The sequence below is a fragment of the Chitinimonas prasina genome (assembly GCF_030160395.1).
Lineage (GTDB): Bacteria > Pseudomonadota > Gammaproteobacteria > Burkholderiales > Chitinimonadaceae > Chitinimonas > Chitinimonas prasina.
The window spans coordinates 1-57,179 of record NZ_BSOG01000008.1 but is presented as its reverse complement, the minus strand read 5'-3'; the positions used below and the strand labels follow the sequence as shown (position 1 = coordinate 57,179).

General features: G+C 62.2%; 52 protein-coding genes and 2 tRNA genes (1 of these 54 running past the window's edge). 26 read left to right on the top strand and 28 right to left on the bottom strand.

Annotated features, from left to right (window positions below):
• The 4 genes from QQK16_RS20715 to QQK16_RS20700 form a co-directional block, all read left to right on the top strand.
• A protein-coding gene (locus QQK16_RS20715; protein WP_284198401.1) for a pyridoxal phosphate-dependent aminotransferase crosses the window boundary here: on the top strand, window positions 1-620 show its 3' portion. Its footprint begins 577 nt before the window's first position; the window shows 620 of its 1,197 coding nt (coding positions 578-1,197); its start codon lies beyond the left edge, outside the window; it ends in the stop codon at window positions 618-620.
• Window positions 621-881: 261 nt separating this feature from the next.
• Window positions 882-1,475 (top strand): TRAP transporter small permease subunit, encoded by a 594-nt coding sequence (locus QQK16_RS20710; protein WP_284198400.1) that lies wholly within the window; start codon window positions 882-884, stop codon window positions 1,473-1,475.
• Window positions 1,472-3,181 carry a TRAP transporter large permease gene (locus tag QQK16_RS20705; protein ID WP_284198399.1) on the top strand — a complete coding sequence of 570 codons (1,710 nt, stop codon included), beginning with the start codon at window positions 1,472-1,474 and terminating at the stop codon, window positions 3,179-3,181. Before QQK16_RS20710 ends, QQK16_RS20705 begins: the two co-directional genes overlap by 4 nt.
• 72 nt (window positions 3,182-3,253) lie before the next feature.
• Complete coding sequence (locus QQK16_RS20700) at window positions 3,254-4,342, top strand: TRAP transporter substrate-binding protein (RefSeq protein ID WP_284198398.1); 1,089 nt, start codon at window positions 3,254-3,256, stop codon at window positions 4,340-4,342.
• Window positions 4,343-4,761: 419 nt separating this feature from the next.
• Here QQK16_RS20700 and QQK16_RS20695 read toward each other — a convergent pair whose 3' ends face one another.
• Complete coding sequence (locus QQK16_RS20695; protein WP_284198397.1) at window positions 4,762-5,397, bottom strand: hypothetical protein; 636 nt, start codon at window positions 5,395-5,397, stop codon at window positions 4,762-4,764.
• A 192-nt stretch (window positions 5,398-5,589) separates the two neighbouring features.
• A tRNA-Asn gene (locus QQK16_RS20690) sits at window positions 5,590-5,665 on the bottom strand.
• Between the two features lie 79 nt (window positions 5,666-5,744).
• On the opposite strand from QQK16_RS20690, the gene QQK16_RS20685 reads away from it, so the two are divergent.
• Window positions 5,745-7,004, top strand: a complete 1,260-nt coding sequence (locus tag QQK16_RS20685; RefSeq protein ID WP_284198396.1) for a hypothetical protein — start codon at window positions 5,745-5,747, stop codon at window positions 7,002-7,004.
• A gap of 103 nt (window positions 7,005-7,107) precedes the next feature.
• Window positions 7,108-8,109, top strand: a complete 1,002-nt coding sequence (gene ygfZ / locus QQK16_RS20680; RefSeq protein WP_284198395.1) for a CAF17-like 4Fe-4S cluster assembly/insertion protein YgfZ — start codon at window positions 7,108-7,110, stop codon at window positions 8,107-8,109.
• Between the two features lie 66 nt (window positions 8,110-8,175).
• Here the strand turns inward: ygfZ and folE2 are convergent, their stop codons facing one another.
• The 4 genes from folE2 to QQK16_RS20660 are packed head-to-tail and all read right to left on the bottom strand — an operon-like array spanning window position 8,176 to window position 9,862.
• A complete protein-coding gene (gene folE2, locus QQK16_RS20675; protein WP_284198394.1) occupies window positions 8,176-8,982 on the bottom strand; it encodes a GTP cyclohydrolase FolE2 in 807 nt (268 codons plus the stop codon).
• The gene (locus QQK16_RS20670; protein WP_284198393.1) at window positions 8,979-9,128 is read right to left on the bottom strand and encodes a hypothetical protein; all 150 of its coding nucleotides are present in this window, start codon (window positions 9,126-9,128) and stop codon (window positions 8,979-8,981) included. The genes folE2 and QQK16_RS20670 overlap by 4 nt, the downstream gene beginning before the upstream one ends.
• On the bottom strand, window positions 9,129-9,386 hold the full coding sequence (locus QQK16_RS20665) for a GIY-YIG nuclease family protein (protein WP_284198392.1): 258 nt from the start codon (window positions 9,384-9,386) through the stop codon (window positions 9,129-9,131).
• A gap of 11 nt (window positions 9,387-9,397) precedes the next feature.
• Window positions 9,398-9,862 carry a flavodoxin family protein gene (locus QQK16_RS20660; RefSeq protein WP_284198391.1) on the bottom strand — a complete coding sequence of 155 codons (465 nt, stop codon included), beginning with the start codon at window positions 9,860-9,862 and terminating at the stop codon, window positions 9,398-9,400.
• A 106-nt stretch (window positions 9,863-9,968) separates the two neighbouring features.
• Here QQK16_RS20660 and QQK16_RS20655 point away from each other — a divergent pair, with 106 nt between their 5' ends.
• A complete protein-coding gene (locus tag QQK16_RS20655; protein ID WP_284198390.1) occupies window positions 9,969-11,414 on the top strand; it encodes an NAD(P)H-hydrate dehydratase in 1,446 nt (481 codons plus the stop codon).
• 153 nt (window positions 11,415-11,567) lie between these two features.
• On the top strand, window positions 11,568-12,821 hold the full coding sequence (locus tag QQK16_RS20650) for a S41 family peptidase (RefSeq protein ID WP_284198389.1): 1,254 nt from the start codon (window positions 11,568-11,570) through the stop codon (window positions 12,819-12,821).
• Between the two features lie 30 nt (window positions 12,822-12,851).
• Here the strand turns inward: QQK16_RS20650 and QQK16_RS20645 are convergent, their stop codons facing one another.
• The 5 genes from QQK16_RS20645 to QQK16_RS20625 form a co-directional block, all read right to left on the bottom strand.
• Complete coding sequence (locus QQK16_RS20645; RefSeq protein WP_284198388.1) at window positions 12,852-13,784, bottom strand: peptidylprolyl isomerase; 933 nt, start codon at window positions 13,782-13,784, stop codon at window positions 12,852-12,854.
• Window positions 13,785-14,112: 328 nt separating this feature from the next.
• The gene (locus tag QQK16_RS20640; protein WP_284198387.1) at window positions 14,113-15,483 is read right to left on the bottom strand and encodes a DUF945 family protein; all 1,371 of its coding nucleotides are present in this window, start codon (window positions 15,481-15,483) and stop codon (window positions 14,113-14,115) included.
• 215 nt (window positions 15,484-15,698) lie between these two features.
• Window positions 15,699-16,478 (bottom strand): substrate-binding periplasmic protein, encoded by a 780-nt coding sequence (locus QQK16_RS20635; protein ID WP_284198386.1) that lies wholly within the window; start codon window positions 16,476-16,478, stop codon window positions 15,699-15,701.
• Window positions 16,479-16,604: 126 nt separating this feature from the next.
• Window positions 16,605-18,107: a CoA-acylating methylmalonate-semialdehyde dehydrogenase gene (locus QQK16_RS20630; RefSeq protein WP_284198385.1), complete on the bottom strand. Its 1,503-nt coding sequence runs from the start codon at window positions 18,105-18,107 to the stop codon at window positions 16,605-16,607.
• A gap of 91 nt (window positions 18,108-18,198) precedes the next feature.
• On the bottom strand, window positions 18,199-19,581 hold the full coding sequence (locus QQK16_RS20625) for an aspartate aminotransferase family protein (RefSeq protein WP_284198384.1): 1,383 nt from the start codon (window positions 19,579-19,581) through the stop codon (window positions 18,199-18,201).
• Between the two features lie 128 nt (window positions 19,582-19,709).
• Between QQK16_RS20625 and QQK16_RS20620 the strand changes: the two genes are divergently transcribed.
• The 3 genes from QQK16_RS20620 to QQK16_RS20610 all read left to right on the top strand — a co-directional run bounded on the left by QQK16_RS20620 (window position 19,710) and on the right by QQK16_RS20610 (window position 22,784).
• Window positions 19,710-21,089 carry an aminotransferase-like domain-containing protein gene (locus tag QQK16_RS20620; RefSeq protein WP_284198383.1) on the top strand — a complete coding sequence of 460 codons (1,380 nt, stop codon included), beginning with the start codon at window positions 19,710-19,712 and terminating at the stop codon, window positions 21,087-21,089.
• A gap of 101 nt (window positions 21,090-21,190) precedes the next feature.
• Window positions 21,191-21,829, top strand: coding sequence for a hypothetical protein (locus QQK16_RS20615; RefSeq protein ID WP_284198382.1), 639 nt, complete (start codon window positions 21,191-21,193; stop codon window positions 21,827-21,829).
• A gap of 169 nt (window positions 21,830-21,998) precedes the next feature.
• A complete protein-coding gene (locus tag QQK16_RS20610) occupies window positions 21,999-22,784 on the top strand; it encodes a substrate-binding periplasmic protein (protein WP_284198381.1) in 786 nt (261 codons plus the stop codon).
• Window positions 22,785-22,789: 5 nt separating this feature from the next.
• Here the strand turns inward: QQK16_RS20610 and QQK16_RS20605 are convergent, their stop codons facing one another.
• On the bottom strand, window positions 22,790-23,494 hold the full coding sequence (locus QQK16_RS20605) for a type 1 glutamine amidotransferase (RefSeq protein ID WP_284198380.1): 705 nt from the start codon (window positions 23,492-23,494) through the stop codon (window positions 22,790-22,792).
• A 163-nt stretch (window positions 23,495-23,657) separates the two neighbouring features.
• Here QQK16_RS20605 and QQK16_RS20600 point away from each other — a divergent pair, with 163 nt between their 5' ends.
• A complete protein-coding gene (locus QQK16_RS20600) occupies window positions 23,658-25,019 on the top strand; it encodes an aspartate aminotransferase family protein (protein ID WP_284198379.1) in 1,362 nt (453 codons plus the stop codon).
• A 27-nt stretch (window positions 25,020-25,046) separates the two neighbouring features.
• Here the strand turns inward: QQK16_RS20600 and QQK16_RS20595 are convergent, their stop codons facing one another.
• The 4 genes from QQK16_RS20595 to QQK16_RS20580 are packed head-to-tail and all read right to left on the bottom strand — an operon-like array spanning window position 25,047 to window position 28,957.
• Complete coding sequence (locus QQK16_RS20595) at window positions 25,047-25,853, bottom strand: substrate-binding periplasmic protein (protein WP_284198378.1); 807 nt, start codon at window positions 25,851-25,853, stop codon at window positions 25,047-25,049.
• Window positions 25,850-26,203: a YciI family protein gene (locus QQK16_RS20590; RefSeq protein WP_284198377.1), complete on the bottom strand. Its 354-nt coding sequence runs from the start codon at window positions 26,201-26,203 to the stop codon at window positions 25,850-25,852. The genes QQK16_RS20595 and QQK16_RS20590 overlap by 4 nt, the downstream gene beginning before the upstream one ends.
• Before the next feature lie 31 nt (window positions 26,204-26,234).
• Window positions 26,235-27,791 (bottom strand): sensor histidine kinase, encoded by a 1,557-nt coding sequence (locus QQK16_RS20585; protein ID WP_284198376.1) that lies wholly within the window; start codon window positions 27,789-27,791, stop codon window positions 26,235-26,237.
• A 14-nt stretch (window positions 27,792-27,805) separates the two neighbouring features.
• Window positions 27,806-28,957: an FIST signal transduction protein gene (locus tag QQK16_RS20580; protein ID WP_284198375.1), complete on the bottom strand. Its 1,152-nt coding sequence runs from the start codon at window positions 28,955-28,957 to the stop codon at window positions 27,806-27,808.
• A gap of 207 nt (window positions 28,958-29,164) precedes the next feature.
• Between QQK16_RS20580 and QQK16_RS20575 the strand changes: the two genes are divergently transcribed.
• A tRNA-Asn gene (locus QQK16_RS20575) sits at window positions 29,165-29,240 on the top strand.
• Window positions 29,241-29,297: 57 nt separating this feature from the next.
• Here QQK16_RS20575 and QQK16_RS20570 read toward each other — a convergent pair.
• On the bottom strand, window positions 29,298-30,227 hold the full coding sequence (locus tag QQK16_RS20570) for a LysR family transcriptional regulator (protein ID WP_284198374.1): 930 nt from the start codon (window positions 30,225-30,227) through the stop codon (window positions 29,298-29,300).
• Between the two features lie 96 nt (window positions 30,228-30,323).
• On the opposite strand from QQK16_RS20570, the gene htpX reads away from it, so the two are divergent.
• The gene (gene htpX, locus QQK16_RS20565) at window positions 30,324-31,196 is read left to right on the top strand and encodes a protease HtpX (protein ID WP_284198373.1); all 873 of its coding nucleotides are present in this window, start codon (window positions 30,324-30,326) and stop codon (window positions 31,194-31,196) included.
• A 108-nt stretch (window positions 31,197-31,304) separates the two neighbouring features.
• Window positions 31,305-32,258, top strand: coding sequence for a TerC family protein (locus tag QQK16_RS20560; RefSeq protein ID WP_284198372.1), 954 nt, complete (start codon window positions 31,305-31,307; stop codon window positions 32,256-32,258).
• A gap of 78 nt (window positions 32,259-32,336) precedes the next feature.
• Here QQK16_RS20560 and QQK16_RS20555 read toward each other — a convergent pair whose 3' ends face one another.
• Together QQK16_RS20555 and tssH are read right to left on the bottom strand one after the other, a co-directional pair.
• A complete protein-coding gene (locus QQK16_RS20555; protein ID WP_284198371.1) occupies window positions 32,337-32,834 on the bottom strand; it encodes a M48 metallopeptidase family protein in 498 nt (165 codons plus the stop codon).
• A gap of 203 nt (window positions 32,835-33,037) precedes the next feature.
• Window positions 33,038-35,704: a type VI secretion system ATPase TssH gene (gene tssH, locus QQK16_RS20550; protein ID WP_284198370.1), complete on the bottom strand. Its 2,667-nt coding sequence runs from the start codon at window positions 35,702-35,704 to the stop codon at window positions 33,038-33,040.
• Window positions 35,705-35,861: 157 nt separating this feature from the next.
• Here tssH and QQK16_RS20545 point away from each other — a divergent pair, with 157 nt between their 5' ends.
• On the top strand, window positions 35,862-37,118 hold the full coding sequence (locus tag QQK16_RS20545; RefSeq protein WP_284198369.1) for an FHA domain-containing protein: 1,257 nt from the start codon (window positions 35,862-35,864) through the stop codon (window positions 37,116-37,118).
• Window positions 37,119-37,132: 14 nt separating this feature from the next.
• Here QQK16_RS20545 and tssG read toward each other — a convergent pair whose 3' ends face one another.
• The 9 genes from tssG to tssJ form a co-directional block, all read right to left on the bottom strand.
• The gene (gene tssG, locus QQK16_RS20540) at window positions 37,133-38,107 is read right to left on the bottom strand and encodes a type VI secretion system baseplate subunit TssG (RefSeq protein ID WP_284198368.1); all 975 of its coding nucleotides are present in this window, start codon (window positions 38,105-38,107) and stop codon (window positions 37,133-37,135) included.
• Entirely contained in the window at window positions 38,104-39,975 is a 1,872-nt protein-coding gene (tssF, locus tag QQK16_RS20535) for a type VI secretion system baseplate subunit TssF (protein WP_284198367.1), read from the bottom strand. The genes tssG and tssF overlap by 4 nt, the downstream gene beginning before the upstream one ends.
• Before the next feature lie 8 nt (window positions 39,976-39,983).
• Window positions 39,984-40,490, bottom strand: a complete 507-nt coding sequence (tssE, locus tag QQK16_RS20530; RefSeq protein WP_284198366.1) for a type VI secretion system baseplate subunit TssE — start codon at window positions 40,488-40,490, stop codon at window positions 39,984-39,986.
• Window positions 40,491-40,592: 102 nt separating this feature from the next.
• Window positions 40,593-41,345 carry a type VI secretion system-associated protein TagF gene (tagF, locus tag QQK16_RS20525; RefSeq protein WP_284198365.1) on the bottom strand — a complete coding sequence of 251 codons (753 nt, stop codon included), beginning with the start codon at window positions 41,343-41,345 and terminating at the stop codon, window positions 40,593-40,595.
• A gap of 7 nt (window positions 41,346-41,352) precedes the next feature.
• Window positions 41,353-44,967, bottom strand: coding sequence for a type VI secretion system membrane subunit TssM (gene tssM / locus QQK16_RS20520; protein ID WP_284198364.1), 3,615 nt, complete (start codon window positions 44,965-44,967; stop codon window positions 41,353-41,355).
• A 17-nt stretch (window positions 44,968-44,984) separates the two neighbouring features.
• Window positions 44,985-46,247, bottom strand: coding sequence for a DotU family type VI secretion system protein (locus QQK16_RS20515; RefSeq protein ID WP_284198363.1), 1,263 nt, complete (start codon window positions 46,245-46,247; stop codon window positions 44,985-44,987).
• A gap of 49 nt (window positions 46,248-46,296) precedes the next feature.
• Complete coding sequence (locus tag QQK16_RS20510) at window positions 46,297-46,881, bottom strand: Rap1a/Tai family immunity protein (RefSeq protein ID WP_284198362.1); 585 nt, start codon at window positions 46,879-46,881, stop codon at window positions 46,297-46,299.
• A gap of 61 nt (window positions 46,882-46,942) precedes the next feature.
• The gene (gene tssK / locus QQK16_RS20505) at window positions 46,943-48,265 is read right to left on the bottom strand and encodes a type VI secretion system baseplate subunit TssK (protein ID WP_284198361.1); all 1,323 of its coding nucleotides are present in this window, start codon (window positions 48,263-48,265) and stop codon (window positions 46,943-46,945) included.
• 37 nt (window positions 48,266-48,302) lie between these two features.
• A complete protein-coding gene (gene tssJ / locus QQK16_RS20500) occupies window positions 48,303-48,911 on the bottom strand; it encodes a type VI secretion system lipoprotein TssJ (RefSeq protein WP_284198360.1) in 609 nt (202 codons plus the stop codon).
• Window positions 48,912-49,232: 321 nt separating this feature from the next.
• Between tssJ and tssA the strand changes: the two genes are divergently transcribed.
• From tssA to QQK16_RS20450, 10 genes are all read left to right on the top strand, one after another.
• Window positions 49,233-50,246, top strand: coding sequence for a type VI secretion system protein TssA (gene tssA / locus QQK16_RS20495; protein WP_284198359.1), 1,014 nt, complete (start codon window positions 49,233-49,235; stop codon window positions 50,244-50,246).
• 58 nt (window positions 50,247-50,304) lie between these two features.
• Window positions 50,305-50,835, top strand: coding sequence for a type VI secretion system contractile sheath small subunit (tssB, locus tag QQK16_RS20490; RefSeq protein WP_284198358.1), 531 nt, complete (start codon window positions 50,305-50,307; stop codon window positions 50,833-50,835).
• A gap of 18 nt (window positions 50,836-50,853) precedes the next feature.
• Complete coding sequence (gene tssC, locus QQK16_RS20485) at window positions 50,854-52,353, top strand: type VI secretion system contractile sheath large subunit (protein ID WP_284198357.1); 1,500 nt, start codon at window positions 50,854-50,856, stop codon at window positions 52,351-52,353.
• 368 nt (window positions 52,354-52,721) lie between these two features.
• Window positions 52,722-53,285, top strand: coding sequence for a hypothetical protein (locus tag QQK16_RS20480; protein WP_284198356.1), 564 nt, complete (start codon window positions 52,722-52,724; stop codon window positions 53,283-53,285).
• A 13-nt stretch (window positions 53,286-53,298) separates the two neighbouring features.
• Entirely contained in the window at window positions 53,299-53,760 is a 462-nt protein-coding gene (locus QQK16_RS20475) for a hypothetical protein (protein ID WP_284198355.1), read from the top strand.
• Between the two features lie 100 nt (window positions 53,761-53,860).
• Window positions 53,861-54,349, top strand: coding sequence for an Hcp family type VI secretion system effector (locus tag QQK16_RS20470; RefSeq protein WP_284198354.1), 489 nt, complete (start codon window positions 53,861-53,863; stop codon window positions 54,347-54,349).
• Window positions 54,350-54,507: 158 nt separating this feature from the next.
• Window positions 54,508-55,314 (top strand): type VI secretion system accessory protein TagJ, encoded by an 807-nt coding sequence (locus QQK16_RS20465; RefSeq protein WP_284198353.1) that lies wholly within the window; start codon window positions 54,508-54,510, stop codon window positions 55,312-55,314.
• Between the two features lie 2 nt (window positions 55,315-55,316).
• Entirely contained in the window at window positions 55,317-55,979 is a 663-nt protein-coding gene (locus QQK16_RS20460) for a hypothetical protein (protein ID WP_284198352.1), read from the top strand.
• 2 nt (window positions 55,980-55,981) lie between these two features.
• Window positions 55,982-56,314 carry a hypothetical protein gene (locus tag QQK16_RS20455; protein ID WP_284198351.1) on the top strand — a complete coding sequence of 111 codons (333 nt, stop codon included), beginning with the start codon at window positions 55,982-55,984 and terminating at the stop codon, window positions 56,312-56,314.
• The gene (locus QQK16_RS20450) at window positions 56,311-57,003 is read left to right on the top strand and encodes a hypothetical protein (protein ID WP_284198350.1); all 693 of its coding nucleotides are present in this window, start codon (window positions 56,311-56,313) and stop codon (window positions 57,001-57,003) included. The genes QQK16_RS20455 and QQK16_RS20450 overlap by 4 nt, the downstream gene beginning before the upstream one ends.
• Window positions 57,004-57,179: the final 176 nt, after the last annotated feature.

Below are 57,179 nucleotides of genomic sequence, written 5' to 3'. Positions count from 1 at the left end.
AGAAGCACCCCAAGGTCTTGATCGCCTCCGACGACATGTACGAACACGTGATGCTGGGCAGCACCACCTTCTCCAATATCCTGAATGCCTGCCCCGAGCTGTATCCGCAGACCATTCTGCTCAATGGTGTCTCCAAGGCCTATTCCATGACAGGCTGGCGCATAGGCTATGCCGCCGGCCCCGAGTGGCTGATCAAGGCCATGGAGAACATCCAGTCGCAATCCACCTCCAACCCCACCTCCATCTCCCAGGTGGCTGCCGAGGCCGCGCTCAATGGCCCGCAGGCTGAGTGTTTCGCCCCCATGCTCAAGGCCTTCAACGAGCGCCATGAGTTCGTGGTCAACACGTTCAACGGCATCCGTGGCCTCAAGTGCCTGACCGCCGGCGGCGCCTTTTACGCCTTTGTAGACGCCCGCGAGGCCATCCAGAATCTGTACAAGGAAGGCAAGATCGCCGCCCCCAACGATCTGGCTCTGGGCAGCTACCTGCTGGAAGCGCAGGACGTTGCCGTGGTCCCCGGCTCTGCCTTTGGCGCCGAAGGCTATTTCCGCATCAGCTTTGCCACCAGCATGGGCAATCTCGAGAAAGCCCTGGCGCGCATCGCCAACGCCCTGGCCTGATCGCAGCTCGCGGCATCGAACAAGCCACCCTGCGGGGTGGCTTGTTTGCTTTTCAGGCAACACAAATACCCCCGTCAGCACCATTACGTACCCAACAGGCCTCCCAAGTTATCAGGGTTTACGGAAATACCCCCTCGGCACGCTTATCAGCAGCTTTCGCCCTATGCTATGGTGCGAATGCTCTAATCCCGCCAAGCCAGCCCTGCAACGGTTGCAAGCCTGGGATGAAGGAGCATCCAAGAACAAGGGGGACAATCCAAGATGCAAGCATTACTCCGTCTGGCCGGCTGGATCGATACGCTGAACGAGCGTATCGGCCAGATGGCCAAGTGGCTGGTACTGATCTGCGTATTGATCAGCGCCGGCAACGCAGTGATCCGCAAGGCGTTCGATACCAGCTCAAACGCCTTCCTCGAAATCCAGTGGTATTTGTTTTCCGCCATGTTCCTGCTCGGAGCGGCCTACACCCTCAAGCACAACGAGCACATCCGCATCGATATCCTGCTCAGCCGGCTGTCACCGCGCAAGCAAGCCGTGGTCGATATCCTGGGCACGCTGCTCTTCCTGCTTCCCATGGCCATCGCCGTACTGTATTTCTCCTGGCCGGTCATGACCCAGATGATGACTTCGGGCGAAACCTCCAGTGATGCAGGGGGCTTGGTCCGCTGGCCCGTTTGGGCACTGATTCCGATCGGCTTTACCCTGCTGATCCTGCAGGCGGTTGCCGAGATCATCAAACGGCTGGCCTTCCTGCAAGACCTGATTCCCAATCCGGCGGAGAAGCACACCGGCCAGATTGCAGAAGTGATTGCCCAGAACCTGGATCCCCAGCGCAAGCAGGAGGACAAGGCATGAGCCCCGACTTCATGGCGCCGTTGATGTTCGCCTCGCTGATCCTGTTTCTGCTGATCGGCTATCCCGTTGCCTTCTCGCTTTCTGCCGTCGGCCTGCTGTTCGCCGTCATTGCCATCGAACTGGGCTTTATGCCCGCTGCCCTGCTGCAAGCCCTGCCGCAGCAGGTGTTCGACATCATGCGCAACGACACCCTGCTGGCCATCCCCTTCTTTACCTTCATGGGCCTGATACTGGAGCGATCAGGCATGGCCGAAGACATGCTGGAGACCATAGGCCAGCTGTTTGGGCGCATCCGCGGTGGCCTCGCCTACGCCGTCATCTTCGTGGGCGCCCTGCTGGCCGCCACCACCGGCGTTGTGGCCGCCTCGGTCATCTCCATGGGGCTCATCTCGCTGCCCATCATGATGCGCTATGGCTATGACGCCAGAGTGGCCTCCGGTGTGATTGCCGCTTCCGGCACACTGGCGCAGATCATCCCCCCCTCTCTGGTGCTGATCGTGCTGGCCGACCAGTTGGGTACCTCGGTGGGTGACATGTATGCCGGCGCGCTGGTGCCAGGACTGACCCTGGTCCTGCTTTATGTGCTCTATGTCTTCATCGTCACGGTAGTGCGCCCCAATGCGGCCCCCGCCCTGCCGCCCGAAGCCCGCACCCTGCGCGAGGACAATGGCTCCAGCGGCACACCATCCCTACTGGCACTGCTGGCCGTTTCCATCGTGGCCGGCGTGGCGTACGACCAGTTCCACTATGCCGCCACCGACAGGCCCATGGACGAGCGCATTATCGTCTCCGCCCTGATCGGTATCGCCATCGCCTTTGGCGCCGCTGTCGTCAACCGCGTCACCAAGATGGGGCTACTCAGCCGTGCGGCAGAAAGGGTGGTGTTCGTCATGGTGCCCCCCCTGATGCTGATCTTCCTGGTCCTCGGCACCATCTTCCTGGGGGTCGCCACCCCCACCGAAGGCGGCGCAATGGGTGCCGCCGGCGCCATTATCCTGGCCATGATCAAGGGCAAGTTGAATCTGGACCTGACTCGTCAGGCCATGAACTCCACCCTCAAGCTCACCACCTTCGTGGTCTTCATCCTCATCGGCGCCCGGGTCTTCCGTATCGCCTTCATTGGTGTGGATGGCGACGCCTGGGTAGAGCACCTGTTCGACAGCCTGCCGGGGGGCGTCGTCGGCTTCCTCGTGGTCGTCAACATCCTGGTCTTCGTACTGGCCTTCTTCCTCGATTTTTTCGAGATCGCCTTCATCATCGTCCCCCTACTGGCACCCATCGCCGCCAAGTTGGGCATCGACCTGGTCTGGTTTGGCGTCATGCTGGGGGTGAACATGCAAACCTCCTTCATGCACCCCCCTTTCGGCTTCGCCCTGTTCTACCTGCGCAGCGTGGCCCCCAAGAGCATCAAGACCACCGATATCTACTGGGGCGCCATTCCCTTCGTCATCATCCAGATCCTGATGGTGGCCCTGGTGATCGCCTTCCCCAAACTGGTCACCCACGCCCTGCATGGCCCGGCGGCGGAAAGCACGCAGACCACCGAAGAAATCCTGCAAAGCCTGCCGCAAGACGCGCCCGACCAGACCGAGGGCGATGGCGGTGCAGCTCTGATGGAAGGCAGCGGCGCCACTCTACCTGCCGGCGCCGAGCCGGAACCCGACCCTGCGGCAGCCCTGCTTGAGGAGGCAGGCAAGTCGCCGTAGTTTCTTTACGTTTTGGTTCAGTAGATGGGTGCGGTCCATATCGCACTCCAACCCAAGAAGAAGGAGCAGACCGTGGAAAGACGTAGTTTTCTCAAACAGGCCAGCGTAGCCGGCGTTGCCGCCGCAGGGATATCCGCCCCCGCCATCGCAGCGGCCGAGCCCAGCATTCAATGGCGCATTACCTCCAGCTTCCCCAAGAGCCTGGAAACCATCTATGGCGGCGCCGAGCAGTTGGCCAAGCGCGTGTCCGACCTCACCGACGGCAAGTTCCAGATCAAGGTACACGCTGCCGGTGAAATCGTCCCCGGCCTGCAAGCACTGGATGCAGTACAGAACGGCACGGTGCAGGCCTGCCACACCTGCGGTTACTACTATGTGGGCAAGAACAAAACCTTCGCCTTCGACACTGCCGTACCTTTCGGTCTGTCGTCGCGCCAGCAAGCTGCCTGGATGTACTACGGCGGTGGCCTGCAACTGATGCGGGAGTTCCTGCGCGACTACAAGGTCATCAGCTTCTACGGCGGCAACACCGGCACCCAGATGGGCGGCTGGTTCCGCAACCCGGTTAAATCGCTGGCCGACGTCAAAGGCCTGAAGATCCGTATTCCCGGCATAGGCGGCGAAGTCTGGTCGCGCCTGGGCGCCGTCCCCCAAACGCTGGCCGGCGGTGATATCTACCCCGCTCTGGAAAAAGGCACCATTGATGCCGCTGAATGGGTAGGCCCCTACGACGATGAAAAGTTGGGCTTCTACAAGGTCGCCAAAAACTACTTCTACCCAGGCTGGTGGGAACCGGGTCCGCAGATTTCCTTCTACGTAAACCTGGAAGAGTGGGCAAAACTCCCCAAGAGCTACCAGGCCGCCTTTGAAGTGGCTACTGCCGAAGCTGCCATCGCCATGCAGGCTGAGTATGACGCCAAGAACCCCCAGGCCCTGGTGCGGTTGCTGCAAGCCGGCGTGAAGCTACACAAGTATCCGGCCGATATCATGAAAGCCGCCCAAAAGGCCACCTTCGAGCTGTACGAGGAAGAAGCCGCCAAGAATGCTTCGTTCAAGAAGGTCTATACCGAATGGAAGAAATTCCGCGGCATCGAGCAAGGCTGGTTCAGCTTGGCCGAATCGGGGCTGGAAAGCTTTATGTACGCCAATCGCGTGAAGTGATGATGGCTGGCTAGTGCTACTGCAGTACCCTGCAAAGAACCCGCCCCTAGGCGGGTTCTTAGCTATTGGGCATACCCAAGTGTGGCTACGCATCGGCTGGATGCCGGCAATCCCGGTGACGGCCAGACTCGCCGCAAAGTCAGTCAGGCGTGAATATGTTGGCGCTCACGGCACTCGGTGCCCGGCAGCCTACCGTAGCGCGACGACACTAGGCACCTGCTTAGCAAGCCGCTTGCCGAGGACCGTATAAATATCCTCGGCAAGGCCCTTTGTAGCGAGAGTTAGGTGCACCCGCGCTGGAAACGCGCAGCGAGCACGGTGAACAACTATCTGGGTGAATGCGTGGGCAAATAACTACACTGCCAAATACTTCCCCGCCGCAGCCAAGGCTAGTATGAAAACCCTGGCCGGCAACCGGCTCAATGCCCTTTCTGTACCGGTTTGGCCGCAGGCGCCTCTGTCGGCTTGGTGGGCTTGGCGCCATAGCCGCCCGGCCCGCTATTCATGGCGTCGATGGCATCCTTCAGGTTCAGGCATTTCACATCGTCCTTGCTCTTGATGGCGCCGCCCTCCAGTTCGCACTCCTTGTCGCCAAACTTTAGCATGGCGCCCTTCACCACTGCGGCGGCTTTGGGATTGGCTGCCGCACCGCCACTACGCAGGCTTTCGCTGATTTCAGCCAGCACCTTGTTCATGGTTTCGCGCTCGACATGGGCGGCGGCTAATTGCTCCTTCAGGGTAGCCACATCCTTGCCCAGCATGCTGCTGGCGTCCTTGGCCACTTCCAGTTCCTTTTCCAGCCCTGCCTTCTCTGCCAGCAGTTTGGCTTGCGCCTGCTTGGCAGTTTTCACCTGGGCAATCAGGTTCTGCTCGGCATGCAGATTACGCTTGGTCGCCATCACCAGGCCGCCCAGAAAACCGCCTGCACCGATGGCAATCACCAGCGCCACCAGCAGAACCACCAGCATGGCAGACAGCCCTCCGCCCACTCCGCCACGCATGGCAAGGATCAATCGCTTCATCAAGGGCAGTTTGGCAGCTTGTTCATTTGCCATTGTCATGCGATCCTCTCGGTTTAACGTTGGCGACGCCAGCCAGTTGCATGCCATATGATTAATCGCATACGCAGTCGCAGAAATCCGTGGCAGGCACCTAGGTGTTTTAGCGATTACTATTCTTCGCGTCAAACACCCTTGCGGAAAAAGCAAAAGCCGCACAATCTTTCGACTGTGCGGCTTTTGGAAACTTGGCTCCTCGACCTGGGCTCGAACCAGGGACCTACGGATTAACAGTCCGGCGCTCTACCGACTGAGCTATCGAGGAACTAAAGAAGCCGCTATACTAAAAGGCTGTGCTTGGCGTGTCAACACCCGTTTCGATTTCAAACTTATAAGAAGGCCTCATGTCTGCCCTCAAGAAACTGTTGATCATAGTTGTGGTTCTGGTTGCCATCGTGGCGGCCATCCCGCTGCTATTCCCCTACGATAGCTACAAAGCCGATATCGAACAGGCAGTTAGCGCACGCCTGGACATCCCTGTCAGCATCAGCGATATCGCTTTCAGCTACGACCCCAAACCCCAACTGGCGCTCAAGCAGCTGACCATGGGCAAGCAGGGCGAGGCTGAAATTGGTCAGGTCATTGTGCCCATTACCCTGCGCAACCTGATCAATCTGCGTACCGAGCTGACCGACGTGGTACTGGAGCAAGCCCAGTTCAAGCAGGATTTTGCGCTTTCCCTGCCGGGCCGGCTCAAGCCCAACCCGGGCGGCCGCGATATCAATTTCGCCAAGCTCAAGCTGAAAGACCTGACCATACAGCTGACCCAACGCAAGATCGGCCCGCTGTCCGGCACCTTGCAGCTGAATCAGGACGGCACCTTCAAGCTGGTTACCCTGTCCGATGCAGACGAGCGCGCCACCCTGACCATCAAGCCTGAGGGCGACAAGTTCGGCCTCGACTTTACCGCCAACAACTGGGTAGCCCCCGGCCCTTACCCCGATGCACGCTTTGACCAGCTGATACTGCGCGGCGTGGCCGACAAGGACGGCATTCTGATTGACGACGTCCAGGCACTGATCTTCGGCTCACCTGCCGTGGGTGTGGCACAGCTGACCTGGGTAGAGGGCTGGAAGCTGACAGGCAGCCTGCAGACACGCAGCATGCAGGTTGAACCGCTGATCTCGCTGGCCAGTGCGACCACCCGCTCCACCGGCCGCATGGCAGCCACTGCCGATTTCGAGTTCAGTGGCGACAGCTACGAGAACCTGTTCTCCAAGCGCCGCGTGTCGGTCAAGTTCTCGGTGCGCGATGGCAACCTGCATAACTTCGACCTGATCACACCACTCAAGTCGCAGAGTCCATCGGTGCTGCAACGCGGCGGCCAGACCCGCTTCGATACCCTGGCGGGCGAATACCTGCTGGAGGACACCCAGGTCTCGCTGCGCAGCCTGCAGCTGAACTCAGGCAAGTTCTCGGCCAGTGGTGGCCTGACTATCAGCCCCGAGCGCAAGCTGGGTGGTCGTATCAATACCCGCCTGTCCAGCGGCAGCATCGTGGTCAACGCGCCGCTGGCCATCGCCGGTACGCTGGATGCCCCCGAGCTGCGTTCGGCCGGCGCTTACAAGCCAGGCAGCAGCGAGAACACCACGCAGATCTTTTAACCGTTAACCTATGTGATTACCGACGGTTAGGCCGACAGTTAATCATCAGTATGGATATCGCCGGCCCCTGGTCGGCGATCGTCATTTGGAGGCAATATCAGCAATGGATTGGCACACTTACCTGGCAAGCCAGGGCGCACATACCGATGAACAGGGTCAGGTCAGCTTTCCCACTGCGGCAGCAGACACCGCGCTGGTACCACTGCAGCAGTTCGGCCTGATACGCTTCAGCGGTGAGGAGACCCTGGCGTTCCTGCATGGCCAGGTGTCCAGCGATCTCAAGAAAATGCCCGCCGACGGTTGCCAGTACTCCAGCTACTCCACCCCCAAGGGCCGTATGCTGGCCAGCTTTCTGGTATTGCGTGAAGCCGACGATATCCTGCTGATGCTGCCACGCGCCTTGCAGGCAGGTGTGCAGAAGCGCCTGAGCATGTATGTATTGCGCAGCAAGACCCGCGCCAGCGATGCCAGCGATGAGCGCGTGCTGTTGGGCCTGAATGGCCCGCAAGCCACCGCCATCGCCCTAGCCGTGTTCGGCTCGGCACCGGCCGAAGCCATGCAGACCATCAAGCTGGCCGGCGGCTTGCTTGCCAGGCTGGGGCAGGATCGCCTGCTGCTCTGCCTGACGCTCGACGCCGCCATGGCTGCCTGGCCCGCCCTGCTGGCCGCTGGCGCCCAGCCATCGGGCACGGCTGCCTGGACGCTGTCGGACATCCGCGCAGGCATACCCTGGATACTGCCCGAAACCCAAGAGGCCTTTGTCGCGCAGATGGCCAATATGGAACTGATCGGCGCCGTCAGCTTCAAAAAGGGCTGTTATCCCGGCCAGGAAATCGTCGCCCGCACCCAATACCTGGGCAAGCTCAAGCGCCGTACCTTCCGGGTAAGTGCCACTGCCCCCATGCAGGCTGGGCAGGCTGTCTACAGCCCGGAGATGAACGGCCAGGCCAGCGGCCAGGTTGCCCTGGCCGCGCCGGCTGGCGAAGGTCTATGGGAAGCGCTGGTTGTGGTACAGATGGCCAGCGTAGAGCACGGTGTCCACCTCGACAGCCCAGAAGGCCCGCTACTCACCTTCTTGCCACTGCCCTATCCGGTGCACGAGTAAGCGCCGCTCAGCATCACAGGCCCGTAAAAAAACCGCCCTCGGGCGGTTTTTTCATGCTTACCTGGCTCAGGCCGTGCGCTTGTCGTGCTCGATCAAGGCGTAGGCAGAGTGATTGTGGATGGACTCGAAGTTTTCCACCTCCACCACATAGCGGTCTATCCGGGGGTCGCCATTGAGCCTGGCGGCCACATCGCGAATAAAATCTTCCACGAACTTGGGGTTGTCATAGGCCTGCTCGGTCACATACTTCTCGTCCGGCCGCTTGAGTATGCCGTAGACCTCGCAGGATGCCTCTTCTTCAGCCACCCGTATCAGCTCCTCCAGCCATACCCTGTCATTCACCTGGGCGGTGATGGTCACATGCGAGCGCTGGTTATGCGCACCGTATTCGGAGATTTTCTTGGAGCAGGGGCAAAGGCTGGTCGCGGCCACCACCACCTTGATGGTCTGGGTAAACACCCCCTGCCGTATCTCGCCAATCAGGCTGACATCGTAGTCCATCAGGCTTTGCACGCCTGATACCGGCGCCGTCTTGTTCATGAAGAAAGGAAAGCGCATCTCGATATAGCCCGATTCCGCCTCCAGCTTCCCAACCATCTCGCGCGCCATCTGCTCGAACGAGGCCACCGAGATCGCCTGCTCGTGGCTGTTCAGCAATTGCACGAAGCGCGACATATGCGTGCCCTTGTAGTGCTCGGGCAGATACACGTACATATCGAAGCCGGCAACCGTATGCTGTACCCCTTCGGCCCGGTCGGCCACCTTGACGGGATGGCGCAGGGATTTGATGCCGACCTTGTTGATGGCGATGTTGCGTACATCGCGCGAGCTTTGCACGTCCTCGAGAGGCGCGGGCTTGTGGGGTGCGTTCATGATGCGATCCTGATGCGATAGGGGTCAATTGTACCGGGCAGCAAATACCCGAGTAAACCAATCAAGAATTTCAGGCCGGTTCCTGTCAATTCAAGCGCACCTGCCGATTGATTCTTCCAATCGGCGCCATAGTCCTTTTTCTTCAATCAGTTGCATCCTGCTGCCACCAAGGCCAGCTTCGCCTTGCGGTCCAGTTTCTTGATGGCGGCCTCCCGCCGCGAGGCGCTGGACCTGTCCTCGCACGCCTCGGCATAGGCCAGCACCACGGGCAGGCGCACCCGCGTATAGCGCGCACCACGTCCACGATTGTGTGTATCGATGCGCGCCGCCAGATCATTGCTGATACCGCAATAGAGGCTATCGTCGGCACAGCGCAGTAAATAGACACACCAGCCTTGCGGCACTTGCCACTCCTTCAGAATATGCCCATGGCGATGCCGCCCGCCATGGCCTCACCCAGCTCGCAAGCCCGCTGCAATTGCGCCTCGGTGGGCGCCCCCTTGACCACCAGGGGCTCGGCAATGGCTTTCAGCGGGTAACCCCGGGCAATACGCTCTACCGCCATGACCGCCCCGCTGCCGTCATTGCCGCCCACCACCACCAATGCATAGGGCAGGCCCGCTATCTTGCCCTGGGCGGGGTAGAAGGTTCGGTCAAAGAAATCCTTCAGCGCGCCCGCCATATAGCCAAACTTCTCTGGCGTCACCAGCAGCAGACCCTTTGCCGCCAGCAAATCCGGCAGATCTGCCTGCAACGCCGGCAGCATGACAGTGGCCACCTCGTCCGCCAGCGCAGCAGCACCGATCCGCGCTGATTGCGCCAGCGCATAGGTATGGCCGGCCTCGGTCTGCCCGGCATGCAGTATCAGCAGCTGTTTCATTGCATATCTCACACTCGCCGCAGGTATTACATCAACAAGCGCCACGCTGGGCAGTCTATGATCCAGAACACATCGCCCCTTCTTGCTATGACCGCATTCAGCCTCCATGTTCCATAACGTATCGCAGCTACGCCAGATAGAACAGCAGGCCCGCAAGCTGGGCCTGCCCCTGATGCGACGTGCCGGACGCGCCGCCGCCGATTTTATCTCGCGTCGCTTCGGCAAGGCCGCACCCATCGGCGTGCTGGTAGGGCCGGGCAACAATGGTGGCGACGCACTGGTTGCCGCCACCTTGCTGAGGCAGTTGGGCTATTCCCTATCAGTCTGCATGCCAGCCGGGCCAGGCAACCTGCCCGCTGACGCCGCCACCGCATACCGCGACTGGCAGCGCTGCGGCGGCACCGAGAGCGCCCATGCGCCTACAAGGGCCTGCACCGTCATCATCGACGGCTTGTTCGGCCTGGGCCTGAACCGTCCGTTGGAGCCAAACTGGCAGGCGCTGATTACCCAAGTCAACCAGTTGGGCAAACCGATACTGGCACTCGATGTGCCCAGCGGCGTACACGCCGACAGCGGCGCACTGCTGGGCACCCCCATACAGGCCCGCTGGACCCTGAGCTTCATCGGTCAGGCACGTGGGCTGGCAACCGGTGCAGCCCGCGACTATACCGGCCTCTGCCTGCTGGACAAGCTGGGGCTGGACGCCCCCACACTGGATCAGGCCGCCCTGCTGGATACCGCCACCGTGGCCCAAACCATCCGCATATCTCGTGCGGCCGACAGCCACAAGGGCAGCTATGGCACCATCTGCATCATAGGCGGCGCCGAGGGCATGACCGGTGCCGCCCTGCTGGCCGGCAGGGCGGCACTACAGGCAGGCGCCGGCAAGGTCTTTGCCGGTCTGCTGGGGCCGGTACCCAGTGCAGACCTGGCTCGCCCCGAGCTGATGCTGCGTCCGGCCGATACCCTGCTGATGGATGCGGCTGATCTGATCCTGCTGGGGCCAGGCCTGGGCCAAGGCGCGCCGGCTGCCGACCTGTTGCACCATGCGCTGAGCAGCCAGCAGGCACTGGTACTGGATGCTGACGCCCTCAACCTGCTGGCCAGCGACCCGCGCCTCACCCAGGCCGCCCACCCGCGCCAGGCGCCTACCGTGTTGACGCCCCATCCGGCCGAAGCCGCCAGGCTCCTGGCCTGCAGCACAGCCGAGGTGCAGCAGCACCGCTATGACGCTGCGGCAGCGCTTGCCCGCCGCTACCATGCCACCATCGTGCTCAAGGGCGCAGGTACCGTCATCGTCGACGGCGCCCTCATGGCGGTCAACCAGAGCGGCAGCGCCGCACTGGCCAATGCGGGCCAAGGCGACCTGCTGAGTGGCCTGATCGCCGCCCTGATGGCACAAGGCCTCACCGCCTGGCAGGCCACCTGCCTGGCCACCCGCCTGCATGGCTGCGCCAGTGACGCCCTGGTCAATCGCGATGGCCGGGGCATCACCTTGGCCAACGATGTGATCGCTGAGCTGGACCGGCACCTTGCCCCTTATTTTAGGTAGCGGACTTGCCGGCTACCACGCCCTCCCCGCCTCCAAAGGACACGTGCCAGAATTTGCGGTGCCCAGGCAGGCCTGTGCGAGGAGAAATTTTTTACGCACAACGCCGCATGGGGGCGAGAATGTGGCATCCACCTACGCCAAGCCCCTATCTGCATGAGAAAGTTATTCTGCACCTTGGGCCTGCTGCTCAGCACCCTTTGCAGCAAGGCCGCCCCCACCCCGTCTGCCAGCGACTACTTGGCCGACTTCGACACCCTGGCCACCGAAGTCACGGCCAACTACGCCTATTTCACCGACGGGCCACAGCATTGGCAGGCCGCCGTGGCGCACTACCGCCCCCTGGCCGCCAAGGCCCGCGATCAGCTTGCCTTCATCACGGTGCTGGAACAATTGCTGGAAGAATTGCACGACGACCACACCCAGCTCAACCGCAACACCGCCAGCTCGCCACGACTGGTCCCGTCGGGCACCGACCTGTGGGCGGCCTGGCAGGGCGAGACCGCCCGCCTGGTCCAGGTGCGGCCTGATAGCCCTGCCGCTAAGGCTGGCTTGCAAGCGGGCATGATATTGACCCATATACAGGGCCAGCCCATTGCCGTAGCCGTGGCGCAAAAACTTGGGCGGGTAGCGCCGCAGACCAGCCAACGGGCCCGCGACTGGGCCTTGCGCTCACTGCTGGCCGGCAGGCGTGACCAGCAGCGCCAGCTGCGCTTGTTGGCAGACGGCAGGCCGCTGGAGGTCACGCTGGCGGGTGTCAGCACACAGGCCAGCACGCCCCTGAGCCACAGGCGTATCGGTAGCGCCGGCTATATCCGGCTCAACAACAGTCTGGGCCAGGATGCGCTGATTACGGCTTTTGATGCAGCCCTGGCCGAGCTAGGCGACAGCCAGGGCTTGATCCTGGATCTGCGCGACACCCCTGGCGGCGGCAACAGCAAGATAGCCCGCGCCATCATGAGCCGCTTTATTGCGGTGGAAGCCGCCTATCAACGGCACGATCTGCCGCTGGAAGCCCAGCAAACCGGCATAGCCCGAGCTTGGCTGGAACTGGTGCAGCCACGCGGGCCATTCCAGTACACCCGCCCCCTGGTTGTACTGGTAGATCATTGGACCGGCAGCATGGGAGAAGGCCTGGCCATAGGCCTGCACGGCCTGGGCCGTGCCCAGGTCGTCGGCACTGCCATGGCCGGGTTGTTGGGGGCCACCTACACTATCCCTCTGCCGCATAGCGGCATCAGCGCCAATGTCCCCGCCGAACGGCTGTTCCATGTCCGTGGCACGCCCCGCGAGGACTTTCAGCCACCGATACGGGTAGACCTAGCCCAGCCCGCCGGCAATACCGACGACCTCATCCTGGCGGCCGGCTTGCGTGAACTGGCTAGCCACCGCCCTGCCCAGTTACCGTAGTCTATTGGTGCTGCGGGCCACCAGCGTCCATTAGCTGGCTGCAGGCACCAGCGGACGGGTAGGAATGCCAATATTGCAGACATTGGTGTGCTCGGCGCTATGCACATACCAATCACCACTGGCATGGCGGCGCGATTCCACCAGTGCCTGCCACGTGGGCGTATCGGTACGCAGCACCTCCAGCGCGGGGCGCTCGGCCGCAGGGATATCGGCCAGCAAGCGTACCCGCTGCAAGGGCACATGCTGCTCGGGCTTGTCATAGAACCCCATATTGCTGCCGCCACGCGGCAAGCCGGATAGCAACTCCATACCCTTGAGCACGCGGCCCACCACCGTGATGTTAAGATCCAGCGCACGCGGCGCCTGTCCGATGATGACGTAGAGACTGCTGCCGTTGCTGCTGTCCACCGTATTGCCACGGCCGGCACCGATCACGCCGTAGCAGTGTGGTATCCAGGCACGGTTCTTCTTCGGGTCGGCCGCCACCGGCATACCCTCGCTAAAGCCGGTGACCGGCGCAAAGCCATCCGCATCCTTCAGCCGGGCAATCGGCAATCCTCGGTAGGCAATGGAGAACTCCGCCGGTAGCTTGGCCTCGGCATCGCCCAACGGCTTGACCTTGGCAGGCTCTTTCTCCTCGTCCACCGGGTCGCCCCATTGGGTGACAAAGTTATCCTGCACCCGTATCACAGCAAGCCCGTCGTAGTAGCCATTGCGCGCCAGCTTGCGGATATTGGCAGCATGGCGCGGTGCAAAACGGGGCGCCAGTTCAAAGATCACCTGCCCGCCGTTCAGCTCCATCACCAGGGTATTTTGCCCATCCAGAGGGCGCCAATCGCTGGCAGCAGACTGCTTGATGATATCGGCAGGGGTGCGCTGCGCGGCAGCGGACACTCCAAGCGAGCAAGCCAGGGCAGCAGTAGCCCCCAGCACCAGGGAAACTCGAGCAGTCAGCGCAATCACGGCATTCTCCGTTTTAGGGTCAGCGGCGCAGCATGCCATAGCCAGCCAGCGCCGGCTAAGCCCCCCACACACAAGGGTGCCGCAAGCAAACACCAACACCAAGCCAATCACGGCTCGCGTCTGGACATCGACGCAGCATAGGCTTGATATGCAAGGAAAAAATACCCAGATAGCAAGTCCACATGGCGATACAAGCGGTGTATCCGGCAGCGCCCTCAAGCGCCTGCCTGTCGCGTAAAAGGCACGTCCCACCCAGCTGCTGTTGGCCCGTAAAACACAAAGGGCCGCTTTGCAGCGGCCCTTTGTGGGTGCTCGACGCCAGGCTGGCTTAGCCCTTTGCGCGCTTGGCGGTCTGCTTCGGCTTGGCCGATTTCTTGCCGCCAGACAGCGACAGCGGCTTGCCATTCAGCAACAGCTTGCCCTGGTTCATCACCAAGGTGCTACGCAGCACGTCGCCTTCCAGGCGAGCCCAGTTGTTCTGCTTCAGCGTATCGATACCGCTGCGCACCATCTGCTCGCTGGCCTCGTCCAGTTGCTGCTTGTCCACGCCCTCGCCACCTTGCTTGGCCATCATGGTGCGCGACAATTCGCGAACCATGCCCAGTGGCACGCTGGCATCAAAACGCAGCTGCACTTTCTTCATGATACGGTCGAAGTTCTGCAGGTCTCGGTCGGTCAGCTTGGCCAGCTTGACCTGGCCCTTGATCTGGGCCTTGTGGCCGTGATAGCGGGCGGAGATATCGTCGACATCCAGCACCACGCCCTGCTTCACCATGGCCACACCATGCTTCATTACCATGGCCAACGCGGCGTCAAGCTGTGCTGCCGGCACCTGCTTCTTCGCAGCCTGCGCCTTGGCATCCTTGTTCATGGCCGCCAGGGCCTCCAGCTGCAGGCCGCTGATACGCACCGCCAGATTGGCATCCTCTACGCTGTCTTCACCCCATTTGATGGCCTTGATCGAGCCGGTATAACCGATGACAACCGTCTTGCCCTTGGCTTGCATATCGAAGCCATAGCGCAGGGCGTGCAGCTGAACCGTCATGGGCAAGCGCTTGGGCGTCACGGTCACCTGCTCGACCCTGGCTTCGCCATTGCCGAACCACAAATCCAGCGGCCCCTTCATCTGGCTGCTCGCCATGGTGAGCCCGGTGGCTTTCAGTGTCAGCTCCTTGTTGTCCATGTCCAGCGTATCGGAGCTGGCGGTCATGGTAACCCGGCGCATATCGGACTTCACCAAGGCACGTCCAGCCATGCCTGACCAGTTCATCAGACTGGCAGCAGGCTCATCGTGGTACTTGAGCGGGTCGAGCTTGAAATCCACAGCAATGTCGCCGTCGGCCAGTTTCTGCTTGCTGAAATGCAAGGGCCTGGCGTTGCCAAACAGCTTCTTCAGGCGCTGCTGGGTAGGCTCGGAGAAGTCGAACTTCTCGATACGCTCCAGCTTGGCCTCCAGGGCCAGTTCGCTGCTTACCAGGGGGCTAAGCTCGCCCATGATGCCCATATAGGTCTGGAACAGCTCCGACTCCTGCATCTCGCGCATGGCTTCGGCTGCAAGGTCAGCTTTAGATTTCTTTGCAGCAGGCTCGGCAGCTGGCTGTGCAGCGGGATCAACGGCGGGCTGGTCGTTTGCAATAACGGGTTGTGCCAGCAACAGGCAGGCCGCAGCCAGGGAGGTGAGGCGGGATATTTTTATCACGTGCATACCTTGAATATATTGAACAGGATCTAAGAGCCTGTTCACTATTTTATTGCCCCGGTATCGGAGCAAATAAGATTGTGAACAGGCTCTTACGTTACCGCGTATACGGCGCCGCCGTGTGGCGGTGCGCGGCAATATAGCACCGAGCCAGACACTGACTGTCGGCATTTTTCGGTGGCGATCCGGTCAATATTTACAGGTCCCGCCAGGGCTCAGGCATAGCGCCGCACCACATCCTCTATACGGCGCTGGGTGGCGGGCACCCTCAGCACCTCGTCGACATGCCCCAGTATCTCTGCAGCACGGGGGTGATCCTTGCGTATCCCCAAGTGAAACGGCACGCTGGGCGCGATATAGGGCGCGGGGATGGAGACGATCTCCTGCAAAATGCCCAGCTTGCGCAAGCGCCACTTGGTGACGATGGGACTCAGGGAAACATGCACATCCCCCCGCGTGGCCATCACCATCCTGAAGATGGCGTCATGCCCCGGCGTCCACTCCACATGCGGGAAATCCTTCAGTGCCTGCTCCGCCCACTGGTTGCCCTTTTGGTCCACCAGGTAAAAAGCCTTGAGTTCATCGCGGGTCTTGATGCGCTCCAGCTCGGCCCTGCGCAGGTGGTAGGCATTGAAGAAGAGATGTGGCTGCAGCTGTACCACCGGCACGCTATGGAACAGGGCGTACTGCTTGCGTTCATCCGAGGCAAACGTACAGAGGGCATCGGCTAGCCCCTGCTGCACCATCATCTGAGCCCGTCGCCAAGGCAGGCCGACGTTGGACGGCACCAGGCCGTTCAGCTCGCTCAGAATGGGGTCGAGCACATCGGGCAGTATCCCCAGCACCCTGCTGGTACTGGTGGCGCTGTCTATATAGGAGTACGGCGCGTAGTCATCGTTATAGCTGACTACAAAGCGCTCAGGTGGGGTGGCCGCAGCCAGCAGCAGGGGCGAGGCGCCCAATAGCTGCAGTGTCTTTCTGCGTTGCTGGTCCATGATAGTGCTCCGTCGGCAGTCGGCCTGCAGATAAGCCCAGTCTAGACCTTGCTGTGCGGATTGCCGCCCCGCCCATCGCCCACCTGCCAGGCATGCGCCTCCTGGCAGGCGGTGGCAGCGTTCAGGCTACTTCATGGTGGGCATCACGAACTCGGCGCCCGAGCGTATCGATTGCGGCCAGCGCGCAGTCACGGTCTTCAAACGGGTATAGAAACGTATGCCCTCGGCACCATAAGCATGATGATCGCCATACAGCGACTGCTTCCAGCCACCAAAGCTCATGAACGCCATGGGTACGGGTATGGGTACATTCACCCCCACCATCCCCACCTGTATCCGGGCGACAAAGTCTCGCGCCGCGTCTCCATCGCGGGTGAAGATGGCGGTGCCATTACCGTAGGCATGCTCGTTGGTAATCCGTATCGCCTCTTCGTAACTGCCGACCCGCACCACGCAGAGTACCGGGCCAAAGATTTCCTCCTGGTATATCTTCATGCTGGTGGTGACGCCGTCAAACAGCGAGCCCCCCAGGAAGAAGCCACTTTCACAGCCCTGCACCACATGGCCGCGTCCATCCACCACCAGGCTGGCCCCTTCGGCCACGCCGGCATCGATGTAAGCGGCTACCTTGTTGCGATGCTCGCGTGTCACCAGCGGGCCCATTTCCACATCGGCTGAGCTATCCCAGCTACCTATCTTGAGCGCACGCACCTTGGGCGCCAGCCTGGCCACCAGGGCATCTGCCACCTCGTCGCCCACTGCTACCGCCACCGAAATTGCCATGCAGCGCTCCCCCGCCGAACCATACGCCGCGCCCATCAGGGCATCGACTGCCTGGTCGAGATCGGCATCGGGCATCACCACCATATGGTTCTTGGCACCGCCCAATGCCTGTACCCGCTTGCCACGGGCCGTACCGGTGGCGTAGATATACTGGGCAATGGGGGTGGAGCCCACAAAGCTGACTGCCTGGACATCGTCATTGGCCAGGATGGCATCCACCGCCACCTTGTCGCCCTGCACCACGTTGAACACGCCGTCTGGCAGGCCTGCCTCCTTCAGCAAGCGGGCCAGTATCAGGGCGGTGGATGGGTCGCGCTCGCTGGGCTTAAGCAGGAAGGTATTACCTGCCACCAGGGCCAGCGGAAACATCCACATGGGCACCATGGCCGGGAAATTGAACGGGGTGATGCCGGCCACTACCCCCAGCGCCTGGCGCAGGCTGTAGCTGTCTACTGCCGTACCCACATTCTCGGCAAACTCGCCCTTGAGCAGGTGGGGCGCGCCGCAGGCGAACTCCACCACTTCCAGGCCGCGTACCAGTTCACCATGGGCATCGGCCCTGACCTTGCCATGCTCGCGCGAGATGGCCGCCACGATTTCATCGGCGTGCCGCTCCAGCAGCTCCTTGAACTTGAACATCACCCGCGCCCGCCGCAGCGGCGGGGTGGCGGACCAGGCAGGGAACGCCGCCTTGGCAGCGGCCACAGCCAGATCCAGTTCCTCGCTGCTGGCCAATTGCACGCGGCCGCTGACCTCGCCCTGTGCCGGGTTGTAAACCTCGCTGTAGCGGCCGGAAGTGCCTGCCACTTCGGCGCCGTTGATCCAGTGATGTATGGTATTTGCCATGATGCCTGCCCTGCGTATGGGTAATTCAGATGCGGCCGTCACGCCAGCGTAGGCGGCGGCAGCGGATTAGATGACCGATGGCGAGCGCGCCTCAGCCGGCCGCCCGGATCGACTCCCGCAAGACCTCGGCCATATGGCCTATCTCTTCGGGTGTGGAAACAAAAGTCGGCCCCATGGCAATGATGTCGCCGGTAAAACGGAACAACACCCCGCGCTTGAGCGCCTCCTCGAACACTCGGATAGCACGCAGGCCGGGCTTGCCCTCCATGGGCGCCAGCTCCACCGCCGCCGCCAGCTGGCAGTTGCGTATATCGATCACATTGGCCTCGCCCTTGAGGCCATGCACGGCCTCTTCCAGGGTCTTGCTGAGTGCATTGACCCGCGGGTAGATCTGCTCCTCGGCGATCACATCCAGCGCGGCATGGGCTGCCGCCACCGCCAGCGCGTGGCCCGAGTAGGTGTAGCCATGGAAGAACTCCACCATATGGTCCGGGCCGGTCATGAAGGTGTCGTAGATCGATTTGGTCGCGATGACCCCGCCCATCGGCACCAGGCCATTGTTCACGCCCTTGGCGAAGGTTATGAGGTCGGGGGTGACATCGAAATACTGGGCGGCGAAAGGCTGGCCCATGCGGCCAAAGCCGGTGATCACTTCGTCGAAGATCAGCAGGATGCCATGCTTGGTGCACAGCTCACGCAGGCGCTTGAGATAGCCCTGCGGCGGCACGATGACGCCGGCCGAACCCTGCATGGGCTCCACGATCACGGCAGCGATGGTAGAAGCATCATGCAAGGCCACCAGCCGCTCCAGCTCATCGGCCAGGTGGCTACCCCATTGCGGCTCGCCCCGGCTGAACGCCATTTCCTTAAGATTGTGGGTGTGCGGCAGGTGATCCACCCCAGGCAGCATGCCTGCGGCAAACATCTTGCGGTTGGCCACCATGCCCCCTACCGAGATGCCGCCAAAACCCACGCCGTGATAGCCCTTCTCCCGGCCGATAAAGCGGGTGCGATGGGCTTCGCCCCGGGCACGGTGATAGGCCAGCGCCATCTTCAGCGCCGTATCGACGGCTTCGGAACCCGAATTGCAGAAGAACACATGCTCGAAGCCTGCCGGCGCCGCCTCGGCAATGCGCTCGGCCAGCTTGAACACGCCCGGCGTGCCCATCTGGAAGGCCGTACCATAGTCCAGCACATCAAGCTGCTGCTTGACGGCCTCCACCAGGCGCGGGTGCCGGTGGCCCAGGCCACAGCACCACAGGCCGGACAGCGCGTCGTAAAGCTTGTGGTTCTCGGTGGTCCAGTAATAGCTGCCTTCCGCCCGGGCCAGCATGCGATGCACCCGGTGGACCGCATCCTGCTTGTAGTAGCGGTTATGGCTGAAAGGCATCCAGTAGGGATTGAGATTCAGTTGCTCGCTATCGTTCTGGCCCATGGTGGTCTCCGTGGCTGGGGGCTGATCTGTATTGGTCATGTACTGGCCGCTGCAATCTCCGGCCATTTGTCACTGGCCGCTAGTATCGTTGAGAATTCAGCTATACCGCCATATACAAGCCCTGCCATCCGGCAGCCAGATGTACAGATACCCAGGCCAGTACAGTCATGTTGCAACTCGACCCCAGCGCCACCAGTCCGCTTACCGAACAGATCGTGCAGGGCCTGATAGGCAAGATAGAACGCGGCCTGCTCAGCGAAGGCGCCCGACTGCCGTCGGTGCGTGGCCTGGCCCAGGCTACGGGCGTCAGCCCGTTTACCGTGGCAGAAGCCTATAACCGGCTGGTAGCCGGTGGCTGGATCATGGCGCAGCGGGCACGCGGCTACTTCGTGGCCACTCGGCAGCGCCCACCGGCGGCGCCGGTGCGCTCACCGGTGGATGACGCCTGGCTGCTGAGCCGCGTCTACGAGGATGCTGAACTGGAGCTGCAGGCTGGTGGCGGCTGGCTACCGCATGACTGGCTATACGAGGACGGTGTACGGGCTGCGCTGCGCAATCTGGCTAAGGCACCGGGTGACCTGCTGACCCGCTATGGCCATCCGCAAGGCCTGCCTGCACTGCGCAGCCACCTGCAGTGGCGGCTGGCCCTTCGGGGACTGGAAGCGCCGGCCGAGCGCATCGTCCTGACCCACGGCGCCAGCCAGGGCCTGGACCTGGCGGTGCGGCTGCTGGTCAAGCCCGGCGATACCGTGATGATCGACAGCCCTGGCTACTCTACCCTGATCGCCGCGCTGCTATTGCACGGCGCCAAACTGGTCGGCATCCCCCGCACCCTGGCTGGGCCGGACGTAGCCGCCGTGGCACAGGCGGCAGCCCGACACCAGCCGGTCGCCCTGTTCACCAACAGCGCCCTGCACAACCCTACCGGCACCAGTACCACAGCCGCCACGGCGCACCAGTTGCTCAAGCTGGCCGACCGGCATGATTTCCATATCGTGGAAGACGACCCCTTTGCCGACCTGCAATTGCACCCCAGCCCTAGCTTGGCCAGCCTGGATGGACTGGAGCGCGTCATCTATCTGGGCAGCTTCTCCAAGACTCTGTCGCCAGCCCTGCGCGTGGGCTTTCTGCTGGCCCGTGCCGACCTGCTGACCCGTGCCACACAACACAAGATGGTGGCGGGGCTGACCGGCTCTGCCATCATGGAATCCGCTACCCTGTCCATGCTCACCGACGGCCACCACCGCACCCACCTGGATCGCCTGCGTGACCGCCTGGGTGAGGCCCAGGCCCGCGTCTGCGGCCGCCTGACTGAGCTGGGCTGGCAGGTTTTCCACCAACCCGCAGGCGGCCTGTTCCTGTGGGCAGAGGCACCGCCGCTGATGGATGTCAGCCGCCTGACCGAAGCGGCCGCCACCGTGGGCATCGCCCTCGCCCCAGGGCGTTTCTACCTGCCGGACGGCGGTAGCAGCCGGCACTTCCGCTTCAACGCCGCCTGGGCAGACAACAGTCGACTGTATGGTTGGCTGGCGGCACAATCGGGATGACCGCTTGTCGGCATGGTAAAAATGGCACTGCCCTATCCTCCATCCGGATGATTACCGGGCACGGACACTGGCCTATCTTCCAACACTGGAGGATCACCAGCATGACACTAGCCCACTTGTATCTGCCCAATACCGCAAACCCAGCGCGCAGGCCGCATGCCCGCCTTCTGCGGCCACCCATCGTCCGGCGCCACGCCGAACCCAGTCATCCCGACACTGCTCTGGCCGTGGTGAGCATTGATGGCAGGGTGCTATACAGCAATGCGGCAGCAACCGTGGTATTTCGCCTTGACAGTGGCCTGAGCCAGGTCGATGGCAGGCTGTATGCACCGGAAATGAATACCGCCTTGCGTGTCGCGCTAGCTGCTGCATCAGGCTTGCTTGGGAAAGCGCATGCCAGTTCGCTGCGACTGCAGCGGCAAGGACACGGCTGGCGGCTGCTTTGCCTGCCCATGCCACCAGCTTGGGCTGATAAGGTATTCAGCATCAGCCGCACCGCCCTGCTGTTGATGGTCGGCGACCATGCTCCGCCTGCAAGCACCATCTGGCGCCAAGCCTATGGCTTCACCACCGAGGATTGCAGACTGGCCAACTGGCTGCTGCATGAAGACGGCCACTACGCCGGCCAGTTTGACTGGCTGCGCGGCAGTCTCGGCCGCTTGCTGCAGAAAACCGGTACGGAAGATACCGACAACCTGCTGAGCACCTTGCGCGTCAGCAGTGGTCGCCATGCCATCTGACCCGTCAGCATCAAACACCGCTAACAAGTCCCCGCGTAATGGTTCTGGTTAAGCGTTCGGTGCAGACTGTACGCGGGCAAGCCACGCAGGCATTGCAGGCCAGGCCTTGTACCTGTCGGAGGGTGCGCTACAACTCAAGCTAGTGCATACCCACAAGGCCCCTTTCTCCATGCGTACTCATCTGCTCCATCTGGCTAACGCCGGCTATCTGCTGGCTCTAGGTCTCAGCACTCCCTTAGCTGTGGCGGAAACCATCACCATACGGGCGGATTCCTGGTGTCCATTCAACTGCGTGCCACAAAGCACCAAGCCTGGCTACATGATAGAAATCGCCAGTGCCGCCCTGGGCAAGGCCGGCCATAAGGTCGACTACCAGAATCTCAACTGGAGCCGCGCCTTGGCTGCGGCTCGGGATGGCGGCTTTACCGCCGTCGTCGGCGCCAGTGACGAAGAGGTGCGAGAGAACAAGCTGATCGTGGGCGCGGCTCCACTGGGCCGTAGCATCAATTGCTTTGTCACCCACAAAGACGGCAGTTGGCAGTACAAGGGATTACCCAGCCTGGCTGGCCGCACCATAGGTGCCATCCAGGACTACGCCTACGGTGACACGCTGGATGCCTACTTCAAGGCCAACCCCAAGGTTTTACAGGCCGTCACTGGCGATGATGCCTTGTTACGCAACCTGGAAAAACTCCGCAACAAGCGACTCGATGCCGTCGTTGAGGATCAGGCAGTACTGGCCTACACCATCAACGAAAAAAACTGGCAGGGCCATTACAAGGACGCCGGTTGCGAACGTTCTGTCACGCCCTCCGGCCTGCATATTGCCTTCTCACCCAAGCACCCCAAGGCTCGCGAATATGCCAGGCTGCTGCAGGACGAGGTCGCCGCCATGCGTACCGATGGCCGGCTCAAGGCCTTGCTGGCCAAATATGGCGTGCCAGATTGGCAATAGGGGCTCTAAACCATCAATCCCTTTACCCAACGGCCGTAGATGGCATCTGCCAGTTGCTGGCTAAGCACGATGGCCTGCGCTAGGTTCGGCAGTATCTGCTCGGCCTGCTGGGCGGCAGGCGAGGTGCAGCTAGCCAGCTCCTGCTGCCCCAGCACCAGCCAGCGCCGCACCTTGGCCTCGTCCACCTCACAATGGAACTGCATGGCCAGATGCTTGCTACCCAATCCGAAGGCCTGGTTGGCGCAATAACGACCCCGCACGAGATGGCGAGCGCCAGGTGGAATGCTGAAGCTCTCGCCATGCCACTGAAACAGTCTCAGGCTGGCAGCACCACCAAACCAATCTGCCGCCGCATCCTCCAGCGCTTCCAGCTCGCTCCAGCCTATCTCGACATGCTCGGATGCCTGTACCGTCCCACCGAGTGCCCGGGCCATGATCTGGCCGCCCAGACAGTGGCCTATCACCGGGATGTCTGCCTGGACAGCTGCCCGCACCAACTCAAACAAGGGCGGCAGATAGGCCAGGTCATCGTTTGCACTCATGGGACCACCCAGTATGCACAGGCCGCTATGCGCGTTGATACGGGCCGGCAAGGCGTCGCCGTCGAACAGGCGAAATACCCGATATGGCAAGCCTGCTCGCTCAAGGTAGGTGGCAAAGTAGCAAGGGCCGTCGTCGGGCACATGCTGGATGACGGCGATTGGAAGCATGGTGTGTATCTCGATCAGATTATCCCGGCCGGCACGAGATCTGCGAATGTTTACCAGCCCTCGCATCATTGCCCGCCGTGCCCTTTACGTGCCGCCTGCGGCATGGGCAAAATGGTGCATATATTAAACACCACGATGAATTTCATTAACAGTCGAGGATGATATGGCCCACCCTACCGGTATCCAGAAAGACAGCCTACAGGCCCTGCTGGCCCGTGAGAGAGATCGCTATATCGACGCTCGACCTCACTCGCAGGCCTTGGCCCACCGCGCGCAATCGCACCTGCTCTATGGCGTGCCCTTGCACTGGATGACTGACTGGGGTACGCCCTTCCCTTTGTTCGTTGAGGCTGCCAAGGGCGCCAGTTTTCACGATGTGGACGGGCATAGCTACGTGGACTTCTGCCTGGGTGACACCGGCGCCATGTTCGGTCACGCGCCTGAGCCTGTTGCCGCCGCCGTAGTGCGGCAGACCCAGCTGGGCTTTACCACCATGCTGCCAGGCGAGGATGCGGCGGTAGTGGGCGAGCTGCTGGCGCAACGCTTCGGCCTGCCTTGCTGGCAATTCGCCATGACGGCCACTGATGCAAACCGCTTCGTCATACGCTGGGCCCGTGCAGTCACGGGGCGTAGCAAGGTATTGGTATTCAACGGCTGCTACCACGGTACGGTGGATGATGTATTTGTCGACCTGGTCGAAGGCCAGCCCAGCCAGCGCGACAGCCTGCTGGGGCAGGTGTATGACCTGACTCAGCACACCGTGGTGGTGGAGTTCAATGACCTGGACAGCTTGCGGCAGGCGCTGACGGCCGGGGATATCGCCTGCGTGCTGGCAGAGCCCGCCATGACCAATGTCGGCATGGTGTTGCCACAGCCAGGCTACTGGCAGGCTGCGCGGGAACTGATACGGGCGGCCGGCACACTGTTCGTCTGCGATGAGACCCACACCATCTCCACCGGCCCTGGCGGTTATGCCTTGGCGCACGGCCTGGAGCCGGATTTCTTCGTACTGGGTAAGCCGGTAGGGGGTGGCGTGCCCTGTGCTGTCTACGGCTTTACCAGCGAACTGGCCCAACGCATGCAGGCCAGCAAATCCGCCGCACCACCCGGCCACTCTGGCATAGGCACCACCCTCACTGCCAACGCCCTGGCCATGTGCGCCATGCGCGCCAACCTGGCCGAGGTGATGACCGACGAGGCCTATGCCCATATGTTCGAACTGGCCGAACGCCTGGCCAACGGCTTGCGGCAGATCATAGGCCAGCGTGGCCTGCCCTGGTGTGTCAGCCAGGTGGGGGCGCGTACCGAATTCCAGTTCTGTGCCCAGCCGCCCCGCAATGGCAGCGAGGCTGAAGCCGCCATGGATCACACGCTGGAGCATGCCCTGCATCTCTACCTGCTGAACCGGGGCATACTGATCACCCCGTTTCACAACATGATGCTGGTCTGCCCCGCCACCACGGCGGCCGATGTGGACAGGCTGATTGCAACCTTGGCGGCAGCGCTGGATGAACTGCTGACATAGTCCCCGCCAGACCGGCGGGCCAGCCACTCAAGGATGGCTGGTGCTGCCCTGATACAAGCGGTCCCGCGCCAAGTCGTCGCCCAGATAGCGGGCCACCATGCGGCGGAAGCTGCCATCGTCACGTATTGCCACCACCGCTCGCAATAGCCGCTCCAGATCTTCGGGCGCCATGCCGTCATGGTTGAACACCATACCCACCACCGTACGATGGCGCTCCGGCAGCGGCAATACGCTCACGCTATCGGGCTCTTGCATACGATCCAGATGCCAGCGATAGACATAGGCATTACCAAAGGTGGCGCCAATCCGGCCAGCCACCAGCTTGCGGTAGACGGTCTCGGCATCCACTGATTCCTCCCGCTGCGCCACCGGCAGGCGGGGCAGGTTCTGCTCCACCCATTCGCCGTAACTGGCACCGCGTATGGTGCCGAACACCAGGCCTGGCCGGCTCATGGCGTCAGCCACATTGCGGACAGCCAGATCCTTGCGCACCACCAGTTCCATGGGCTCACGGGTCAGCGGCACAAAGCGCCGCAGGGCACGTGCCTCGCCGGTGGCAGGTGCGGCTGCAGGCCCGAACAGGGGTATGCGGTTGACCACCATGGTGGCGCGCAACCGCTGGGCCGGCATCGGTACGATCACGAAGCGGCAGCCGGTGCGGTGCGACAGCTCCCGATACAGGTCGATAAAGTACCCGGCCGGCTGGCCTTGCTCATCGGTGTAGCTGGCATAACCCAGGGTGATGTAGGGCACACGGTAGTCCTGCCGGCAGGCTGCCAAGCCCACACCACTGCAAGTCAGCCACAGCAGCACGCACAGCCAGGCGGGCCTCATGGCGGGCTCACTGGCTTGCCCAGATGCCCGGGGTAAAACACCAGCATCTCGTTGAGCTGGTAGCTGAACAGACCATGGATCACAGCCGGATCCTGGGCGATCTGGCTTTCGGCGGCTGCAAGGCTGGTAGCACGCAACACCACCAGGCCCACCTCGCCATAACGTGCACCAGCCACCAGTACACCCTCGCTACGCAAGCGCTGCAAGTTGGCCGAATGCTCCTTGAAGTAGGGCTGAGCTGGCGGTACCAGACCAGGCTTCCAGGCAGGGCCGGTGCGGAACTCCACGGCATAGAGCTTCTGTGCCTCGGCCGCCGGCGTTTCACCTTGCACCGCCAGGCTGACCAACATGCTTGCTGTTGCTATCCATCGCATCATTGTATTAACCGTCTGGCAGGGTGAAATAGAACTGGGCGCCCAGGCCAGGCTGCGCCTCAGCCCAGATACGGCCACCATGGCGGCTAATGGCGCGGCGCGCGGTAGCAAGGCCTATGCCACTACCTTCAAATTGGGCTGTGCTATGCAGGCGCTGAAACGGCATGAACAGTTTCTCGGCGGCCGCCATGTCAAAGCCTACGCCATTATCGCGTACAACATAGACCGTCTCGTCGCCAAGCAGCAAATGCCCCAGCTCTACCTTGGCCTCGACACTACCACGGGTAAATTTGATGGCATTGGTCAGCAATTGCTCCAGTACCAATTGCACCAGGCGGCTATCAGCCACCGCAGGCAGGGCGGGTTCACACTCGAACACCACCTGCCTGTCGCCACGCAGGTGCGCAAACTGCTGCCACACCTGGCGGCCCAGTGCCGCGATATCCAGAGGTCGGCGCTCCAGCTGCATGCGCGAGGCCTGTGCCAGCATCAGCAGATCATCTATCAACTGGGACATGCGCACCGCCGCAGCCTGCACACGCTGCAGCATATCGCGCTGCTCACCGTCCAGGTTGCCGGCTTCCGCCTCCAGTATCTGACTGAAGCCCATGACCGCCCGTAGGGGCGAACGCAGGTCGTGCGCAACCGAATAGGAGAAGGACTCCAGTTCTCGATTGGCTTGTTGCAGTTCGCCCGTGCGTTGCTGCACCCGTTTTTCCAGCTCCTCGTTCAGGCTGACCATCTGCGCTTCCACGGCGTGCCTGGCCGACACATCATGTAGCACGGTCAACACCGCCTCCTGGCCGCCACATGTCCAGGGCAGCTTCAGTACCTCGTAGGTCGACAGCTCGCCATCGGCCTGCAGCAGCTGCAAATCGGCCATGGCGCGGGGCGCTTTCGACTGCCAGACCAGGCTATCCTCGAGCGCAGCCTGGCCCAGCCAGCGTGCAGGCAGATTCAGGTTTCGTACCTCCTGGCCGCACGCTAACTGAGGGTCGCTCAGACCCAGCTTGCGGGCAAACGAGGCATTGGCCAGCAGCAGGCGCCCACGCTCATCGCTGGCGTAGATCAGCTGTGGCAGCAAATCGAGTATGGCGCGCAACTCGGCCTCACCCTGCACCAGTTCGGCCTGGGTCTCGACCAGTTGCGCCACCTGGCTTTGCAGTTTGGCTGTCACGCGCAAATAGTCGCCCCGTACGATATCGAGGTCATAGCGCAGTCGATTGAGAGTGCTGCCCAACTCCACCGCCTTTTCCCGTTGGGCCAAGGCAGTTTCAATGGCCGCCAGCAGGGGCTCCACCAGCACCCGCATGGCCGACTGCAAGCGGCTGGGCAAGGTCATGCGCCAGAGCAAGGTGCCCAGTTGCTCTTGCCTAAAGCCATCACCAGTGACGATCAACACCCCGGCCACACGCTGACAGAACATCTCCACCAGTGGGTAGAGCGATTCGGCCGAGCTGCAATAAACCGCGACGGCCCCCGACAGCAGGTCGCGCTTCTGCACATCCTGTAGCCGAAAGCCGGGGGGTGGCGGGTCCAGCATACTGAGCAGTCGATAGGTCATGGCCATGCCCTGGCTCAGGCTCCCAGCAGCAGGAGGATATAGGTCATATTGTGGAAGAGATTGCGGGTATAGCCCTCGCCTTCCCGCAAGGGTCCGATCTCGCCGAACGAGGGATAACCTGCAATCGCCAGCCCTGCAGGGAACGACTCGGCCAGAATGCCCGCCTCGCGGGCGATATCGTTCCCCAGCATTTGCTTGCGGCCGGTACAGCTTACGATCAGGCCTGCCACAGGCTGAAAATCCAGGGTAGCCACCCGCCTGGCAATTCGGCTGACCTCTGCCATCAGGTCGGACGGGTTGGCCAGACAGACCTGCACCGTCTTGCCTGCCTCGATTCCGCCATACAGCCCGATGGCACCGTGGCCACGACCGAAGTCAGGCACGATGGCACGCAAGCGTCGCTGCGCGGTCCGATCCGGGTCCACGATGGTCAGTGCCACCACGCCACGATCCGTCTGCAGTACCGGTTTGCCCGTTTCGCGCTCGATAAAGTCCATGGCACCTATGCCATCGATACGATACAGCGCCGTGCCTTCGGCCTCTTCTATCAGCCCCGGCCGGCCCACAGGCGTCAAAGCATTGCCTATACTGACATCAAAGCGCACAGCGCCGGCCATACCCAGCAACACCACAGCGTCCTGCAATACCTGCCGGTTGGCGTAGATGTAACAGGTACGCATCCTGTCATCATCTGCCGCCAGCCCCCCTACCACCGGGCAATCCACCTCATCGCGCAGTACGGATTCAATCTGGCTGGCATCGGCGCGGAAATCGGCCGCCAGGAACACCAGCGCGGCCTCTTCTGACATGGCGCTGCTCAACTGCGCAAAGGCCGACCGGGTGGCCGCCACAGGGTTGGCCCCCACGCCTTGTGCACAGGCTACGGTCCAGCGCACCTTGCCTCCACTGTTCAGGCCCAACGCCACAGCCCCCAGATCGGAGGCCCGCCCGGCAGCATAGTAGCCGTCGCCGCTATTGCCTATCACCACCAGATCATCGCGGCCCAGTGCGTCGTACAGCCCCTCAAGCAGCTCGGTACTGCCGGCGTAGTGGACGGCGGTGAAGAGGAACACCACCTCGGGCGCCAGGCCGGCCAGGCCCTCTCCCAGCGCCAAACCTGCACGGTAGGGGTCCGAAATCAGTGTTTCACAGCTGCTCGCCCGCATAGCCTTGCTCCCCAGCCTCTGTCATGGGCCCGTTATCTGATTCAGCTTAGCTCAATGGCGTCGATACACTATGCTGCCCCGCAGCAAACTCTGACCAGCCAAGCCATTGATGTAAAAAGGATTCATCATCCAACACTGAAAAAATAAAAAAATAAATGCAAAAGATGTTTGACAAGTGGCTGCCTGGACATTAAAGTGCGCCTCCTTTCCTCGATAGCTCAGTCGGTAGAGCGCCGGACTGTTAATCCGTAGGTCCCTGGTTCGAGCCCAGGTCGAGGAGCCAGATGTAAGCAAAAAGCCCAGCCTAGCGCTGGGCTTTTTGTTTTCCGGCACCAGCCGGTCAAGCCACCTCAGCCGCCCGCAGCAGCGCCGTAATATGCGGGCTGGGCAGCCGTGACGGAGTGCTGATGGCGTAGTAGTCCTCGTGCAACTCAGGCAGCACCACCACCAACTCTGCATCGTACTGGCGGGCCAGCGTCTCTGCCAGCATGGTGGCCGCCGGGAAATACCCCACGCCATTGCCGCCGAAGGTAGTCAGCAGGGCGCTGTCGTCAAACTCCCCTACCACGATCGGATTCAAGCCCTGGGCATCCAGCCAGGCATCCAGCCGCGAACGCAGAAAGCTGCGTTTGCTGGGCAGCAGCATGGGCGCCCGTTGCGGCACCACGCCCCGCTCCGCCTCAAGCTGCCGTGCCAGCAGGGTCCGGTTGGCGTAGATACCTATAGGCCAGGACGCAACCCGCCTGCCCACCAGCCGCCGCTGCCCACCCTGGCCCAGGTCGCGATCCGACAGTACGACATCGAGCTTGTGGCGCGACAGGGCCGAGATCAGCTCCTCGAACTCACCTTCATGGCAGACCAGCCGCACACTGGGGCTGGCCTGCAATACCGGCGCCAGCAGCTTATAGGCCACCAGCTTGGGAACCGAATCGGCTATGCCCACAGTCAAACGACTAGCCTGTGCCAGTTGGGGATTGGCCAGGAATTCCTGCAACTGCTCGCCCAACAGGAAGATCTCATCGGCATAGCGCAATGCCTCCCTACCCGCCTCGGTCAGTTCAAGACGCCGGCCGGACTGCCTGAACAGCGCCCTGCCCATTTCACGCTCCAGCTTACCGAGCTGGCCACTGATAGTTTGCGGACTCAGCCCCAGGCGCTCTGCAGCCCGGGCTATGCCTCCTTCTTTGGCGACAGTCCAGAAGTAGTGCAGATGCTTGTAATTGAGTTCAGGCTTGGCCATATGATTCATCGAGAAAATCGAAGTATTCATACCAATATACTCGATTCTTTCGCAATCTCACTTGCCGTACGCTACGCCCGTTCCTGATCGACACAGGCCCCGGCCTGAACATGGGAGATCCAAATCATGAAACGCATCGTGCTTTTCCTGCTGACCAACCTGGCGGTCATGCTGGTGCTGTCCTTCAGCGCGCGCATCCTGGGCGTAGACCGCTTTCTCACGGCCAACGGCATGAACTTCGGCATGCTGCTGGGCTTTTCGGCCCTGATCGGCTTTGGCGGTGCCTTTATCTCGCTGCTGATGTCGAAAAGCATGGCCAAGTGGAGTACTGGCGCGCAGGTCATCAGCTCGCCCCGCAATGCCGATGAAGCCTGGCTGGTCGATACCGTGCGGCAGCTCAGCAGCCGCGCTGGCCTGCCCATGCCCGAAGTGGCTATCTATGAGGGTGCGCCCAATGCCTTCGCCACCGGTGCCAGCAAATCCAACTCGTTGGTGGCAGTCTCCACCGGCCTGCTGGCCAGCATGCGCCGGCGTGAAGTGGAGGCTGTACTGGCCCATGAAGTGGCGCATATCGCCAATGGCGATATGGTGACGCTGACCCTGATACAGGGCGTGGTCAATACCTTTGTGGTGTTCTTGTCACGGGTGGCCGGCTATCTGGTCGACAGCTTCCTGCGCAAGAGCGACGAGGAAAGCAGCGGCCCCGGCATAGGCTACTACATAGCCTCTTTCGTTTTCGAAATCTTGTTCGGCATCCTGGCCAGCATCATCGTCATGTACTTCTCGCGCCAGCGTGAGTACCGCGCCGATGCCGGTGCCGCTCAGCTACTGGGCAGCACGGCGCCCATGATAGATGCGTTGCAGGTGCTGGGAGGCCGCCAGCCAGGCGAGCTCCCCAAGACCATGGCAGCCTCGGGCATCAGCGGCGGCATGGCCGGCTTGTTCAGCAGCCACCCGCCCATTGAAACACGCATCGCTGCTTTGCAGGCTATACGTTAAACCAGCCGGTGCCGGGCTGGAGGATACCCCGTCCGGCGCCAGCTTCTATTACCGCGTACCGCTTTGGCGGTACGCCTGATTATTTATTGAACTGACTGGAAATCCACCATGACCTATCCACTCTGGATGTGGGGCACCTTCGCGGCTGTCGTCATCATCCTGCTTGCCCTCGATCTAGGCGTCCTCAACAAGAAGGACCACGAAATCTCCGTCAAGGAGAGCCTCAAGCTCTCAGCCTTCTACATCAGCGCAGGCCTGCTGTTCGGCGGCTTTGTCTGGTACCAGATGGGCGCGCAGGCTGGCATGGACTACCTCACCGGCTTCCTGGTGGAGAAAAGCCTGTCCATGGACAACGTCTTCGTCATCTCGTTGATCTTCACCTACTTCGCCATCCCCCGCGCCTATCAACATAGGGTGCTGTTCTGGGGCATCCTCGGCGCCATCGTCATGCGCGGTGTGATGATAGGCCTGGGTGCAGCCCTGATCCATGAATTCACCTGGGTGCTATATCTCTTCGGTGCCTTCCTGGTGTTCACCGGCATCAAGATGCTCCTGGCCAAGGACGATGCCACAGACGTTGCCAGCAATCCGCTGATCAACTGGCTGAAGGGCCACTTCCGCTTTACCGAGAAAATTGAGGGCAACCATTTCTTCGTCAAAGCGCCCGACCCCAAGAACCCAGCCATGCAGGTCTGGTGGGCAACCCCCCTGTTCCTGGCGCTGATCATGGTCGAAGTGACCGATCTGGTGTTCGCCGTGGATAGCGTCCCGGCCATCTTTGCCATTACCACCGACAGCTTTATCGTATTCACCTCGAATATCTTCGCCATCCTGGGCCTGCGTGCACTGTACTTTGCCCTGGCCGCCATGGTGCACCGCTTCCATTACCTGAAGTACGCACTGTCTGTCGTACTGGTCTTCATCGGCGTCAAGATCTTCCTGGTGAATCTGGGCATCAAGATTCCTTCGCCTATCTCGCTGAGCGTGACCTTCGGCCTGCTGCTGGCTGGCGTGCTCTACTCGCTGTGGAAGACCCGCGGCGAGCCTATACCCGAGCAATAAATGCCGCTAAGCATCGCCCTGCGCATGCAAGAAAAAACCCCTGCCAGCATAGGCAGGGGTTTTTTCTGGGTGCTCACATCACCTTGCCGCGCCCTCGCGCCAAGTCAGGTAAAGCCGCAGATCGAATTCCAGCTGGTGGTAGTTGGGCAGCATGTGCTCGCACAGCTGGTAGAAGCCCTTGTTATGGTCGTGCTCCTTCAGATGGGCCAGCTCATGCACGACGATCATGTGCAGAAACTCGGCCGGCGCCGTCTTGAACAGACTGGCCACCCTGATTTCCTTCTTGGCCTTGAGCTTGCCACCTTGCACCCGCGAAATGGCCGTATGCAAGCCCAGGGCGTGATGCACCACATCGAGCTTGCTGTCGAACGCCACCTTGTCGATAGCCGGCGCATTTCGCAGGTGTTCCTGCTTCAGCTCACAGACATAGCGGTACAGCGCCTTGTCGGTCTGTACGGTATTGCTCACCGGGTACTTGGTCTGCAGGTGCGCACCTAGCCGATCTTCGGCTATCAGTTGCTGCACCTGTGCCTGCAGGCCCGGTGAATAGGCAGAAAGGTATTTGAGTTGGATCATGAGGCCGGGGTTGTACCAAGTTTTCCCTAAAAAGGAAAGAAAACCCGGATTTTCAAATACTTGCCAAAGAAAAACAGGGTATGGCAAGGCAGCTCCCGCTGCCCGGCAATACCCTGTTGCATCGATGTTGCTGCTTGGCGCCCTGCAACACCGTACTGTCGCCAGAAGCGGGCGCTTGGTGCGCGCCACACCGGCCGGCAGGCTTATTCCGCTACAGCTTCATGCTGCAGGCCAAAGGTAAAGTCGCCATTGTCCACGCCCAATTGCACAGCCTGCAGCGCTGGCAGCTTGCCCAGTTGCTGCAGTATCTCCTGGCTGATGCGTGGCAGCACCGAGCGGGCCAGGATGGCGTCGATCATGCGGCCACCCGACTCCACTTCGCGGCAGCGGTCGGCAACCTGCTGCACCACCGTCTCGTCGTAGTCGAGGCGTATGCCATGGTTGTCCAGCAGGCGACGGGCAATGCGGTCCAGCCGCATGCCGATCAGATCCAGGATGACGCGATCGGACAGCGGGTAGTAGGGCACCACCGACATGCGGCCCACCAGCGCAGCCGGGAAGGTTTGCAGCAGCGCCGGGCGCAATGCCTGCGACAGTGCCTCGGCATCCGGCATCAGCTCCGGGTCCTGGCACAGCTGCATGCTCAGATCACTGCCCACATTGGAGGTCAGCAGGATCACCGTATTGCGGAAATCGATATAGCGCCCTTCGCCATCTTCCATCCAGCCCTTGTCGAATACCTGAAAGAAGATCTCGTGCACATCGGGGTGGGCCTTCTCGATCTCGTCCAGCAGCACCACGCTGTAGGGACGACGGCGCACGGCTTCGGTCAGTACACCACCTTCGCCATAGCCCACGTAGCCGGGAGGGGCGCCCTTGAGCGTGGAAACCGTATGGGCTTCCTGGAATTCGCTCATATTGATGGAAATCAGGTTCTGCTCGCCACCGTACAGGGTTTCGGCCAGCGCCAGGGCGGTCTCGGTCTTGCCGACGCCAGACGGGCCGACCAGCATGAATACGCCTATGGGCTTGGAGGGATCATCCAACCGTGCGCGCGATACCTGGATACGGCGTGCAATGGTTTCCAACGCATGGGTCTGGCCCACCACGCGGCGCTCCAGCGTCTGTGCCAGCCGCAGCACGGCGTCGACTTCGTCGCGTACCATGCGGCCTACCGGAATACCGGTCCAGTCGGCCACCACGGCCGCCACAGCCTGCTCATCCACGCAGGGCAGTATCAGGGGGGCTTCGCCCTGCAATTCAGCCAGCTCATCCTGCAGCTTGGCCAGCTCGGCCAGTTTGTCCTTGCGGCTGGATTCATCCAGCGCCTCACCCTGGCGCAGTGCCTCACGCAAGGCCAGCACCTGCTGTGCCAGGCCACGCTCCACTTCCCAGCGTGCAGTCAGTACGGCGTGCTCGTCTTCCAGCACACGCAATTGCTCGGCCAGTGTGGCCAGGCGGCCCTCGCGATCCAGCCCGATGGCCGACTCGCGCTGCAGTATGGCCTGCTCGGTTTCCAGCGCCTGGCGCTGGCGCAGGCAGTCTTCCACCGCAGCCGGGGTGGCATGCTGGCTGACGGCAACGCGGGCGCAGGCAGTGTCGAGCAGGCTGACCGATTTGTCCGGCAGCTGGCGAGCGGGAATATAGCGGTGCGACAGCCGCACGGCGGCCTCGACGGCCTCGTCCAGCACCTGCACCTGGTGGTGCGATTCCAGTTGGCCGACCACGCCACGCATCATCACCAAGGCCGCGTCTTCGTCGGGCTCGTTGACCTGCACTACCTGGAAGCGGCGTGTCAGGGCCGGGTCTTTCTCGATATGGCGCTTGTACTCGCTCCAGGTGGTGGCGGCAACCGTACGCAGCTCGCCCCGAGCCAGTGCGGGCTTGAGCAGATTGGCGGCGTCGCCGGTACCGGCAGCGCCACCGGCACCGATCAGAGTGTGGGCTTCATCGATGAACAGGATGATGGGGCGGGGCGAGCTGCGGACTTCCTCTATCACCTGCTTGAGGCGATTCTCGAACTCGCCCTTCATGCTGGCGCCGGCCTGCATCATGCCGATATCCAGCGACAGCAGGCTCACATCCTGCAAGGACGGTGGCACATCACCCTGGGCGATACGCAGGGCCAGGCCTTCCACCACGGCGGTCTTGCCCACCCCGGCCTCGCCGGTCAGCAGCGGGTTGTTCTGGCGGCGGCGCATCAGGATATCGACCATCTGGCGGATTTCGGCGTCGCGCCCATGTACGGGGTCCAGCTCGCCATTGCGGGCGCGCTCGGTCATATCGACGGCGAACCGGCGCAATGCCTCCTGCTTACCCATGGCTGCCGGCGCAATGGCACCGCTGGCTTCGCCCGGCGCAGCCACCGAGATGCCATCGGCGCTCTGCTCAGCATGCTCGGGGGAGCTCTTCACGATCTGCGGCAGGGCATCGGCCAGCTTGTCGTCACCAATGCGACGGAACTCACCGCACAGGTTGAACAAACGGTCACGCAAGGCGGGCGTACGCAACACCGCCAGCAGCAGGGTACCGCCACGGACACGGCTCTCGCGGTACTTGAGGGTGGCATAGACCCAGGCGCGTTCGGTCACCAGTTCCAGATCGCTGGACAGATCCACCGCCGTGCCAGGGCAGGGCAGACGATCGAGCGCAGCGGTCAGATCTGCCGCCAGGCGCGAGGCATCGAGCCCGAAATGGCGGGCGATATGATGCAGGTCGCCATCCTGCGCCAGCAGCAGCTGGTTCAGCCAGTGCAGCAGGCCAACTTCGCCATGGCCGCGCAGCTTGGCCAGGACAGTGGCGCCTTCCAGGGCCTTGTATAAAGTGGAATCGAGTTTGCCGAAGAGGGCGGCGCGACTGATTTCGGACATGATCTACCTGCCGTGATTAATGTAAGAATGAATATGAAGCAGACGTAGCGCCAGGCACAAACTGTGTGACCAATTGCGAACGGCTGCGGGAAATGACAAATGGAAAGCGTAGAATAGGCAGCGTAATCCTTCGACTACCGTGACTAGACGTAACGCCATGCTGAAACTGACCTTGCTGACCCCGCCCGGTGCCGATGCCTACTTCGACGAAGATGGCGGCACTGTCGGCCGTGCCCCGGCCAACCACCTGGTACTGAGTGGCGATAGCAATATCTCCCAGGTGCATCTGGCCATCGAGAAACTGCAGGACAACTGGGTGCTGAAAGACCTGGGCGATCTGCTGCCGGTATTTCACAACGGCAAACCCTTGGGCTACGGCAGCCGAGCCAACCTGAGCCATGGCGACAGCGTGCGCATCAGCGGCATGGAGCTGGCGGTTGACCTGCATGCCAGCCGCCCCGCGGCAGCCACCGTGCCGGCGGTCGCCATGGCGCCCGTTGCCGCCGCCGTGGCGCCCATCGTGGTGGCCAGCACTGCCAGCACCACCGTGGATCCGTTCGATTTCGGCACGCTGCAGCCCGCTGCTCCGGCTGTGAACAAGCCCATGGTCGAACCAGCAGCCGTACAGTCCACCCCGCCTACCAGCCCAGCAGCCACCTCGGGCAGTAGCGTCGATCCGTTCGATTTTGGCGATCTGCATGCCAGCAAGCCCGTCGCCAGCCCAGCGCCCGTGCCGGCTTACGTCGCGCCGACCGCTGCAGCACCGGCCAGCAAGCCCAGCAGCATCGATCCATTCGATTTCGGCGACCTGACCCCGCCCAGCCAGCGCATCAACCAGCCCGCCCCGCCACCCAGCCACAGCTACACCGGCCTGGATGGGCTGAACACCAACACCACGCCGGTAATCGCACCCAATACGGCTGCGCTGAATGACCGGGGCGGCAGCCTGGGCAGCATGCTTGGCGTGGGTACGCCGGCCTCTTCGCTCACCCCGGTGGCCAGTACAGCTGACAGTCTGGATCTGCTGTTCGGCCTGCAAGCCGGCAGCAGCGCCGATCCATTGGCGCCGGGCGGTATCTTTGATCGCTACAATCAGCCCAGCGATGCCTTCCTCGACCTGGGCACCCCCGCCGCGCCCAGTGTGACCCAGGCAGACCATACGCCCGGCATACATAGCAGCGTGCGACTGCATGGCAGTGCGGCCAGCCCGACCATACCCATGGACGACACCATCTCCTTGCCCGCGCCCATCGTGCCGGATGCCTTGCCCATCGAGCCAGCCGCCAGCTTGGCAGAACTGGAAAAGACGGTGGAGGCCAGCCCGCCGGTTGTGCCCGCTACCCCACCAGCGGCGCCCGCCGCTGCGCCCGCCGCTGACTCCCTGGATGCGCTGTTCGGGTTGGACAAGCCCTGATGCAAGGATAGGCGTCAGGCTGTGCATGGCTGACGCCATCCTTCTGCCGGCTGGTCGGCCAAGGGCCGGCCCAGCCAGACATCGCGCCCCAGTTGCACCTTGCCGGTCAAACTAGGCGCCGGGACGGTGGCCGGGTCCACCAGCAGCCGCAGTTGCCATTGCAGGCTCAGGCCAACGTAGTTGGCAATCCAGTCATGCAGGCGTTTGAGCGCCGCGCTACCGGGCAGGAAGCGGACATACTCTGCATAGGGCATGGGTCCCAGGGTGATGGTGAAGCAGGATTGCCTATCTGGCACCCGGCTTCCCAGCACCACACCTTGGCCCAGCCCCCCTGCCCTGCCCAGTTGGCTGCGCTGCGAGACCGGCAGCGTCAGCCAGTGCCGGGTGAAGGGCAGGATGTTGACAGGTACCTGAAAATAATCAGCCAGGATGCGCGACAGGCTGTCGGCATCCCGATTGCTGCGCGACAGCAAGCCGGCAAAATGCAGCTTGGCCTCGTCAGCCACCGAATCACGCTGGCGCAGGCTATCTGCACCGTAGCCACACAGCGCCCCCAGGTAATCGGCATAGCTGTCCTGCGCCGGCCTGTCGTATGCCACCGCAGGCTCTGCCTCGGCCCAGGCCCGGTAGAACAGCCCCAGCATGCGGTGATGGAAGATATCGGCGAAATTGGCCCAGGTCGGATCACGGTGGTTATGCAGCCGGTCCCAGACGTATTCGGTCATATGCAGGGGCAAGGCACCGTTGGGGCCGAACAGGCCCAGCGAGCGCACCTTGACCTGTGGCACCGCGCCGTCGGCATCCACACTGTCCAGCTCGACAGGGGCAAACCCCAGTGAGGGCGCCTGCCCCAGGCGTACGCCATCCTCCTGCGGCCGCGTGGAGGTGCCCTGCCGAGGCCGCTGTACCTGTTCTGCGTCTATCTTGCGCAGCAATTCGAACAGGCGCACGCCCTGGGGGCGTTCCGCCACCTTGCGCCAATAACTCATAGCAAGGCCTTCACCCCTGCGCGAGCAGGCCAGCGCTTGAGCTCACCCCGGCTGGTCGACACCAGCACCATCTCGGTAAAGCTGTTGAGCGTGGCCTGGCGGGCCAGGAAGCGTTCCAGCACCATGCCCAGCACAAAGGGGCTGGCGCCACCGAAGACCGTCTCGTTGATGGTCAGCTTGATCTCCACGCCACGGCCAAACACCAGCGGCCCAGGCCCGGGCAGGCGACGGGTTACCGCTGCCGCCGACATGCGCTCTACGCTCTCCACATGCCGATGATGCGCCACATCGCCGCGCTCGGCGTACAGCAGCAGCATGTCGCGCAAGGCGCGGGCGGCAGCTTCGCCATCCAGGTCCGTCATGACCAGGTGGTTGAGCGACAGGTGGTTGACCAGGCGCCAGGCCACCTCGCCGCCCACCACGGCCGGGATGGGGCGGCTGGGGCCGCGCAGGCACTGTATGGCATCGACCGGCGCCGAGTCGAGCAGGGTAAAGTCGCTGTCGCCCCCGATAGGCATCAGCAAGGGCAGGTCGCGATTGCTGGCCAGCACCTCGCCGCCCAACTGCACGATGCGCTCCGAGAACGGCGCACGATCGCCATCAACCAGCCGGACAAACAATTCGCTACCCAGGTAGGACGCGCGTCCACCGGTACGCCGCTGTTCCAGCGACAACAGCCGAGGCTCGCGCCGGCTGGTAAAGAAGGCACGGGCATGGGGCCTATGCTGGTCATAGGTGGCGTAGAACGGGAGAAAGCGTGTCTCTTCCTGCTGATCGGGGCCATAACCCTCCAGCGCTTCCACCCGCATGATCTCGAAATCCTGCGGCCGCCGGCGATCCACCACGGCGTGGTATTCGCTCTGCAGCGGATCCACATGCACCCGGTCCAAGCGCTTGGTAAACAGATTGATGACGGGTGTGCAGAACAGGGCAAAGCACTGCTCATCCACCAGTGACGCCAGGGCATCATCGCCCCGGCTCAGCGGGATGACGATCTCCAGCGTATCGCCCTTGACAGTACGGATGGCCTGCTCCAAGCCCTTGAGGCGGAAGAACAGATAGCGCTGGGGGAAGGCAAAGTACTCATGCAGCAGGCGGTAGCCGTCGAATGAGCGGTTCTGGTAGGGCAGCAAAGCCTCGTCCGGCTCGAAGCCCACCGGCGCAATCACGCTGGTCGGCAGCACGGTACCGCCTGCGGGGCGGGCCGGATCGTAGATCGCCACGGCCTGGGCGGCGCCCAGTATCAATTCGGCCAGACGGCTGGCCACATCGTCAGCCGCCGACAGATAGATGGGCAGGTCGTCGATATTGAGTTTGTCAAAGCCCAGGCCATTGCGGGCCTTGAGCTTGATACGCAACAAGCCCTTGGGCAGGCCGGTCGGCAGACGGCTGGCGATGGGCAGGTCTGCCACATGGGTCTGGTAGCGGGCCGAGACGATATCGATCGGCCATAGCTTGATCGCCTGCGCCGTACTGAATTCACAGGCAGTCTGCTCGCCAGCCGGCATACGGCCGCGCAGGCGTGCGCCCCGTGGCACTTCGTAGCCCTGGGTCATGCTGCCGGTGGTGGATGAGGGGCGGAAGCGGGCGATGGCCATGGCCGGTACCGGCATGCCGTAATGCGGGTACACCATATCCAGCAGATGGCTGGTGAAGGCCGGGTAGGCGGCTTCCTGCTTGAGCTGCACGCGTGCGGCCAGGAAGGCAAAGCCTTCCAGCAGGCGCTCCACATAGGGGTCTTCCACCGCCACCCCGCCCATGCCCAGGCGGCCGGCTATCTTGGGAAAAGCCTGGGCAAACTCGCCCCCCATCTCGCGCACATGGCGCAGTTCCTGGTTGTACAGTTCAAGAAAACGGGGATCTATCATGGCTGCGTCTAGCGCTCGTCATCCAGCCTGAACTCGCCACACTCAACATCTAGCTGGGTTTTGAGCAGCAGTTCGACCGGGTAAGGGTGTGACCATAATTGGCCACGGATTTCAAAGCCCACATGCTGGTGGTGCGTCATGTCGGCACTGCGCAACAGGGTAACGCTGAGGGTGGCCGCATCGATGCGTGGCTCAAAGCAGACAATGGCATCGTGGATGGCACGTTCCATATCGCGTGCCTGCAGATTGGCCAGGGATTGGCCGGACAGCGCCGGCAGGCCGTAATTCAGCACTGACTGCCGCACCTGTGCCACCGCCGCCAAGGCCTCGTCATCGGGCCGCACGGTATTGAGCAGCCACACCAGATCACGCAGCACGCCAGCCCTTAACTGGGCGGCGCGCAGCACCCGGTGTTCAGGCGGCTCCTCCTTCACGTCTGGCGCGTTGTCGGTCAGCCTGTCCAGCAGTGAGGGATAGAGTCTATGGCCCAGCGGCGCCTTGGCAGTCTGCTCCATCAGGCCCCCAGGCAGGCAGATACGGCAAAGCCAGGCCAGTACACCGACGGCATGCCATGGCCCGCGCAAAGCCCGCGCTCAAGGCGCAAGGCTGCGCCAGGCTCAACGCGCTTCACTGCGTACACCGGCCGTTGCCTCTGCTGCCGCACCTGCCAGGAACTGGGCATAGGCATAGGGTGGCGGCATATTGTCAAAACGCACCAGGCGCAAGGCGTCCTGCTCACGGCTGCCCACCCACCACAAGGACTTGCCCTCGCACAGACGGGTCACCGTCTGCCGGCCCAGGCTGCCAAATACATCATTGAGCGAGCGGCCGCCGCTAAGCAGGCTCTGGCTGGCCTGGCCGCCCTGCAGGCGCCAGGCATCAGCCAGCTGCAGTACGGCGTTGTCCAGCTGCGCATCCTCGTTCTGGGCGCGCGGCATGGGTACGCGCGCCAGCGCCTCATCCAGCTGCTCGGGGCTCAGGTTGCGCGACAGGGCCGCCAGCGCAATGGTCTCTATCTGGTCGAACCAGCACTGACCTTCGGCCCGCGCCAAGCGGGCGGCCCAAGCTGAAGACAGCGGCGCGCAGACAGTCAGTGGGTAGTAGCGGCCCACGCCGTCCACGCTGGGCATCATCACCCCGGCATAGGCAGGCTGGCCGCACACGCCTGGGGCCAGCAGAAAGCGCCAGACCCTGGCATTGAGATAACGCTCCAGCCAGGCTTGGCCCAGTTTTTCGCGGCTGGCCAGCAGCGAAGTCCGCAGCCAGCTATCCCAGGCGTCGATAAAAGTACTGTCCAGCCGGCGCGATGCGAAGTCCGACAACGAAGGCATCTTGCCGTACCAACCGGCGATGGGGAGATCCTGGCTCATATCAGCCTCACAGTCTGGCCGGGCAGGAGAACTGAGCCAGTTCCGCCATGCGGAAAGGGTTCTGCACGCTGGACGAGGTCACCTCGTACTGCACCTTGCGGCCGTTGATGTCAAAGCTGACACGGAAGCGCTCAGGCTGGCCAGAAGGCGAAATCTGCGCCTTGTCGAGTGCGCGGAACAGTGCCCAACCACCTTCAAAGCTCATGCCGCCGATCTCGGCGCCGCCGGGCCCAGTAAACTGCAGACGAACCTGGTGACCACCACGCGGGCCAGGCCAGTTCACCGTCACCGGTATCTGCGGACCATGGTTGTAACGTATCAGCTGACCATCGATATCCAGGATGGCCTGGATCACGGTCGCATCCATCTCCACCGGCTTGAAATCCAGCCGGAGCGCAGGCAGGCGGCTGCCGCCCTGGAAGAACACATCACGGATGGTGGCAGCACGCTGGAACTGTATCAGCGCACCTGATGCATCGCCCATGCTGCCCTCGCCCACCTGGCGGAAGGTCCACGGCCGACGGCTGATATCGACATACTGGGCCAGGTTCTGCTGGAAGAAGCTGTCCAGCACGCCGCCGGCAGCAAACAGGCGACCAAAGTCCTCCTGCCGCACCTCGGCACTGGCGCCACGGTTGAAGGGATAGCGCCCCACCACGGCACGGCTGCAGAACTCGCCTACCGATGCCCCCAGATTGGCTGACAGATTCTGCCGGGTCACCCCCAGCGCCTGCGTCACGCCGGTGGTAGACAAGGTATCGAGCACGCTGTGCATAGGCTCAGGCATACGTGCGGCCTCTGCCTTCAAGCGGGTGGGCAGATCGCTCTGCGGCGCCGCCACGCCGCCCTGCACGGCAGTCTGGGTGGCTGTCAGGAAGGTGTAGAACTCGTTCAGCAGCGACAGCGAGCCATCAATCGGTGCCGGAGCATTCGGGGCGCTGGGCTGTACCAAGCGGCGCAGGCCCTCAAAGCGGTCATCCACCAAGCGCTCTATGCGATAGCCAGCCTGTTGGCCGGGTACTACCTCACCTTGGCCACCAATGAGCTTGAGCAAGCCATCCTTTTTTTCCTTGAGGCTGTCGGACGCCTTGTCCACCGCGTTCTTCTCGGCCTCAGCATACTGCGCCAGCGAGGTTTCGCGCACGATGCCGCGCAGCAAGGACAGCAGCGGTGAATCGCTGGCCGACAGCACTCGGGCAGCCTGCACGCTTTGCGACAGGTTGCCGAACTGTACCAGGCGGATATCCTTGGTGAACTGCTCCCAGGTATTGGCGTACTCTTCCAGATAGATGCGCTTGACGGCGGCAGTGACTTTGGCAAGTTCGGCTGCTGGCAAGGGTTTGCCCTCGGCATCTCCCTGCTGGGTACCCAGCACCCAACGTTCCTCCTGGGCCATGCTGTGTGCCACCGGCTCCACGGTCTTGAGGAAGCCTTGGTAGTAGCCACGGACGGTAAACAGCCCCGGCACACCCTTGTTCAGGGGCAGGCCGCTGGTACGCTGGAACACCAGCATGGCAGACGGGCCAGCGACTTCAGAGACCTTGAAATCGGCCGCCACATTGCCCACCCCCATACGCTTGATGCGACCGTAGACGCGCTCCGGCAGGCTCTTGCGCAGCAATATCTCGCGTGCTTCCGCCACCAGCTTCTCGTCCAGCGCTACCGGGCTGTTCGGCATGCCATGGGCCAGCAAGGCGTCCAGATGGCCTTCCAGCTCATCGCGCTGGGCCGACGTCACTTCGCGGGCCAGATTGGCCTCCCAATCCACCATCACCCAGGCCTTGAAAGCTTCGGTGTCGAAATGGCGGCTATCCTGCAGCATCACATAGGCCTTGAGGGCTTCGTACAGCAGATCGCCATCGTGCTGGCTCTGCCGCAGGACTTCTTCCAGCCGGTAGACCACGCGCGGCAACAGGGCATCCTGCAGCAGGCGCTCGTAGGCATTGTTGGCGGCCGCGTCTAGCTTGTCGCCCTGATACAGGCCCACGCGCAAGGACATCGGCACATCGTCGCGCTTTACCAACGGGGTTTCGGCCACATCGCGCACAGCGCGCAGCACCGGCACCAGATCGGCCAGCTTGCCGTCCTGCCCCACTACCAGTTGCTCGACCTGGGCACGCACCTGCGGTACCTGTTGGGTCACTTCGCCGATATAGCCCTGGTTACGCACATAGCTAGTGCCCCAGGCTGCCAATGCCAGGCTGGTGGCCACGGCCAGGCCGGCATAACCACCGCCGGTCAGCAGGGCACGACGGCGGCGCCAACGGCGGTTGGTACCGGCAAGATGCGATTCGGCAAAAATCAGTTCGTTCAGCAGGCGCGAGATAAAGAAGCCCTTGCCGCCGGCATTGCTCAAAGAGGACGCGCCACCGCCACCGCCGTTGCGCTCCAGCTGGGCGCGGGGGAACTGGCTCAGCAAGGGGTCCAGCGGTTGGCCTTCCTGGGTACCACTGGTGAAATACACACCGCGCAGCATGGCCGAGGCTTGGTACGGCGTAGGCGAGAACACCAGGCCGAGGAACTCCAGCAGCGGTTGGCGCAGAATGCCAAAGCGCTGCGGGAAGTGGCACAGCTGGGTGCGGCGCTGGGCATCACGCTCACGCTCCAGCCGCTCCACCAGCCGACCCTGCAAGCGGTCTGCCAGCTTGTCGAATTCGGCGGCAACCTTGTCCTGCGGCACGGCGGCCTGGCCTTCCTGCAGCGGCAGGGTCAAACCCCAGACCTGCTGGCGCTCGTCGGCCGTCATGTCCTCGAAGTACTCGCCAAAGCCGGCGAGCAGGTCGATCTTGGTCACCATCACATAGATGGGGAAATTGATCTGAAGGCCATCGCGCAACTCATTGATACGGTTGCGCAGTGCCGCTGCCTGCAGTTCGATCTCGAAGCTGGTGTTCTGCAGCAGCTCGGTGGCGCTGATGGTCAGCATCACGCCATTGATGGGCTGGCGCGGCCGGTGGCGGGCCAGCAGGCGCAGGAAGCTGCCCCATTCCTTGCTGTCCGCCATCTTGTCGCTGGACTGGGTACTGTAGCGGCCAGCGGTATCGAGCAGCACGGCGCGGTCGGTAAACAGCCAGGAGCAATTACGGGTACCACCCACGCCACGTACGCTTTCGCCGGGCAGGTGGTCGGCCAGCGGAAAGCGCAGGCCGGAATTCAGCAGCGCAGTCGTCTTGCCTGTACCGGGCGCACCGACGATCACATACCAAGGCAATTGGTAGAGGTAGGCCTCGTTATCAAACCGGGACATCCATTTGCGCACACCGCGCGCCGAGCCCTCGGCCGTGCGGGCCTTGCGCAGCACGCCCAGAGCTTCCGAGAAGCGCTGTTGCAGCACCTGGTTTTCCTGGTTCTCCTGGGCATCCTCCGACTTGGCCTGCACCAGCAAGCCCGACTCCAGCGCCTTGTTGGCCTGGCGCTTGCGCCACCATGACCAGGCATGGCGTATCAGGAATACCAACAAGAACAAGCCTAACAGGCCCAAGCGTACCCATACGGGTGCCAACGGGCGCCACTCGGCGATGGCGATCAGGGGACCGACAAACCAGATCAGCAAGGCCAGGCAGATAAAGCCCAGCGCCGCCAGCACCCAACGATTGAACAACAAGCCAAACAATTTTTTCATGATGAGGGTGGCCAGACTTATTTACTGACGAACAAGGTGATTTCAACGCGGCGGTTGCGCGCGCGATTGGCCGCCGAATCATTGGCGGCGACAGGTTCGCTGTCGGAGCGACCATCCACCATCAGGCGGTCGGCCGGCAGGGTATCTGCCAGCAGGTCACGCACTGCTTCTGCCCGGGCGCGGGACAGATGCCAGTTGGACGGATACTGCATGGAGCGTACCGGTTGGTTGTCGGTGTGGCCGCTGACCAGCACCTGGCCCTTGACCTTCTGCAGCTCGGCCGCAATGCGGGCCAGCACCGGCAGATAGGCCTGGGTGACATCCGCACTACCCGACTCGAACAGGCCGTCGCCGCGTATGGTCACCACCGAGCGGTTCTCGTGGTCGGCCACCGATACCAGGCCTTCGTTGATTTCCTTCTGCAAGAAGGCGGCCAGTCGTGGCGCCGCTGCCGGCTTATCCAGCAACTGGTTGGCCACCCGGGCGCGCAGGCTCTGGATATCGCCAAACACCGGGTCGGAATTGCGGTTGAGACTGAGCGACAGGCCCATATAGAGCAGCGCCAGCACCAGGCCCGCAGTCGAGGCGGCCACCCACAGGGGGATGACAAAACGGGTGGATTTGTTGACCGACACCTCGCCCTGCCAGTTGGCGGACAAATCACGCTCAGCCGCCGGGCGCTGCTGCCGCAGCATCTCAACCAGACGGCGACGCAGCAGATCCAATTGCGCAGCGCCACCTTCCACCACCCGGTAACGGCCTTCAAAGCCGATGCACAGGCACAGGTACATCAGTTCCAGCAGGTCGCGGTTACCTACCGGGTTCTCACCCAACTTGGCCAGCAGTTGGTAAAACTTCTCGCCGCCCCAGGTCTCGTTGTGAAAAGTCACCAGCAGGCTGTGCTTGGCCCAAACACCCATGCCGCCCCAGGGCGTATCGGCCGCGACCTCATCCAGCAAGGTACACAGCACATAGCGGCCGGCAATTACCTGCTCATGGCGCAAGCCGGCAGCACGGGCGGCATCCTCAAAGGCCCGCACCCGTTCCACCAGGTATTCACGCAGGCCTGCAGGGTTGGGGTGATGCGCAGTCTTACGCAGTTGCCCAGCCAGATAGAGCAAGGGGTTGGCGCAGGCCACCAGCGGATTGAGGCCGGAATAGACCGGCTCGCTCTGCACATCGTCAAAGTCGTCGTGAAAGCCTGTCAACGGCCCGCTGGCGGGCTGAGACGGCGTTTGCCCACCGGGGGTGGGCTTGAGTAGATTGAAATCGGCGTCCATGGGGTTCTTCACCAGGTTGTAACCCTTGCGTCAGCGCAAGGGCAAAGCATCAGGTAGTGCGCTTGCAGGGGAAGCGTTCCTTGGCAACATTGCCAACGGCAGCAGCGGCGCTGCTGTCACGCTGCTTGATACGGCGTAGCGAACGCACGATCTCGGCATGCACCTCGGCGGTAGCCACACCAGGGCGGCCAGTGCACCAGTTCACACCCTCGCCGCTATCGAGCACGCCAGACAGATAGATATCCGCCTGATCCTTGGCCAGACGTATGGTCGTCGTCGAAGGACCATCCGGCGGCGGCGTCATGCCATTGCCATCAGCAAAGTCCAGCAAACGAGCCACCGAAACCCGGAAAGTACCTATAGGCGCATACCGGTTGTAGGCAGTCGAACCCGGCTTGCTCTTGGCTTCGGCTTTATTGGCCTCAGCCTTGTCTGCCTTCTTTGCATCCACCTTCTTCGCGTCCACTTTGTTCACATCGGCCTTTTTTGCCTCGACGGCCTTCGCCGGCTTGGCGGTCTTGCTGGCAGGCGTCGCAGCTGGCTGCGGTGTGGCTGCCGGCGTGGTCGCTGGTGCGGCGCTAAGGGGCAGGGCCAGCCATGCCAGTACCAAGCCCGCTGCAGTGCGCAATTTCATTCGGTTCATCTCATCACCTATGGGAGACCAGTCGGCTATCCGTCCGGGTCGTGCTAATCGGCTACTGGCGTATGGCCCATAGCGCCAGTTCAAGACCGGGGAACTCACCGGCCAGGTGCAGGGCCACGCCACCAGAGGGCTCAAGCTGGCCCCAGAGTTCGTGGTTACGATCCAATTCGAAATAGTGATAGCCCGCGTGGTAAGGCACCTGCCGTGGTGCCACTGGCAAGGAGTGCAGACCTATGCCAGGCAGTTGCAGGTTGACCAGGTCGCGTATCTTGTCGATAGGGCCGATCTTGATCTGGCTGGGCAGGCGCTGCCGCAGCACCTCGGTCGGCATCTGACCACGGGCGGCCAGCACAAAGGTGGCTTCCCGGTACAGCGCCGAATCGGGGGTGATCGCCACCCGCACGCCATACTTGCGGTCCTGCAGCTCGATGGCGACGGCGCTTTGATCCATCACCATGGCTAGCGCCCGGCGCAACTCGTCCATCAGCGGCGTCAGGGTGGCATCCAGATTGTCCGGATCGTAAGCCGGGAAAGTCGCAGGCAAGCGATCCTCCCTGGCGAAGATGGCCAGATCCCCCGCCATCAAGAGGCCCAGTTGGTGGAAATCTGCCGGATGCCCTGCCGGCATGGCCACCTGTTGGGCCAAGCAGGGTGCATAGCGGTTCAAGGTCTGCAGCAGCAGGTATTCCGCCACCTCGGCCACGCTGCCACGGCCAGGCGCCGCAATACGGGCTGCCATGGCGCTGGCGCGCTGGCGCAGCAAACCCAGGATCTCGCGTGGGTAACCCTCAACCCTCGGGTGAGCCTGGCAGGCCAGCAGAGGGGGCAGGAACTGTTCGTCAAGCTTCACTTCGCCGCTCGGAAGGCGCTCTTGAACCCGGGCAACGGCCAGGCCGGTAATATTACCAACCAGGTCTCTTTCCATCACAAGGCGGCTGTTGAGACGGCCAAGCAACAGCTCAACAGGCTTGCCCAAGGCAGTGTTGTCTTCTACCTCGGCCACCTGCGCCACATACCGGGCCATGGCTGCTTGTGCCGGGTCCAGCTCATGGCTGGGGTGGCTGTCGCTCGCCAGCGGCATGGCCAGGAAAACCCGCTCGTTGCGGGCATCCGCCGGTATCTCCAGCGCAGGCGGCAAGGCATCCTCGCCGCCACAATCGAGCGGTGAACCATCACGGAAGCGCCCATTGGCGCGGCTCAGCGCCAGCTTGCCCAAGGCCAGCTGCGATTCGTCCAGGCGTAGCTGGCGGAACCCCCAATACCAGTCCTGCATCGTGGTGGCGGCCACCAGACGCTCAAAATGGCGCTCCTGTTGCTGGAAATGCTGGGGTTGCAGAAACAACCCCTCGCTCCACATCACGCGATTGTGCTTCAAGATCAAAATCCGTTTCTAAGACAGCGACTTATGCTATTCAAGGGGTTCGCTTCAGGCGCTTCATCAAGGACTGTTTCGCCTTGTCCTTGGCGGCCTGGGCAGCGTCATCAGCGGCCGACTTGACCGCCTCCTCACCCTTTTCCTTGAGCTTGGCTTCCAGCTTGGTCAACTCGCCACTGCCATCTGCCTTGCGCAAGGTCACCTGCCGGTCGCTGACCTCCACGATCAGCGGCAAGACCTTGTCGCCCTGGCTGACATCCAGCGTGCCACGCCATTGTGAATTCTCGATATCACGGAAGGCCGCAATCAGCGCCAGATAACGTGCCTCGGGGGCAATGGGGCGCTCCAGCCGCTGTTGCATGCCAGGCACCAGAGCGATCTCCTCGACCGCCACCAGCTCGCTACCCAGGGCCTCTGCCGGCCGCTCGTACAGACTGAAGAAGTCGGCAGCCTGGAAGGTTGCCAACGATTTGAGATGGAACAGCTTGACCACCACCGGCGAGGAACGACCGCTGGCATCGGGATTGACCTTGGGTGCCGCGTAGAGCAGGCCATCCATGGCGATGGGCTTGCTGGCACAGGCCGAAAGCAGCAAAGCCAAGCCCAGCGCCGCCCACAGACGCGCATGCAACGTAATAGATTTCATCAATTTCCCCCTAAGGCCCAGCCTCAAACGGGCAGGTGCCTGTACCCTAGGCAGACCTGCCGTGCCCGGGCATGGAATACAAAACAGCAAAACCTGGCGATCAGGATCAGTTTTCAATGATACCTAGGTTCGCCGCATAACCGGAAGTTGGGTGGCAAAATGACATAAACATCAAAAACAAGTCAACACAATGATTAGATTAGAGAATCGTTATCGATTGATGGTGAAAAATGCCATTTGAGTTCGATAGTAAATTCCAATAGCATCGCCACCCACAAGAACCATGCCTTTGCGGTCAAAAAACCCGCAAGGAGGAAAAGTATGTCACACATCGATCTCGCAGCCCTGCTTGCGCCGGTAGCTGATGCGCAGCCCTGCGGCGACAACCTCGAATACAGCGCAGAATTCCTCGCCCTGGAAGCCATGGCGGGCGGCACGCCCGAGCAGCAGTTTGGCGACACCATCATTGCTGCCGTGGCGCCCGACTGGCTCGCCGTCGCCCGGCAAGCCCAGGAGATGCTGGCCCGTAGCAAGGATTTGCGCATCGCCGGCTTCCTGGTCCGCGCTGCCACCCGCAACAGCGGCCTGCAAGGCCTGGCCCAAGGCCTATCGCTGGTAGCCGATCTGCTGGCCCAGTACTGGCCTGACCTGCACCCCGAACTGGAAGACGGCGACGCCACCATGCGCGTCAACGCCCTGTCGGTGCTGGCCAGCGCCGAGTGCTTGCAGGCTGACGTGCGCCAATCGGTCTACTTGGAAGTGCGTGGCCTCAGCAGCTGCCTGGTGCGCGACGCCGAAATCACCCTGAGCGGCCGGGCCGAGCGCGAAGGTGGCCTGCAGGAGGCCGACCTGATGCGCCTGGTTCAGGCCGACCCGGCACAGGCGCAGGCAGTGGCCGAGCTGCTGACGCAGATTCTCGCCTCGCTCGCCGTCATCACCAGCCAGCTGGACGACAACGCCCCCTACCACGGCCTGGACTTTCAACCTATGCGCCGCCTGCTGCAGGCCCTGCAGCTGCCGCTGAAGGCCGTGACCGGCGATTCCGCACCGGCTACCGAAGAGACAGCCGAAGGCAACATCCAGCCAACCGAAGGGGCGCCGGTCAGCCACGCACCCGCCGGACAATGGCCCCAATCTGTCAACAGCCGCCAGGAAGCCGCACGGCTGGTGGAGTTGGCATGCAGTTACTTTGAACGTCATGAGCCCGGACACCCAGCTCCGCTGCTATTGCGGCGCGGCCAAAAGCTGATGACAATGGATTTCCTGGAAATCATGCGCGAACTTGCCCCTGAAGGTCTGGGCCAGATCGAGATGGTTGCCGGGCTTAACCGCTAAACGGTCATTGCAGGCCGAAACGCAAATCTCTACCCACCTCAGCTAGCAAGGACCCCTCATGGCTAAAAGTGATAGCGGACAAAAATTCATTGCCCGTAACCGCGCACCGCGCGTACAGATCGAATACGACGTTGAAGTCTACGGCGCCGAAAAGAAGGTGCAGTTGCCCTTCGTGATGGGCGTGCTGTCCGACCTCTCCGGCAAGTCCGAAGTGGACCAAGGCTCGCTGGCCGACCGCAAGTTCATGGAGATCGACGTCGACAACTTCGACTCGCGCATGAAGTCGCTCCGCCCCCGCGCCGTTTTCAGCGTACCCAACGCCCTCACCGGCGAAGGCAACCTCAGCATTGACGTCAGCTTCGAGAGCATGGACGACTTCTCGCCGGCCGCCATTGCCCGCCAGATCGAACCGCTGCGCAAGCTGCTGGAAGCCCGCCAGCAACTGGCCAACCTGCTGACCTATATGGACGGCAAGACCGGCGCCGAGTCGCTGATCGCCAAGTTGCTGCAAGACCCGGCCCTGCTGGCCAGCCTGTCCAGCAGCCCCAAGGCCGAAGCCGCCGATACGGCCGCCACCGTTGCCGAATAAGCCAGGGAGCATGATTGCATGACCACCGAATTACAGGATTTCGCCAAATCCGGCCCGCAACACGAAGAGCAGAATGATTTCTACCAGCTGCTGCAAAAAGAGTTTCGTCCCAAGACCGACGAAGCCCGCAGCGCCGTGGAGCAGGCTGTCCACACCCTGGCCAAGCAGGTACTGAGCGACACCAACCTGATCAGCGACGACGCTTTCAAGTCCATCGAAGCCATCATTGGCCAGCTGGATCGCAAGCTGTCCGAACAGCTCAACCTGATCATTCACCACGCCGACTTCCAGCAGCTGGAATCGGCCTGGCGCGGCCTGCATTACCTCATTACCAACACCGAGACCGACGAGATGCTCAAGGTCAAGGTGTTCAACGTCGCCAAGACCGATCTGCATCGCACCCTGCGCCGCTTCAAGGGCACCAACTGGGATCAAAGCCCGTTCTTCAAGCGTGTTTACGAAGAAGAATACGGCCAGTTCGGCGGTGAACCGTTTGGCTGCATGGTGGGTGACTACTTCTTCGACCACAGCCCCGTCGATGTCGAGCTTCTGCGCGAGATCTCGCGTACTGCCGCCGCTTCGCACTGCCCCTTCATTACCGGTGCAGCACCCTCGGTGATGCAGATGGAATCGTGGCAGGAACTGGCCAACCCGCGTGATCTGACCAAGATTTTCCAGACCCCGGAATACGCCGCCTGGCGCTCGCTACGTGAATCGGAAGACGCCCGCTACCTGGGCCTGGCCATGCCGCGCTTCCTGGCCCGCCTGCCCTACGGTGTCAACACCAACCCGGTGGACGAGTTCGATTTCGAGGAAGACACCGCAGGCGCCGCCCACGAGCGCTTCGGCTGGGCCAACTCGGCCTATGCCATGGCCGTCAACATCAACCGCTCGTTCAAGCAGTACGGCTGGTGTACCCGTATACGCGGCGTGGAATCGGGTGGCGCGGTAGAGAACCTGCCTTGCCATACCTTCCCCACCGACGACGGTGGCGTGGACCTGAAGTGCCCGACCGAAATCGCCATTTCGGACCGCCGCGAAGCCGAGCTGGCCAAGAACGGCTTCATGCCGCTGCTGCATCGCAAGAACTCGGATCTGGCCGCCTTTATCGGCGCACAGTCGCTGCAAAAGCCGACCGAGTACATGGACGCCGATGCCAGCGCCAACGCCCAGCTGGCTGCCCGTCTGCCTTACCTGTTTGCCGTCTGCCGCTTTGCCCACTACCTCAAGTGCATCGTGCGCGACAAGATCGGTTCGTTCACCAGCCGCGACGAAATGCAGCGCTGGCTCAACGAATGGATATTGCACTACGTCGATGGCGATCCTTCCAACTCGTCCGAATCGGTCAAGGCTGAAAAGCCCCTGGCTGCGGCCGAAGTCCATCTGGAAGAAATCGCGGACAACCCAGGCTACTACGCTGCCAAGTTCTTCCTGCGCCCGCATTACCAGCTGGAAGGCCTGACCGTGTCGTTGCGCTTGGTGTCCAAGCTGCCATCGGCCAAGGAAGGCGGCGGCTAGTACTCACACGCGGGCAAACGGTGGGCCCAGCCCGCCGTTGCCCCACTCATGCAGTAGCAGTAAATGCAGTGCAAAACGTCAGATTGCGCGCAGCAATTATGACAATATCATTAAATGATAATGCATCCGTATTGAGATGCAGGAGGAAATCGGATGGCGCTTGCCAAGGCAGCCCTTCGCCTATACCCGACCACCCCTGGTGCAGTGCTGCTGTTTCCAGCGCCTGCCTGCCGGAAGGCCCGGTCCGTAGACGTGACACCTCCGATAAAGGGCTGGCAGGGCAATTTTCCTGCCCGCAATCAAAGCACTGTGGCATGGCTTAGCCGCAACTTAAACACTTCATTGCACCAGCCTTCTGGACGGTCGCAATGCGCTCAAGTGAAATGACAATGTCATTATTTACCTTTATACGCTCGCAGCAAGTACTAAGGTATGCGGGTCTCGCTTTGGTTTTCGCAGCTGCATCAGCATGCCCAACGGTTGGCTTCACTCCCCTGCCTATTGGTCAAGGCTCAACTGCCGATCAATACGTCGGTCACGGTAGGCATCTCGAAGTGCTGTTTACCCACGAAGGCCAAGCAGGCGAGGTCGATGTCTTTCCCGAGCCACCACTCGTGATCAAGCAACGTAAGGATGGGAAGCAATGCAAGATCGAAGAGGGCGGCATCTGGGTAAGGAAGTCGGTCTTTCTGGACGCGAGCGAACAGCACCTGCTGGTACACGAGTACAGCGGCTCCAACGACAGCTTGGTGATCTACCGCACCAGTGATTGCAAGACGATCAAGACCTTTGATGTCAGTGGGCTGCGCTGGCAAGTGGAAGGCTCCCAGCTGGTTACGGGCAAAGCATGCAGCGCGGATAGCCTTGCCAGTTGCAAGACCAAGCGCAGGGTGCCGCTGAACACCGTTAGCAAAAGCACATCACCACAATAAGTAAGAGAGAAACATGGCTGATAAATGCATCGTCGACGCATGCCGTGCAGTCTGGGAGCAATCCTTTACAGCAGGCGTGCTCAACAAGAACAACTGCTCTGGTTTCGTCAAAGCTGTCGCAGCCGAGCTAGGCATACACCTGCCCAATACCCAGGCTGATGGCATTGCCGACTATCTGGATCGCAACTGGACAAAGCTTGCCAGCCCTGCCGAAGCGCTTACCCGTGCCGGCCAAGGCTATCTCGTCTTGGCTTGCCTCAAGGCAGGCGAGCACCAGCCAGTCAAATCCAATGGCCACGTAGTCGTCATCGTGCAAGGCCCCGTGTATCGCAACAAATACCCTCGCTGCTGGGGCGGCAGCATCGGCGGTGCGCAGAGCGCCGGCACCCGTTCAGTAGGAGAAGTATGGAACAACCGCGATCGTGACCAGGTTCGCTACTACGCATGGAACACGGCAATTTGTAACGCAGGTTAAAAAGGCAGTACCCCATCCAGTATCCCACTGGTATAGCAGCACCGTACCGGGGAGACGTTCTGCGCCCCGCGCGCAAATTCTAAGCAAGGAGAAGCAGTAAATGGCAATTGATATGTTCCTGAAAATCGACGGCATCGAAGGCGAATCGGCTGACGACAAGCATGCCAACGAAATCGAACTGATTTCCTTCAACTGGGGCATGTCGCAAGCCTCCAGCATGCACGCCGGTACCGGTGGCGGCCAAGGCAAGGTGTCGGTTGACGACCTGTCCTTCGTCCACTTCCTGGACAAGGCCAGCCCCATCCTGATCCAGACCTGTATGTCCGGTAAGCACATCCCCAAGGCTGTGCTGACCGCCCGCAAGGCCGGTGAAAAGCCCCTCGACTACCTGAAGATCACCATGACCGACGTGCTGGTCAGCTCGGTGAGCCCTTCGGGCAGCAACGGCGGCGGCCAATCCGTGATGGAAGCCGTTGGCCTGTCCTTCTCCAAGGTCAAGGTCGAGTACCAGCCACAAGGCGCCGATGGTAGCGCCAAGGGTGGCGCCGTGGTGTCCGAGTGGGACATCAAGGCTAACAAGAAGGTGTAAGTCCCTGTCAGGCATCCTGAGCCAAGGGCGCTTCCCCAGGGAGTGCGTCTCGTGGCCCAGGGTACCGGACAGATCGAAGTAGCTGGGCCGCAAGGCCCAAGGCAATGGTCGGCCCTGTCGCCGGCCATTGCCGTTCCCTTCCGCAAATGAGATTCGCAATGAGTTTATCGAGCAATGCCGAAACCCTGATCCGGGAGAATCGCCCGTCAGAAGCACTGGAAGCCCTGCAGGCAGAGGTACGCACCTCTCCGGCCAAACCGGAGCCACGCGTTTTCCTGTTTCAGTTGCTGGCCGTGCTGGGAGACTGGACCCGGGCCCAGACGCAACTCGATACCCTGGCCAAGCTCTATGATGACTACGCCACCTTCGCCCAGCTGTATCGGCAGGTGCTGATTGCCGAGCGCAACCGTGCCGATGTCTTCGCCGGCAAGGCCACCCCCATCGTCATCGGCGAACCCGCCCCCTGGCTGGCGCAACTGATCGAAGCCCAGCAGCGCGATGCCGCCGCCCAGCACGCCGCCGCCGCCATACTGCGCCAGCAAGCACTGGCCGATGCGCCGACCTGTGCAGGCCAGATCAACGAACAACCCTTCAGCTGGCTGGCCGATGCCGACAGCCGCCTGGGCCCTGTGCTGGAAGCCCATGTCAACGGCCAGTACCGCTGGATACCCTTCGACAAACTGAACAGCATCACCGTGCAAGCGCCAGAATCGCTGGTCGACCTGGTGTGGGTAAAGGCCGAACTGGAACTGGCAGGCGGCCAGCAGACGCCAGCGCTGATACCCGTGCGCTATCCCGGCACCCCCGCCATGGGCGGCGCGCTGGCCATGTCGCGCGCCACCCAATGGTTGCAGCCGCACACCGATACCTGGGTGGGCCTGGGTCAGCGCGAGTTCACCTGCGACACCGCAGAATTCGCCCTGCTCGACGTACGGCAAATCCGTTTCGACCCGGTGGCAGAGTAACCATGGCCGGCCAGCGCACACCCGGCCCCCAGGGTACCAGCAGCAGCATGGTGCCCCTGGAGCGGGGTATCGCCCAACGCATCCAGCCCGCCATGGCAGGCGCGCTGGGCGTTCGCGCTGGTTCGCAGGGCAATGTGCAACTGGCCTGGGCCTCGCAAAAGGGCTTCTATGTCCACCAGCGGGCCACCTTTCTGGTCATAGGCCGACACCTGCCGCAGGACGAACGCGCCATACTGGCCCATGCCCATGTCGCCGCCGATGCCAAGGTGTACCAGGGGCTGGATTCCACCCACAGGCATGCCATGCGGCGCCCCCGGCAAACCACCGATGAAGCCCAGGCCGAAGCCAATCGCTTTGTGCGGGCGCAATACCAGCGGGCATGGAACGCCCCCGATCGCAAGACCGCCTTGTTCGAGTTCGGGCTGGCACTGCATACCATCCAGGACTCCACCTCGCCCTCGCATAGCGGCTTTCAGCTATGGACAGGCGAAGAGACCTTTGGCGAAGAAGTCGGCCATGTCCACAAGGAAATGATCAACCCAGGCGACGACAGCCAGCTCTACCTTGCCACCAAGACCGCCTGGGAGTGGTTTGTCGCCAAGCGCCTGCCCGCCGGCAATCTCTTCATCTTTGGCTGCGATGGCTGCAGCACCGGCTTGGGCTAGCCATGGCGCCACACGCCCTCCCCCGCCCGCACCCACCAGCCTGGCTGGCGGCGGCACTGCTGTGTGCCCCGGCCATGGCCAGCGGCAATATCAACGTCATGTTCTGGCTGGCCGGCGCCGTGCTCACCCTGCTGCTGAGCATAGGCGTGCTGATCTTCACCCTAAAACGCCATCGCCTGGTTTTCCTGACGCTGCATGTGCTGCTGCTCATGCTCATTTGGTACCTGGCCATGGGCGCACGCGGCGCCTCGCACGACCTGATAGGGGGGCTGCTCACCGTCGCACCGCTGGCACTGTGTGGCGCCTGGCTAGGCTTACAGAGGGCAAGCCGATGAGCCGCCCTTTGCCCTTGCCATCCCTAGCCATGCTCGCCCTGCTGTGGCTCGCCCTGATCGCGCTGCCCAGCCAGGCCGACGAGGGCCGGCTGTTTGAGGACTACGACAGTTTCTACAGCCAGCTGCACACCCAGCCACCACCGCTGACCTTGCTGGGCCCGCTATCGCCCCCCAACGGCAAGCACGCGGTCTGGACGCGAGATACCCCGCTGGGCAAACTGGCCATAGGCAGCAAGGGCCAGTACCAGTTGAACCGGCACGCACTGGCCATCAGCCGGCTTAGCGTAGGCGGCCCCCAGGCCGATCTGAGCAAGCTCGACCTTGCCACGGCCGATGTCTACCAACTGGGCGCGCAGCATATCTGCGTCGAGAGCGCCACCAGCCTTCTCGGCGCCTCCGGCAGCTTGCAGCGCTGGCGCTACATAGTCGTGCTGGACGACATGGGGCGGGACAGCTTCGCCGTTTTCTCACTGTTCGGCTCCTGCCATGCCATCAGCGATCTCGACGGCGATGGCAAGCTGGACCTCATCGTTGTCAGCGCCGACGGCGAATACTTCCAGGCCCAGGCCAAGGCCCGCCACGGTGGGCAGTTGCGCACCCTGGCACTGGACGCTTGGCAATTGATACCCGAAGCACCCGACAACCCGTATGTCTTCCGGGCCAGCCCGCTGACAGACCCGTTTAATTAAGCACACCGTTAAAACCGATAACCCCATACGTGCCGCCAGCAACACTAGGCCCACAGCATGAATACCCAGGGATAGTCCGCATGTTCGATCATCGCAATGTCCGCCTCACCACCCCGCTCGGCCCCGAAGCCCTCATCTTCCGCCGCCTGGACGGCCACGAAGCACTCGGACAGATC

Bases quoted from the DNA above. Each gene is read 5' to 3' on its own strand.
- QQK16_RS20710 (WP_284198400.1), top strand. From the start codon at position 882: ATGCAAGCATTACTCCGTCTGGCCGGCTGGATCGATACGCTGAACGAG.
- QQK16_RS20705 (WP_284198399.1), top strand. From the start codon at position 1,472: ATGAGCCCCGACTTCATGGCGCCGTTGATGTTCGCCTCGCTGATCCTG.
- QQK16_RS20695 (WP_284198397.1), bottom strand. From the start codon at position 5,397: ATGGCAAATGAACAAGCTGCCAAACTGCCCTTGATGAAGCGATTGATC.
- QQK16_RS20685 (WP_284198396.1), top strand. From the start codon at position 5,745: ATGTCTGCCCTCAAGAAACTGTTGATCATAGTTGTGGTTCTGGTTGCC.
- ygfZ (WP_284198395.1), top strand. From the start codon at position 7,108: ATGGATTGGCACACTTACCTGGCAAGCCAGGGCGCACATACCGATGAA.
- folE2 (WP_284198394.1), bottom strand. From the start codon at position 8,982: ATGAACGCACCCCACAAGCCCGCGCCTCTCGAGGACGTGCAAAGCTCG.
- QQK16_RS20660 (WP_284198391.1), bottom strand. From the start codon at position 9,862: ATGAAACAGCTGCTGATACTGCATGCCGGGCAGACCGAGGCCGGCCAT.
- QQK16_RS20655 (WP_284198390.1), top strand. From the start codon at position 9,969: ATGTTCCATAACGTATCGCAGCTACGCCAGATAGAACAGCAGGCCCGC.
- QQK16_RS20650 (WP_284198389.1), top strand. From the start codon at position 11,568: ATGAGAAAGTTATTCTGCACCTTGGGCCTGCTGCTCAGCACCCTTTGC.
- QQK16_RS20635 (WP_284198386.1), bottom strand. From the start codon at position 16,478: ATGGACCAGCAACGCAGAAAGACACTGCAGCTATTGGGCGCCTCGCCC.
- QQK16_RS20630 (WP_284198385.1), bottom strand. From the start codon at position 18,107: ATGGCAAATACCATACATCACTGGATCAACGGCGCCGAAGTGGCAGGC.
- QQK16_RS20625 (WP_284198384.1), bottom strand. From the start codon at position 19,581: ATGACCAATACAGATCAGCCCCCAGCCACGGAGACCACCATGGGCCAG.
- QQK16_RS20620 (WP_284198383.1), top strand. From the start codon at position 19,710: ATGTTGCAACTCGACCCCAGCGCCACCAGTCCGCTTACCGAACAGATC.
- QQK16_RS20615 (WP_284198382.1), top strand. From the start codon at position 21,191: ATGACACTAGCCCACTTGTATCTGCCCAATACCGCAAACCCAGCGCGC.
- QQK16_RS20610 (WP_284198381.1), top strand. From the start codon at position 21,999: ATGCGTACTCATCTGCTCCATCTGGCTAACGCCGGCTATCTGCTGGCT.
- QQK16_RS20605 (WP_284198380.1), bottom strand. From the start codon at position 23,494: ATGCTTCCAATCGCCGTCATCCAGCATGTGCCCGACGACGGCCCTTGC.
- QQK16_RS20600 (WP_284198379.1), top strand. From the start codon at position 23,658: ATGGCCCACCCTACCGGTATCCAGAAAGACAGCCTACAGGCCCTGCTG.
- QQK16_RS20595 (WP_284198378.1), bottom strand. From the start codon at position 25,853: ATGAGGCCCGCCTGGCTGTGCGTGCTGCTGTGGCTGACTTGCAGTGGT.
- QQK16_RS20590 (WP_284198377.1), bottom strand. From the start codon at position 26,203: ATGTTGGTCAGCCTGGCGGTGCAAGGTGAAACGCCGGCGGCCGAGGCA.
- QQK16_RS20585 (WP_284198376.1), bottom strand. From the start codon at position 27,791: ATGACCTATCGACTGCTCAGTATGCTGGACCCGCCACCCCCCGGCTTT.
- QQK16_RS20580 (WP_284198375.1), bottom strand. From the start codon at position 28,957: ATGCGGGCGAGCAGCTGTGAAACACTGATTTCGGACCCCTACCGTGCA.
- QQK16_RS20570 (WP_284198374.1), bottom strand. From the start codon at position 30,227: ATGAATACTTCGATTTTCTCGATGAATCATATGGCCAAGCCTGAACTC.
- htpX (WP_284198373.1), top strand. From the start codon at position 30,324: ATGAAACGCATCGTGCTTTTCCTGCTGACCAACCTGGCGGTCATGCTG.
- QQK16_RS20560 (WP_284198372.1), top strand. From the start codon at position 31,305: ATGACCTATCCACTCTGGATGTGGGGCACCTTCGCGGCTGTCGTCATC.
- QQK16_RS20555 (WP_284198371.1), bottom strand. From the start codon at position 32,834: ATGATCCAACTCAAATACCTTTCTGCCTATTCACCGGGCCTGCAGGCA.
- tssH (WP_284198370.1), bottom strand. From the start codon at position 35,704: ATGTCCGAAATCAGTCGCGCCGCCCTCTTCGGCAAACTCGATTCCACT.
- QQK16_RS20545 (WP_284198369.1), top strand. From the start codon at position 35,862: ATGCTGAAACTGACCTTGCTGACCCCGCCCGGTGCCGATGCCTACTTC.
- tssG (WP_284198368.1), bottom strand. From the start codon at position 38,107: ATGAGTTATTGGCGCAAGGTGGCGGAACGCCCCCAGGGCGTGCGCCTG.
- tssF (WP_284198367.1), bottom strand. From the start codon at position 39,975: ATGATAGATCCCCGTTTTCTTGAACTGTACAACCAGGAACTGCGCCAT.
- tssE (WP_284198366.1), bottom strand. From the start codon at position 40,490: ATGGAGCAGACTGCCAAGGCGCCGCTGGGCCATAGACTCTATCCCTCA.
- tagF (WP_284198365.1), bottom strand. From the start codon at position 41,345: ATGAGCCAGGATCTCCCCATCGCCGGTTGGTACGGCAAGATGCCTTCG.
- tssM (WP_284198364.1), bottom strand. From the start codon at position 44,967: ATGAAAAAATTGTTTGGCTTGTTGTTCAATCGTTGGGTGCTGGCGGCG.
- QQK16_RS20515 (WP_284198363.1), bottom strand. From the start codon at position 46,247: ATGGACGCCGATTTCAATCTACTCAAGCCCACCCCCGGTGGGCAAACG.
- QQK16_RS20510 (WP_284198362.1), bottom strand. From the start codon at position 46,881: ATGAAATTGCGCACTGCAGCGGGCTTGGTACTGGCATGGCTGGCCCTG.
- tssJ (WP_284198360.1), bottom strand. From the start codon at position 48,911: ATGAAATCTATTACGTTGCATGCGCGTCTGTGGGCGGCGCTGGGCTTG.
- tssA (WP_284198359.1), top strand. From the start codon at position 49,233: ATGTCACACATCGATCTCGCAGCCCTGCTTGCGCCGGTAGCTGATGCG.
- tssB (WP_284198358.1), top strand. From the start codon at position 50,305: ATGGCTAAAAGTGATAGCGGACAAAAATTCATTGCCCGTAACCGCGCA.
- tssC (WP_284198357.1), top strand. From the start codon at position 50,854: ATGACCACCGAATTACAGGATTTCGCCAAATCCGGCCCGCAACACGAA.
- QQK16_RS20480 (WP_284198356.1), top strand. From the start codon at position 52,722: ATGCGCTCAAGTGAAATGACAATGTCATTATTTACCTTTATACGCTCG.
- QQK16_RS20475 (WP_284198355.1), top strand. From the start codon at position 53,299: ATGGCTGATAAATGCATCGTCGACGCATGCCGTGCAGTCTGGGAGCAA.
- QQK16_RS20470 (WP_284198354.1), top strand. From the start codon at position 53,861: ATGGCAATTGATATGTTCCTGAAAATCGACGGCATCGAAGGCGAATCG.
- QQK16_RS20465 (WP_284198353.1), top strand. From the start codon at position 54,508: ATGAGTTTATCGAGCAATGCCGAAACCCTGATCCGGGAGAATCGCCCG.
- QQK16_RS20460 (WP_284198352.1), top strand. From the start codon at position 55,317: ATGGCCGGCCAGCGCACACCCGGCCCCCAGGGTACCAGCAGCAGCATG.
- QQK16_RS20455 (WP_284198351.1), top strand. From the start codon at position 55,982: ATGGCGCCACACGCCCTCCCCCGCCCGCACCCACCAGCCTGGCTGGCG.
- QQK16_RS20450 (WP_284198350.1), top strand. From the start codon at position 56,311: ATGAGCCGCCCTTTGCCCTTGCCATCCCTAGCCATGCTCGCCCTGCTG.